Annotated in this window: 50 protein-coding genes and 4 tRNA genes (1 of these 54 running past the window's edge); 33 read left to right on the top strand and 21 right to left on the bottom strand. The window is 74.6% G+C overall.

Going from position 1 to position 56,246, the window contains the following annotated elements; all coding sequences use genetic code 11:
* A protein-coding gene (locus tag J4557_RS11855; protein ID WP_243775638.1) for a hypothetical protein crosses the window boundary here: on the top strand, positions 1–803 show its 3' portion. Its footprint begins 4 nt before the window's first position; only the last 803 of its 807 coding nucleotides appear in the window; the start codon falls outside the window, past its left edge; it ends in the stop codon at positions 801–803.
* Between the two features lie 280 nt (positions 804–1,083).
* Here the strand turns inward: J4557_RS11855 and J4557_RS11850 are convergent, their stop codons facing one another.
* Entirely contained in the window at positions 1,084–1,371 is a 288-nt protein-coding gene (locus tag J4557_RS11850; RefSeq protein WP_208266826.1) for a DUF4235 domain-containing protein, read from the bottom strand.
* 125 nt (positions 1,372–1,496) lie between these two features.
* Between J4557_RS11850 and valS the strand changes: the two genes are divergently transcribed.
* Positions 1,497–4,022 (top strand): valine--tRNA ligase, encoded by a 2,526-nt coding sequence (gene valS / locus J4557_RS11845; RefSeq protein ID WP_208266554.1) that lies wholly within the window; start codon positions 1,497–1,499, stop codon positions 4,020–4,022.
* Between the two features lie 91 nt (positions 4,023–4,113).
* On the opposite strand, the gene J4557_RS11840 is transcribed toward valS, so the two are convergent.
* The 3 genes from J4557_RS11840 to J4557_RS11830 all read right to left on the bottom strand — a co-directional run bounded on the left by J4557_RS11840 (position 4,114) and on the right by J4557_RS11830 (position 6,561).
* Entirely contained in the window at positions 4,114–5,400 is a 1,287-nt protein-coding gene (locus J4557_RS11840; protein WP_208266553.1) for a cytochrome P450, read from the bottom strand.
* Between the two features lie 108 nt (positions 5,401–5,508).
* The gene (locus J4557_RS11835; RefSeq protein ID WP_208266552.1) at positions 5,509–6,216 is read right to left on the bottom strand and encodes a YidC/Oxa1 family membrane protein insertase; all 708 of its coding nucleotides are present in this window, start codon (positions 6,214–6,216) and stop codon (positions 5,509–5,511) included.
* A 45-nt stretch (positions 6,217–6,261) separates the two neighbouring features.
* Positions 6,262–6,561: a DUF6412 domain-containing protein gene (locus tag J4557_RS11830; protein ID WP_208266849.1), complete on the bottom strand. Its 300-nt coding sequence runs from the start codon at positions 6,559–6,561 to the stop codon at positions 6,262–6,264.
* A gap of 213 nt (positions 6,562–6,774) precedes the next feature.
* Here J4557_RS11830 and dut point away from each other — a divergent pair, with 213 nt between their 5' ends.
* From dut to J4557_RS52550, 3 genes are all read left to right on the top strand, one after another.
* A complete protein-coding gene (gene dut / locus J4557_RS11825) occupies positions 6,775–7,278 on the top strand; it encodes a dUTP diphosphatase (protein WP_243775637.1) in 504 nt (167 codons plus the stop codon).
* Between the two features lie 3 nt (positions 7,279–7,281).
* A complete protein-coding gene (locus J4557_RS11820; protein WP_208266550.1) occupies positions 7,282–8,109 on the top strand; it encodes a DUF3710 domain-containing protein in 828 nt (275 codons plus the stop codon).
* A gap of 149 nt (positions 8,110–8,258) precedes the next feature.
* Positions 8,259–8,339: a 50S ribosomal protein bL37 gene (locus tag J4557_RS52550; protein ID WP_483860509.1), complete on the top strand. Its 81-nt coding sequence runs from the start codon at positions 8,259–8,261 to the stop codon at positions 8,337–8,339.
* A 48-nt stretch (positions 8,340–8,387) separates the two neighbouring features.
* On the opposite strand, the gene J4557_RS11815 is transcribed toward J4557_RS52550, so the two are convergent.
* Positions 8,388–9,089, bottom strand: a complete 702-nt coding sequence (locus J4557_RS11815) for a PIG-L deacetylase family protein (protein WP_208266549.1) — start codon at positions 9,087–9,089, stop codon at positions 8,388–8,390.
* Positions 9,090–9,142: 53 nt separating this feature from the next.
* Here J4557_RS11815 and J4557_RS11810 point away from each other — a divergent pair, with 53 nt between their 5' ends.
* From J4557_RS11810 to J4557_RS11785, 6 genes are all read left to right on the top strand, one after another.
* Positions 9,143–13,363, top strand: a complete 4,221-nt coding sequence (locus tag J4557_RS11810; protein ID WP_208266548.1) for a HEAT repeat domain-containing protein — start codon at positions 9,143–9,145, stop codon at positions 13,361–13,363.
* Positions 13,364–13,531: 168 nt separating this feature from the next.
* On the top strand, positions 13,532–14,344 hold the full coding sequence (locus tag J4557_RS11805; protein ID WP_208266547.1) for an ABC transporter ATP-binding protein: 813 nt from the start codon (positions 13,532–13,534) through the stop codon (positions 14,342–14,344).
* A 1-nt stretch (position 14,345) separates the two neighbouring features.
* On the top strand, positions 14,346–15,701 hold the full coding sequence (locus tag J4557_RS11800; protein WP_208266546.1) for an FtsX-like permease family protein: 1,356 nt from the start codon (positions 14,346–14,348) through the stop codon (positions 15,699–15,701).
* A 128-nt stretch (positions 15,702–15,829) separates the two neighbouring features.
* Positions 15,830–16,657, top strand: a complete 828-nt coding sequence (locus J4557_RS11795; RefSeq protein WP_208266545.1) for a hypothetical protein — start codon at positions 15,830–15,832, stop codon at positions 16,655–16,657.
* A gap of 65 nt (positions 16,658–16,722) precedes the next feature.
* Positions 16,723–17,145, top strand: a complete 423-nt coding sequence (locus J4557_RS11790; RefSeq protein WP_208266544.1) for an OB-fold nucleic acid binding domain-containing protein — start codon at positions 16,723–16,725, stop codon at positions 17,143–17,145.
* A 76-nt stretch (positions 17,146–17,221) separates the two neighbouring features.
* Positions 17,222–18,010 (top strand): DUF3159 domain-containing protein, encoded by a 789-nt coding sequence (locus tag J4557_RS11785; protein WP_208266543.1) that lies wholly within the window; start codon positions 17,222–17,224, stop codon positions 18,008–18,010.
* Positions 18,011–18,106: 96 nt separating this feature from the next.
* On the opposite strand, the gene J4557_RS11780 is transcribed toward J4557_RS11785, so the two are convergent.
* Both J4557_RS11780 and J4557_RS11775 read right to left on the bottom strand, forming a co-directional pair.
* Complete coding sequence (locus J4557_RS11780; protein WP_151545913.1) at positions 18,107–18,766, bottom strand: potassium channel family protein; 660 nt, start codon at positions 18,764–18,766, stop codon at positions 18,107–18,109.
* Entirely contained in the window at positions 18,766–19,431 is a 666-nt protein-coding gene (locus J4557_RS11775; protein WP_151545914.1) for a potassium channel family protein, read from the bottom strand. Before J4557_RS11775 ends, J4557_RS11780 begins: the two co-directional genes overlap by 1 nt.
* Positions 19,432–19,655: 224 nt before the next feature.
* Between J4557_RS11775 and J4557_RS11770 the strand changes: the two genes are divergently transcribed.
* The 3 genes from J4557_RS11770 to J4557_RS11760 all read left to right on the top strand — a co-directional run bounded on the left by J4557_RS11770 (position 19,656) and on the right by J4557_RS11760 (position 24,324).
* Positions 19,656–21,689, top strand: coding sequence for an APC family permease (locus J4557_RS11770; RefSeq protein WP_208266542.1), 2,034 nt, complete (start codon positions 19,656–19,658; stop codon positions 21,687–21,689).
* A gap of 79 nt (positions 21,690–21,768) precedes the next feature.
* Complete coding sequence (locus tag J4557_RS11765; protein WP_208266825.1) at positions 21,769–23,088, top strand: class I SAM-dependent RNA methyltransferase; 1,320 nt, start codon at positions 21,769–21,771, stop codon at positions 23,086–23,088.
* Positions 23,089–23,136: 48 nt separating this feature from the next.
* Positions 23,137–24,324, top strand: a complete 1,188-nt coding sequence (locus J4557_RS11760; RefSeq protein ID WP_208266541.1) for a GNAT family N-acetyltransferase — start codon at positions 23,137–23,139, stop codon at positions 24,322–24,324.
* Between the two features lie 80 nt (positions 24,325–24,404).
* Here the strand turns inward: J4557_RS11760 and J4557_RS11755 are convergent, their stop codons facing one another.
* The gene (locus tag J4557_RS11755) at positions 24,405–25,439 is read right to left on the bottom strand and encodes a glycoside hydrolase domain-containing protein (RefSeq protein WP_208266540.1); all 1,035 of its coding nucleotides are present in this window, start codon (positions 25,437–25,439) and stop codon (positions 24,405–24,407) included.
* 227 nt (positions 25,440–25,666) lie between these two features.
* Here J4557_RS11755 and J4557_RS11750 point away from each other — a divergent pair, with 227 nt between their 5' ends.
* Complete coding sequence (locus tag J4557_RS11750) at positions 25,667–26,752, top strand: DUF11 domain-containing protein (RefSeq protein ID WP_208266539.1); 1,086 nt, start codon at positions 25,667–25,669, stop codon at positions 26,750–26,752.
* A 44-nt stretch (positions 26,753–26,796) separates the two neighbouring features.
* Positions 26,797–27,723, top strand: coding sequence for an LLM class F420-dependent oxidoreductase (locus J4557_RS11745; RefSeq protein ID WP_208266538.1), 927 nt, complete (start codon positions 26,797–26,799; stop codon positions 27,721–27,723).
* 211 nt (positions 27,724–27,934) lie between these two features.
* On the opposite strand, the gene J4557_RS11740 is transcribed toward J4557_RS11745, so the two are convergent.
* A complete protein-coding gene (locus tag J4557_RS11740) occupies positions 27,935–29,665 on the bottom strand; it encodes an MFS transporter (RefSeq protein WP_208266537.1) in 1,731 nt (576 codons plus the stop codon).
* 168 nt (positions 29,666–29,833) lie between these two features.
* Here J4557_RS11740 and J4557_RS11735 point away from each other — a divergent pair, with 168 nt between their 5' ends.
* A complete protein-coding gene (locus J4557_RS11735) occupies positions 29,834–30,574 on the top strand; it encodes a TetR/AcrR family transcriptional regulator C-terminal domain-containing protein (protein ID WP_307799678.1) in 741 nt (246 codons plus the stop codon).
* A gap of 36 nt (positions 30,575–30,610) precedes the next feature.
* Here J4557_RS11735 and J4557_RS11730 read toward each other — a convergent pair whose 3' ends face one another.
* Positions 30,611–31,459, bottom strand: a complete 849-nt coding sequence (locus tag J4557_RS11730; RefSeq protein WP_208266536.1) for a TIGR02452 family protein — start codon at positions 31,457–31,459, stop codon at positions 30,611–30,613.
* A 384-nt stretch (positions 31,460–31,843) separates the two neighbouring features.
* Here J4557_RS11730 and J4557_RS11725 point away from each other — a divergent pair, with 384 nt between their 5' ends.
* Genes J4557_RS11725 through J4557_RS11710 form a run of 4 tightly spaced genes read left to right on the top strand, consistent with a single transcriptional unit; the run spans position 31,844 to position 36,811 of the window.
* A complete protein-coding gene (locus J4557_RS11725) occupies positions 31,844–32,014 on the top strand; it encodes a hypothetical protein (RefSeq protein ID WP_208266535.1) in 171 nt (56 codons plus the stop codon).
* Positions 32,011–32,781: a DUF3152 domain-containing protein gene (locus tag J4557_RS11720; protein ID WP_208266534.1), complete on the top strand. Its 771-nt coding sequence runs from the start codon at positions 32,011–32,013 to the stop codon at positions 32,779–32,781. The genes J4557_RS11725 and J4557_RS11720 overlap by 4 nt, the downstream gene beginning before the upstream one ends.
* A gap of 38 nt (positions 32,782–32,819) precedes the next feature.
* Positions 32,820–34,256: a 3' terminal RNA ribose 2'-O-methyltransferase Hen1 gene (locus tag J4557_RS11715; protein WP_208266533.1), complete on the top strand. Its 1,437-nt coding sequence runs from the start codon at positions 32,820–32,822 to the stop codon at positions 34,254–34,256.
* Positions 34,253–36,811, top strand: a complete 2,559-nt coding sequence (locus tag J4557_RS11710) for a polynucleotide kinase-phosphatase (RefSeq protein ID WP_208266532.1) — start codon at positions 34,253–34,255, stop codon at positions 36,809–36,811. Before J4557_RS11715 ends, J4557_RS11710 begins: the two co-directional genes overlap by 4 nt.
* Positions 36,812–36,856: 45 nt before the next feature.
* Here the strand turns inward: J4557_RS11710 and J4557_RS11705 are convergent, their stop codons facing one another.
* From J4557_RS11705 to J4557_RS11695, 3 genes are all read right to left on the bottom strand, one after another.
* Positions 36,857–37,111 (bottom strand): TFIIB-type zinc ribbon-containing protein, encoded by a 255-nt coding sequence (locus J4557_RS11705; protein WP_208266531.1) that lies wholly within the window; start codon positions 37,109–37,111, stop codon positions 36,857–36,859.
* A gap of 79 nt (positions 37,112–37,190) precedes the next feature.
* A complete protein-coding gene (locus tag J4557_RS50860; protein ID WP_307799675.1) occupies positions 37,191–38,117 on the bottom strand; it encodes a phosphotransferase family protein in 927 nt (308 codons plus the stop codon).
* Positions 38,118–38,147: 30 nt separating this feature from the next.
* The gene (locus tag J4557_RS11695) at positions 38,148–39,854 is read right to left on the bottom strand and encodes an AMP-binding protein (protein WP_208266530.1); all 1,707 of its coding nucleotides are present in this window, start codon (positions 39,852–39,854) and stop codon (positions 38,148–38,150) included.
* A gap of 187 nt (positions 39,855–40,041) precedes the next feature.
* Here J4557_RS11695 and J4557_RS11690 point away from each other — a divergent pair, with 187 nt between their 5' ends.
* Positions 40,042–40,887 carry an MBL fold metallo-hydrolase gene (locus tag J4557_RS11690; protein WP_208266529.1) on the top strand — a complete coding sequence of 282 codons (846 nt, stop codon included), beginning with the start codon at positions 40,042–40,044 and terminating at the stop codon, positions 40,885–40,887.
* Between the two features lie 41 nt (positions 40,888–40,928).
* Here J4557_RS11690 and J4557_RS11685 read toward each other — a convergent pair whose 3' ends face one another.
* The gene (locus J4557_RS11685) at positions 40,929–41,420 is read right to left on the bottom strand and encodes an Lrp/AsnC family transcriptional regulator (protein ID WP_208266528.1); all 492 of its coding nucleotides are present in this window, start codon (positions 41,418–41,420) and stop codon (positions 40,929–40,931) included.
* Positions 41,421–41,526: 106 nt separating this feature from the next.
* Here J4557_RS11685 and J4557_RS11680 point away from each other — a divergent pair, with 106 nt between their 5' ends.
* The gene (locus J4557_RS11680) at positions 41,527–42,717 is read left to right on the top strand and encodes an MFS transporter (protein ID WP_208266527.1); all 1,191 of its coding nucleotides are present in this window, start codon (positions 41,527–41,529) and stop codon (positions 42,715–42,717) included.
* 16 nt (positions 42,718–42,733) lie between these two features.
* Here J4557_RS11680 and J4557_RS11675 read toward each other — a convergent pair whose 3' ends face one another.
* Positions 42,734–43,039, bottom strand: coding sequence for a hypothetical protein (locus J4557_RS11675; protein WP_208266526.1), 306 nt, complete (start codon positions 43,037–43,039; stop codon positions 42,734–42,736).
* A 108-nt stretch (positions 43,040–43,147) separates the two neighbouring features.
* Positions 43,148–43,915, bottom strand: a complete 768-nt coding sequence (locus J4557_RS11670) for an AraC family transcriptional regulator (RefSeq protein ID WP_208266525.1) — start codon at positions 43,913–43,915, stop codon at positions 43,148–43,150.
* A 99-nt stretch (positions 43,916–44,014) separates the two neighbouring features.
* Between J4557_RS11670 and J4557_RS11665 the strand changes: the two genes are divergently transcribed.
* Both J4557_RS11665 and J4557_RS11660 read left to right on the top strand, forming a co-directional pair.
* Positions 44,015–45,211, top strand: a complete 1,197-nt coding sequence (locus J4557_RS11665; RefSeq protein ID WP_243775635.1) for an MFS transporter — start codon at positions 44,015–44,017, stop codon at positions 45,209–45,211.
* 62 nt (positions 45,212–45,273) lie between these two features.
* Entirely contained in the window at positions 45,274–45,534 is a 261-nt protein-coding gene (locus J4557_RS11660; protein ID WP_307799672.1) for a sigma factor-like helix-turn-helix DNA-binding protein, read from the top strand.
* Positions 45,535–45,543: 9 nt separating this feature from the next.
* Here the strand turns inward: J4557_RS11660 and J4557_RS11655 are convergent, their stop codons facing one another.
* The gene (locus J4557_RS11655) at positions 45,544–46,425 is read right to left on the bottom strand and encodes a LysR family transcriptional regulator (protein WP_208266524.1); all 882 of its coding nucleotides are present in this window, start codon (positions 46,423–46,425) and stop codon (positions 45,544–45,546) included.
* 81 nt (positions 46,426–46,506) lie between these two features.
* On the opposite strand from J4557_RS11655, the gene J4557_RS11650 reads away from it, so the two are divergent.
* The 6 genes from J4557_RS11650 (at position 46,507) to J4557_RS11625 (ending at position 49,957) form a co-directional block, all read left to right on the top strand.
* On the top strand, positions 46,507–47,373 hold the full coding sequence (locus tag J4557_RS11650) for an oxidoreductase (protein WP_243775634.1): 867 nt from the start codon (positions 46,507–46,509) through the stop codon (positions 47,371–47,373).
* A gap of 276 nt (positions 47,374–47,649) precedes the next feature.
* Positions 47,650–47,734: transfer RNA gene (locus tag J4557_RS11645), tRNA-Ser, on the top strand.
* A 5-nt stretch (positions 47,735–47,739) separates the two neighbouring features.
* Positions 47,740–47,812, top strand: a tRNA-Met gene (locus J4557_RS11640).
* 21 nt (positions 47,813–47,833) lie between these two features.
* Positions 47,834–47,906, top strand: a tRNA-Arg gene (locus tag J4557_RS11635).
* Between the two features lies 1 nt (position 47,907).
* Positions 47,908–47,982: transfer RNA gene (locus J4557_RS11630), tRNA-His, on the top strand.
* Between the two features lie 103 nt (positions 47,983–48,085).
* Positions 48,086–49,957: a glycoside hydrolase family 3 protein gene (locus J4557_RS11625; protein WP_208266523.1), complete on the top strand. Its 1,872-nt coding sequence runs from the start codon at positions 48,086–48,088 to the stop codon at positions 49,955–49,957.
* Between the two features lie 50 nt (positions 49,958–50,007).
* Here J4557_RS11625 and J4557_RS11620 read toward each other — a convergent pair whose 3' ends face one another.
* A complete protein-coding gene (locus J4557_RS11620; protein ID WP_208266522.1) occupies positions 50,008–50,925 on the bottom strand; it encodes an NAD-dependent epimerase/dehydratase family protein in 918 nt (305 codons plus the stop codon).
* Positions 50,926–51,038: 113 nt separating this feature from the next.
* Between J4557_RS11620 and J4557_RS50855 the strand changes: the two genes are divergently transcribed.
* Both J4557_RS50855 and J4557_RS11610 read left to right on the top strand, forming a co-directional pair.
* The gene (locus J4557_RS50855) at positions 51,039–52,010 is read left to right on the top strand and encodes a GlxA family transcriptional regulator (RefSeq protein ID WP_208266521.1); all 972 of its coding nucleotides are present in this window, start codon (positions 51,039–51,041) and stop codon (positions 52,008–52,010) included.
* A gap of 107 nt (positions 52,011–52,117) precedes the next feature.
* Positions 52,118–53,362: an ROK family transcriptional regulator gene (locus tag J4557_RS11610; RefSeq protein WP_307799670.1), complete on the top strand. Its 1,245-nt coding sequence runs from the start codon at positions 52,118–52,120 to the stop codon at positions 53,360–53,362.
* Here the strand turns inward: J4557_RS11610 and J4557_RS11605 are convergent.
* The 3 genes from J4557_RS11605 to J4557_RS11595 form a co-directional block, all read right to left on the bottom strand.
* Positions 53,340–54,449: an AAA family ATPase gene (locus J4557_RS11605; RefSeq protein WP_208266519.1), complete on the bottom strand. Its 1,110-nt coding sequence runs from the start codon at positions 54,447–54,449 to the stop codon at positions 53,340–53,342. The two genes, J4557_RS11610 and J4557_RS11605, sit on opposite strands and share 23 nt — an antisense overlap.
* Positions 54,446–55,087: a nicotinamide riboside transporter PnuC gene (pnuC, locus tag J4557_RS11600; RefSeq protein ID WP_208266518.1), complete on the bottom strand. Its 642-nt coding sequence runs from the start codon at positions 55,085–55,087 to the stop codon at positions 54,446–54,448. Before pnuC ends, J4557_RS11605 begins: the two co-directional genes overlap by 4 nt.
* A 125-nt stretch (positions 55,088–55,212) precedes the next feature.
* A partial coding sequence (locus J4557_RS11595; RefSeq protein ID WP_208266517.1) for a dihydrolipoamide acetyltransferase family protein occupies positions 55,213–56,246 on the bottom strand: 1,034 nt, incomplete at its 5' end.

Here is a 56,246-nt window from a genome sequence, read left to right as displayed (position 1 = left end):
CGGGAGAACTCGAACGACGGCACGACGACGTGGAGCCGGCGCGCGGCGACGGCTCCACGGAGCTCGGCGAGCTGATCGGCAGGCTCGCCGGCGACGAGGAGATGGACCGGGAGACCCGGAGGCGGCTGCTCGGCCGGCTGGCCCGGCTGCTCGGGCAGGGCGCCCGCCGGGCCGGCGCCGCCGGGATCGCGCGCGGCCGCTGGCTGGCCGACCTGCTGCTGGAGGCGGCCCCGCACATCCCGATCCGTGATCTGGAGACGCTGGGCCGCCACCATCACGGGCTGTCCGGCGAGGACCTCGCCGACAACCTGGTGAAGGTGGCGGGCAACGCCACCACCGCCGTGGGCGCGGCGGGCGGTGCGCTCGCCGCGGTGGAGTTCGCCGCTCCGCCGCTGCTGCTGACCGCCCCCGCCCAGATCGCCGCGGAGACCCTCGTGGTCGCGGCGATCGAGGTGAAGCTGATCGCCGAGCTGCACGAGGTGTACGGGGTCAGCGTGCAGGGCTCCGGCACCGTGCGCGGCGCGGCGTTCGTCACCTCCTGGGCGCGCCAGCGCGGCGTCAACCCGCTGGAGGGCGGGACGTTCACCAGCGCGCTCGGCTCGGCGGCGAAGGCGGCGCTGCGCAAGCGGATGATGCGCACGTTCGGCCGCCACATGACGACGATGGGCCCCCTGCTGACCGGCGCCGCCGCGGGCGCCGCGCTCAACCGGGCCGCGACGAGGGCGCTGGCCGCGAAGGTCCGGCACGACCTGCGCGGATCCGCGGAGGAGCTTCCCCCGCCGCTGGACGGCACGTTCGGCTGAGCGGCGTCCGGCGGCGGTGGATCCGCGTCCCCCTCGCGGAGCCGGACGACGCGCCCCGGCCACGGCCGCCGCACCCCCGTATCCCCGTCCCCCGGCTCGAAGGCGCCACCGAAGCACCGGGCCGGAACCACCGGCCGACGACAACAGGCCGACAACAACGGGCCAACAGCAACAGATCAGGGCATCAGGGCCGTAAGCGTCGTGGCCGGTCCCGGACCAACCGGGACCGGCCACGACGCGTTCGAGCCCTCGATCGGGCCTCCTGATCAGACCCTCGCGATCAGGCCTCCACCTTGAGGTGGGAGGGGAGCTCGCCGGTCCCCTTGGCCCACTGGTGGGCGGCGGCGCGGGTGGCGAGCAGCCGCGCGATCTCCATGCCGACGCCCATCACCACGGCCCAGCCGATCGCCTCCGACAGCGCCACGTCCGGCGACTCGGGGTTGGTCGGCGGCTCCTTGCCGGTGGTCTTCTTCCAGATGAGCGTGATCGCCTTCTTCGCGACGAAGCCGCCCGCGAAGGCCGCGGCGCCGGCCATCACGCGATAGCCGATGTCGCCCTTGTCCGCCATCATCGTCCTCCAGTCGTCCTGTCGCCTCCGACGCTACCGGAACGCCCCGCTCCGGGCGGGAAAGGCCGCCGCGTCGGCGCGGGCAAGTGGCATGCGGAGGGGGCGGATGTCAATACCATTGCTTTATGACAGAGCAGCCGCGTACGCCGAGCGTCCCGCCCAAGCCCTCCCTGGACGGCCTGGAGGACAAGTGGGTACGCGCCTGGGAGGACGCCGGCGTCTACCGCTTCGACCGCACCCGGCCGCGCGGCGAGGTCTACTCGATCGACACCCCGCCGCCCACCGTGAGCGGCTCCCTCCACGTCGGCCACGTCTTCTCCTACACCCACACCGACACCGTCGCCCGCTTCCACCGCATGCGCGGTCGCGCCGTCTTCTACCCGATGGGCTGGGACGATAACGGGCTGCCCACCGAGCGGCGCGTGCAGAACCACTTCGGCGTGCGGTGCGAGCCGTCGCTGCCCTACGACCCGGAGTTCGAGCCGCCGGCCGAGCCCGACCCGAAGCGCCAGGTGCCGGTGTCGCGGCGCAACTTCATCGAGCTGTGCGAGCGGCTCACCGAGGTCGACGAGAAGGCGTTCGAGGAGATGTGGCGCCGGGTCGGCCTGTCGGTCGACTGGACCCACCTCTACTCCACCATCGGCGAGGCGTCCCGGACGGCGTCGCAGCGCGCGTTCCTGCGGAACCTGGCGCGCGGCGAGGCGTACGTGTCGGAGGCGCCGACGCTGTGGGACGTGACGTTCCGCACGGCCGTCGCGCAGGCCGAGCTGGAGGACCGCGAGCAGCCGGGCGCGTTCCACCGGATCCGGTTCCACGGCGACGAGCGGCCCGTCTACGTCGAGACGACGCGCCCGGAACTGCTGCCGGCGTGCGTGGCGCTCGTCGCGCACCCCGACGACGAGCGGTACCAGGAGCTGTTCGGGACGATGGTCCGCACGCCGCTGTTCGGCGTCGAGGTGCCGGTCCTCGGGCACCGGCTCGCCGAGCCCGACAAGGGGTCGGGCATCGCGATGATCTGCACGTTCGGCGACGTCACGGACGTCACCTGGTGGCGGGAGCTGAACCTGCCGACCCGGGCGGTGATCGGCTGGGACGGCCGGCTGTCGGCCGAGCCGCCGGCGGGCGTCGCGGCGGAGCCGTACGCGGAGCTGGCCGGCAAGACGGTGTTCTCCGCCAAGGAGCGCGTCGTCGAGATGCTGCGCGAGTCCGGCGACCTGGACGGCGAGCCGCGCAGGATCAGCCGGCCGGTGAAGTTCTACGAGAAGGGCAACAAGCCGCTCGAGATCGTCACGACCCGGCAGTGGTACATCCGCAACGGCGGGCGCGACGCCGCGACCCGCGCCGAGCTGCTCGCGCGCGGCGCGGAGCTGAACTGGCATCCGCCGTACATGCGGGCCCGCTACGAGAACTGGGTGGAGGGCCTGAACGGCGACTGGCTGATCTCCCGGCAGCGGTTCTTCGGCGTGCCGATCCCGGTCTGGTACCCGCTGGACGCGTCCGGCGAGCCGCGCTACGACGCGCCGATCGTGCCGGCGGAGGACGCGCTGCCCGTCGACCCGTCCTCGGACGTCCCGCCGGGCTTCGCCGAGGACCAGCGCGGCAAGCCGGACGGGTTCGTCGGGGACCCGGACGTCATGGACACCTGGGCGACGTCGTCGCTGACGCCGCAGATCGCGGGCGGCTGGGAGCGCGACGCCGACCTGTTCTCCCGGGTGTTCCCCTACGACCTGCGGCCGCAGGCGCACGACATCATCCGGACGTGGCTGTTCTCGACGGTCGTCCGGTCGCATCTGGAGCACGGGTCGCTGCCGTGGACGGACACCGCGCTGTCGGGCTGGATCCTCGACCCGGACCGCAAGAAGATGTCGAAGTCCAAGGGGAACGTCGTCACCCCGATCGGCCTGCTGCGCGAGTACGGCTCGGACGCCGTCCGGTACTGGGCGGCGAGCGGCCGGCCGGGCACCGACACCGCGTTCGACACCGGTCAGATCAAGGTCGGCCGGCGGCTCGCCATCAAGATCCTCAACGCGTCGAAGTTCGTGCTGGGGCTCGGCGAGGTGGAGCGGGGCGCGGCGGTGACCGAGCCGCTGGACCGGGCGATGCTGGCGTCGCTGTCCGGGGTCGTCGCGGACGCGACGGAGGCGTTCGAGGGCTACGACTACGCGCGCGCCCTGGAGCGCACGGAGCGGTTCTTCTGGGAGTTCTGCGACGACTACCTGGAGCTGGTCAAGGCCCGCGCGTACGGGGAGGGGCCGGAGGCGCAGTCGGCGCGCGCGGCGCTGCGGTCGGCTCTGTCGGTGCTGCTGCGGCTGTTCGCGCCGGTGCTGCCGTTCGTGACCGAGGAGGTCTGGTCGTGGTGGCGGAAGGGCTCGGTGCACGCCGCGTCCTGGCCGCTGGCGGCCGAGCTGCCCGCGGACGGCGACCCGGCGGTGCTCGCCGCGACCGCTGAGGCGCTGCGGCAGGTCCGCAAGGCCAAGTCGGAGGCGAAGGCGTCGATGCGCGCGGACGTGTCGCGGGCGGTGGTGCGCGGCGCGGAGGCCGGGCGGGTCTCCCGTTCCGACCTCGCCGCCGCGGGGCGGATCGCCGAGCTGACGCTGGAGAGCGCGCCCGCCGACCTGACGGTGGACGTGACGCTGGCGCCCGCCGACTGACCCCGCGGCCCGTCCGGTCCCGCGCGCCGCGCGGGACCGGCGACCGCTCCGCGCGACTCGCCCCGACCACCGGCGGCCTCCCCGGCGGGGATCAGATCGCGCAGGGCAGGTGCTTGATCCCGTTGATGAAGCTGGAGAACAGCCGGTCGGGCTCCCCGGTCGCGCGGATCCGCGGGACGCGGGTGAACAGCTCGCGGTACATCACCGTGATCTCGCGGCGGGCGAGGTTGGCGCCGAGGCAGAAGTGCGGCCCGGGGCCGCCGAACCCGACGTGGGGGTTCGGCGAGCGGGTGATGTCGAACGCGTCCGGGTTCTCGAAGACCGTCTCGTCCCGGTTGGCGGAGTTGTAGAAGAGCAGGACCTTGTCGCCCGCCTTGTACTCGTGGCCGTTCATCTCGTGGTCGCGGGTCAGCGTCCGGCGGAACTGGATGACCGGCGTCGCCATCCGGACGATCTCCTCGACCGCGCCCGGGATGTGCGCGTCGAAGTCCTCCAGCAGCAGGGCGCGCTGCTCGGGGTTGTCGGTCAGCAGCTTCAGCCCGTGCGACATCGCGTTGCGGGTCGTCTCGTTGCCGGCGACGACGAGCAGGATGAAGAACGAGCCGATCTCCTGGTCGGTGAGCGACTCGCCGTCCACGTTCGCCGAGATCAGCGCCGACACCAGGTCGTCGCCGGGGTTCCTGCGGCGCTGCCGGGCCAGCTTCATCGCCAGGTGGTTCAGCTCGTACCCGGCGGCCAGCACCTTGAGCAGCCCGTAGAGGGCGCCCATGCGGGTGATGCCGTCGCGGGCGTAGTTCTTGCCGCCCATGTACTCGGGGTCGCCGAGGCCGAGGATGAGGTTCGTCCGGTCGTACACCATCGGGCGGACGTGCTCGGGGATCCCCATCATGTCGCAGATGACCTGCAGCGGGAGCCGTGCCGCGACGTCGGTGACGAAGTCGGTCGAGCCCTTGGCGAGCAGGTCGTCGACGATCCGGGTCGCGCTCCTCTGGAGGTCGTCCTCCGTCTTCTCCAGGACGCGGGGGGTGAACGCCCGCGACACGATCCGGCGGATCTTGGCGTGCCGCGGGTCGTCCATGTTGATCATCGAGCCGAAGTAGCGGGCCAGGAAGCGCGGCAGGTCCGCGATGCTGTTGGAGCACGGCTCGCTGCTGAAGACCTGCGGCGTCCGGCTCGCCTCGACGACGTCGGCGTGCCGGGCCAGCGCGTAGAAGCCGGCGCCCGACCTGACGAACGGCAGCTTCAGCTCCTGGAAGAACGCCGGATGGTCCAGCTCGCGCAGCCGGGCGAAGGCGGCCAGCCGCCGCTCCTGGGGCAGGGCCCAGAACTCCAGCGTGGACAGGTTGCCGTCGATATCGTCCCGCGCAGCGGTCGTCACGCCCGCTCACCGCCCTCGGCGTCGTCTCCAGAATCAGGTTCGGTTTCTATCGAACCGGCGTCCAATGGCGCCGTCAAGGCGAATCCGGTGATTCGGACGGCCGGCGGTTCAGGCCGCCGGCGCCGCGGCCCGCCCGTGCAGGACGGCGCGCTCCACCGCCGTCCACGTGCCGGACGCCAGCAGGTACAGCCCGGCGGCCAGCGGCACGAACGCGGCGAAGACCACCGTCCCGAACGGCGCCACCCGGGCCAGCACGCCTGCCGCCCCGGCCGGAGCGGTCCGCGCGGCCCGCCGCGACGACCACACCGCCAGCGCCGCGAGCAGCGCGAGCAGGCCGAGGAACACCAGCGACGGCGGCGCGAACAGCCCGCCGCCGACCAGCCCGATCCAGTTCTGCCCCAGCGGCGCGCCGAGCAACGTGTGCGCGAGCAGGACGTTCTGGTGCCCCGCCACCGTCGCCGACCGGAACAGCCGGTACATCACCATGAAGAACGGCGCCTGCGCGAACATCGGCAGGCATCCCGACAGCGGGGTCGCGCCCTCCGCCTCGTACAGCGCGGCCGTCTCCCGCTGGAGCCGGCGCGGATCCTTCTTGTGCTTCTTCTGCAGGGCCTGGACCTGGGGCAGCAGCCGCGCCCGGTTCCGCTCGCCGCGGGCGGCCGAGACGGCGAGCGGCAGCATCGCCAGCCGGACCAGGAGCGTGAACAGGACGATGGCGGTGGCGGCCGCCGCCGGGCCGGCGACCGGGCCGATGCCGTCGGCCAGTCCCTTGACCAGGGCGTACGCGAGTGAAACGGGGACGTCGAACACGGACATGGGAACCTTCCGGTGGGAGGGGGATCGGTGGCGTGCCGGCCGCGCTCAGGCGGCCGCGATCTCCGCTCCCGGTGCCCGCGGGCGGGGGCGTCCCGCCGCGTCCGGATCGCGCTGCGGGAGGAAGGCGGTCCGCAGCGTCCGTTCCCGCAAGGTCGTCCGCACGCGCGCAGGCGCCGCCCGGTGGCCCGGCCCCGCCGCGCGCACGCGCACCACGGCCAGGACGACCAGTCCCGCCACGGTGACCGTCGCCAGCGCCACCAGCGCCGGCTGCCCCGGCGCCGTCCCGGCCCACTCGGCCGCGGCGAGCACCCGCAGCAGCGCGGCGACCACCAGCGACCAGAACACGAACGGACCTTCCTGACGATACGGACGATCCATAGTGTCCCACTCATTCCCGCCGGTACGCCATGGGTGCCGGGTTCCGCCGGGAAACGGGTAGGGTCGCGCGCGAAACCGGACGCGAGGGCGTTTCACATGCGGTCCGCCGCCCTCGGTCCCGGTATTGTCGTGTGGCTTCTCGGCGGGACCGCCGGAACGCTCCCGAACGCGAGGTGGACGTTGGGCAAGGTCGATGTGCTGATCAAGCGGCTCGATCCCGGGCTGCCCCTGCCGCAGTACGCGCACGCGGGCGACGCGGGCGCGGATCTGGTCGCCGCCGAGGACGTCGAGCTGCCGCCGGGAGAGCGCGCCGTCGTCCCCACGGGCATGGCGATCGCGCTGCCCGACGGCTACGCCGCTTTCATTCACCCCAGGTCCGGTTTGGGCGCTAGGTTGGGGGTCACCATAGTCAACGCACCCGGTACGGTCGACGCCGGCTATCGGGGTGAGATCAAGGTGACCCTGCTGAACACCGACCGCCGCGCCACCGTGCGGCTGCGGCGCGGCGACCGCATCGCGCAGATGGTCGTGCAGCGGGTGGAGCAGGCTGTGTTCCACGAGGTCGCCGACCTTCCCGGATCGGCCCGCGGGACCGGTGGATTCGGCTCCACGGGCGGGTACGCGGGCGGGGGGCTGCCGGGCATGGGTGACACTGGTAACGAGCACAGTCGAGAAGGAGCGTGAGTCGTGGCTTTTGGACGTCGCCGGCAGGCCGAGGAGCCCGAGAGGGGACCCGAGGCGACCGAGGAACCGGCGGAGGCCGTTGACGAGGCCGCCGAGGAGGCTCCCGCCGAGGCCGCGAAGGCCGAGGGCGGGCCCTGGGACTCCGAGGACTCCTTCCCCGAGCTGCAGCGCCTGGACTTCGGCTCGATGCAGGTCCCGATCGCGCCCGGGCTCGGCTTCCAGGTGAACTTCGAGGCCACCCAGGTCGACGAGGAGGGCAACCCCCTCGACGGCCGGCCGGTCGCGGTGCTCGTCCAGTACGAGGAGAGCGCCATGCAGCTCCAGGTGTTCGCCGCGCCCAAGCGCAGCGGCATCTGGGACGACGTGCGCCGCGAGACCGCCAAGGACATCGAGGAGGAGGCGCAGGGGCAGACCCAGGAGGGCGAGGGGCCGTTCGGTCCCGAGCTGCTGGCGATGATCCCCGCCGCGCTGACCGAGGAGGTCCTCGCGGAGATGCCGCAGGAGGTCCGCGAGCAGATCCCGCAGGAGTTCGTCGACCAGGGCTGGGCGCCGCAGATCATCCGCTTCCTCGGCGTCGACGGCCCCCGCTGGTTCCTGCAGGCCGTGGTGCAGGGCGCCGCGATCGAGGACGAGGAGCAGTGGCAGGTCCTGGAGGACGTGCTGCGCGGCGTCGTCGTCGTGCGCGGCGACGCGCCGATGCCGCCCCGCGACCTGCTCGAGCTGCAGATCCCCAAGGAGTTCAGCGAGGCCGGGGAGAACGGCGAGGAGCAGGGCGGCGAGGAGAACTTCAACCCGTTCGAGCGCGGCCCCGAGATCACCGAGGTCCGCTGACCCGCGACCGCCGGCCCGGGACCGCCGACCCGGACCGCTGCCGCCCGCCGGGCCGTGCGCCGTTTTCGGTCGCACGGCCGGCGGGTTTCTGCGTTTCGGGAGGCGCCGGATCCCTTGCGTCCGGCGCCCGCCGGGTGGTCAATCGGGACATGTCGAAGAGAACGCGGAAGCGCCGGGCCCGCAAGCGGAGCAAGCACAACAAGGGCAAGCGGCCCAACGCCCGGCACTGAGCCGCGCGCCGCGCCCCGGTCACCGCGCTCGGGCCGCGCCCGGCGCCGTCACCCTCCGATCATCTCGAAGGGCATGGCGTGCTCGACGCCCACGGCCCGCCCGGTCGGCTCGACGACGCCGGTGAGGAACGCGGCGGCGTCGAAGTCCGCGCCGAGGTTGCCGAAGTACACCTCGTGCGCCAGCAGCGAGTCGATGCCGTCCTGCAGGTGACCGGTGACGTCCACGTAGTGCCCGGCCTGCGGCGACCCGCCGAACAGCGCGAACCGGACGCCCTGCCACGGCTCCAGGCCGAGGTCGCGGAACACCCAGCGGTTCGCCGCGTCCCTGATCGCGTCGGCGACCGCGAGGCCCAGCGCCCGGTGGTCGGCCATGTTGAAGCCGCCGCCGGGGAAGGTCTCCCGGAAGTTCACCGACAGCACCACCTCGGGCCGGTGCCGCCGGATCGCCGCCGCGAGGAGGCGCCGCAGCGGCAGCCCGTACTCCAGCACGCCGTCCTGCAGGTCCAGGAACTCGACGTTCTCTACGCCGACCCGGCGGGCCGCCTCGATCTGCTCCAGGGTGCGGACGCGGCGCACCTCGTCGGGGTCCATGCCGTCGATCCCGGCCTCGCCCCGGGTCGCCAGCACCTGCGTCACGCTCTTGCCCTGGGACGTCCATTTCGCGACCGCGGTCGAGCCGCCGTACTCCAGGTCGTCGGGGTGCGCGACGATCGCCAGCGCCCTGTCCCAGTCCTCCGGTACCGGTTCCATGGCCCCATCCTGGCGGACCGGCGGCCGGTGCCGAAGCTCCTAAGATCGCCGCCATGACATCGGTGCCGGAACCCGCCCGCCCCGCGGGCCTCCTCGACGCCGGGACGTCGCCCGCCGCGCCCGCCGCGCCGGAGGGGGCGTCCGCGCTGGACGGGCCGCCCGAGGCGGCGCTCGCGCTGGCGCGCCTCCACCTGCGCGGGCACGTCCGGACCTGGCCGGACTGGCGCTCCGCCGGCCTGCCGGGGGCGGTCCGCACCGCGTGGCTGAGCGCCGAGATCGCCGCGGGCCGCGCGGACGTCCGCGAGGAACCGGCGGGCGAACCGCTCTACCAGGCGGTGCGGGCCCTCCGGGCGGCCGACGCGGACGATCCCGGGGCGCTCGTCCGCGACCTCGCCGGACGGCCCGACGCCGTGCCGCGCGCGGAGGCCGTCCGGCTCGCGCGCGAAGCCCTGGACGCCGCGTTGCTGCCGCCCCGCGCCGTCCGGGAGGTCGTGGCGGCGCTCGCCGCGGACGTCCCCGCCGCGCTGCGCGAGCTGGCCGAGCCGTGGGCGGCCCTCGACCCGCTGCCGCACGAGCGGGTGCGCCGCCTCCTCGGCGGCGGTCGGGACGGCGCCGCGATCGAGGTCGCGGCCCGGCACGGGCACCGGGACCTGCTCCTCGGCGTCGCCGCCGACCCGTCCCGCGCCCCGGCGGTGCGGCGGCGGGCGCTCGAACTGCTCGGCGACCTCGCGGACCGCGACGGCCTCGGCGACCTGCTCGGCGTCGCCGCCCAGGACCCGCCGCTGCTCGCCGCGCCCGCCCTCGCATGCCTGCGCGGACTGCACCGGCGCGGCCACTTCCCGGCGGCGCCGCACGTCCCCGCGATCGCCGGGCTCGCCCTTGCCGACCAGAGCGTGCCCGCCGAGGAGATCGCGGTGGTCCTCTTCTCCTGCCGGCACGAGGCGCTGCGGGAACTGGTCCGGCCGGAGCCGCAGGGGGCGGGCGGCGGCTCGTGGGCCCGCCGCCTCGACCTGCTCGTCGCACTCGACACGCAGGGCGCCCCCGGGCTCGGCGTGGCCGGCGCGGTCGCCCGCCTCGCACGCGACGCCGCCGACCCGCGGCCTTTCCTGCGCGCGCTCCGCGAACTGCGGGACCCGGCGGCGGAGGAGACCGTCCTCGCGCTGCTGCCGGACGCGCCCCGGGAGGCGCTCGACGCCCTCGAAGCCGTCGGCGGTCCCCGGACGGCCGCCGCCCTCTGGACCGGGCTCGGCCTGGGCGGGGACGATCCGGACGGGAGCGATCCGGACGGGAGCGATGTCGCCCCGCACCTGTCCGCGCACCGGCACCGCGCGCTGGAACTCCTCTGGCACCTCGACCGCGACCCGGAGCGGCGCAGCGCCCTGCTCGACCGGCTCGACCCCCGCGACCTGCCCCGCCGCGTCGCCGACGACCTCGGCGGACCCGATCCGCGCGAGCTCGCGGTCCTGCGCGCGGCCCCGGACCCCGGCGACCCCGCCGAGGCCCTCGGCCGCCTCGCGCGCAACGGCGACGCCACCACCCTGCCCGCCGTCGCCGACCTGCTCCTGCGCGTCGTGTCCGGCCTGGCCGGAGCGTGGACGCCCGGCGGGCCCGGACCCGAGCCCGCCGTGCCGGACGGCGTCCTGGACGCCGTCCGCGGCCTCGGCGGCCGGCTCTTCCGGCGGGGCGCCATCCGGCCGCGCTGCCTGCTGGACGCCGGGGACGCGCCCGCCGCCGGGAACGCCGTGCTCGCGAGCACGGTCCTCGACCTCCTCGACCGGCCCGGGCTCGTCCCGGCCGAGCGGGCGATCCTGCTCACCGTCCTGCGCGGCGCCCCGTACCGGCGGACGAGGGCGCGGGTCCATCCGCTGCTCCGGCACCGCGACGCGCACGTCCGGGCCCGCGCCGCCGCGCTCTTCGCCACGGACGCGGAGGGCGCCCGGGTGCTGTCGGCGAGCCTGGTCCCGCTCACCTCGGCCGGCGACCCGGCGACCGTCCGGCAGGCGCTGCGCGCTCTGGCCGAGGCCCGCGCGACCTGGGCGGCTCCGGCGATCGCCGCGTGCCTCGACCGTCCCGAGATGAGCGTCAAGAAGGCAGCGGCGGCGGCCCTCGCGGCGGCGGGCGCGCCCGCCGCCGTCCCGAAGGCGCTGTTCTGGCTGGGGCACCACGACAACCCGGGCCTGCGCGAGGACCTGGCGAAGGCGCTCCGCGCCGTGCTGGGAGACGCGTCGGCCGCCGCCGTCCTCGCGGCGGCGGAGCAGGCCACCGACGACCGCACGCGCGCGCTGCTCCGCGCCGCGCTGCCCGCGCTCGCCCCCGGCGTCCCGCCGCCCCATCCCGTGCGGGACGCCCGGAACGCCGACGAGCGACGCGGCGCGGCCCACGGCCGACTTCGGGAGGAGGAGGCCGCCGCCGATGTCCGAGAGCTCGCGGAGCACGGCTGGGACGCCGGCACCGCCCGCCGCGTCCTCGACGCGCGGACGCGCGGCAAGGCGGCCCCCGCGTCGCTGCGTCCGCTGCTGCCCCGCTGGCTGGACCTCGCCGGATCGGACCCGCGCGCGCTCCACCTCGCCGTGGATCTCTGCGTCCCGCCGCGGACGGCGACGGAACTGGAGGTCTTCGCCCGGTCCGCCGCGCTCCTCGTCGAGGCACTGGCCGCCGGCGAGGCGCGCCGCGACGACCCGCCCGGCGCGACAGGGCGACGGCTCCTGGAGCTGGTGAAGGAGGCGGTGCCCCGGCTCGGCGCGGGGGAGAGGTTCCAGGTCGCCGAGCGGGTGCGGGCACTGCCGCCGAGCATGCTGTCGATCACCGTGCTGAGGCTGTGCGGCGCGGTCGTGACGCGCGACGATCTCGAGCGCGCGCTCGCCGCCGCGCGGCACGCCCCCGATCGGGCGGTAAACGAGGAGGCCGTCCTGCGGGAGGCGTTCGCGCAGGACGCGCTGGAGCACGCGACCGCCGCGCGCGAGTCGATCAGGGACGCGGCCCGCGAGCCGGACGAACTGCGGCGCCTCCGTGACGGGCTGCGGTGCCCGTCCCGGGAGGTGCTCGACGCGCTGATCCGGGCCTTCCCGGACGCCCCCGCCGCCGCGCGTCCGTCCCTGCTCGACTGGATGGAGTCGGTGCAGCCGCTCGGGGCCCCGCCGTGGACGCTGGCGGAGCGCCGCGAGGAGCCCGAGGTGCGGACGCCGCGCGCCGGCGACCTCGACCAGCCGCCGTCCATGGCGCAGCGGCGCCGCCTGACGGCCATGCTGGACACCGGCCCGGCCGACCAGCGGGCGAAGGCGGCCCGCGTCCTGCTCGACCGGCCCGAACCGGAGGGCCGGTTCGCCGTCCTCCGCGCGTTCCTGGACGGCCGCGACGGGCTGACGGCCACCCGGGAGCTGGCGCACGTCCTGCTGGAGGCGCCCGAGGTGCCGGACGGTGACCGGTTCGTCCGGCTGGCCGCCCACCTCTACGGAGCCGACCTCGACCGGTTCGTCCCCGCGCTCGTGTCGCGCTGGGAGGGCGGGGACGCCGCCGCCGGGCGGGTACTGCGGCAGGCGTCCGCCGACGCCGTCGCCGGAGAGGTCGCCGAGCGCCTGGCGGACGGCGAGCGGGGCCTGCTCGACCTCGTCGCCGGCCGGAGGCTGACCCGGACCGCGGCGCTCGACCGGGCGCGGCGGCGCCTCCTCGGCGAGGGCCGCGACGACCTGGCGGACCGGCTCGTCCTGGTGGACGGCCCGCTCCGGGCGCCGGGCGCGGCCCGCCGCGACGCGGCCGCGCTGGCGGCGATGCGCGAGCACGAGCCGCCCGCGTCGGGCGAGCCGTCGACGGCGCTGCTGTTCCGGCGGGCGCGGGACGGCGGCGCGAAGGAGGTCCGCCGCGCGCTCGCGCTCCTCGCCGACCGCCGCGCGGAAGGGCTGGAGGACCTGCTCGCCGAGCTGATCGTCCACCGCGAGACGAAGGTGAGGCTGCACGCGCACCGCGTGGCGCGCCGGGTGCTGAGCCGTGCCGCGTACCTGGACCAGACCGTGCGGCTGCTGGACGATCCCGAGCCCGACGTCGTCCGCTCGGCGGTCCGGACCCTGAGCCACGCCGCCTGGACGCCCGCGATCCCGGGGCTGGTCGGCCTGCTCGGCCATCCGCGCCCCCAGGTCCGGCGGGCCGCCGCGGACGGGCTCGTCCGCTTCGGCGCCGCGGCGGTCCCGGCGCTGCGGCACGCCGCCGGGCGCGCCCGTCCCGACCGCCGGTCCCGCTACACCGGCCCGTTGGCCGAGATCGACGAATCGGGGGCATGACGGGGCGCGGGACGCCGAGGGAAGGGACGGCGCCGTGGCGCCGTCCGATGGTGGGGTTTTGCCTACCCCGATCGGCGTGCTGGACCCATCCTCCGCCGCGTTCGCTCTCCGTAGCTTCGTCTCCGGAGGCGCTCCACGGGAGGGGCGCCGGGCGGAGAGGTGAAGGCGATGTTCGGACACAAGGCGCGGGCGGGCGGGACGGCCCCGTCCGGGGGCGAGGCGCTCCGGCTCGAGGACGTCCGGAAGGTGTACGGCGTGGAGGACAACCGGGTGGTCGCGCTCGACGGCGTGTCGCTGTCGCTGCCGGCCGGGTCGTTCACCGCGGTGATGGGCCCGTCCGGTTCGGGCAAGAGCACGCTGCTGCAGTGCGCGGCGGGGCTCGACCGGCCGACCTCCGGCCGGGTCGTGGTGGACGGCGCCGAGCTGTCCGGCGACGGCGAGGCGGCGCTGACGAGGTTCCGCAGGGAGCGGATCGGGTTCGTGTTCCAGCAGTTCAACCTGCTGCCGACGCTGACCGTCATGCAGAACGTGACGCTGCCGCTGAAGCTCGCGGGCCGCCGCGTCGACAAGGCCCGGGCCCGGGACGTCCTCGACCGCGTCGGGCTCGGCGACCGGCTCGGGCACCTCCCGGCGGAGCTGTCGGGCGGGCAGCAGCAGCGGGTCGCGATCGCGCGGGCGCTGGTGACCGAGCCGCGGATCCTGTTCGGCGACGAGCCGACCGGCGCGCTCGACAGCCGCAGCGCCCGCGACGTCCTCGGGCTGCTGCAGGAGGCCGTCCGGGTGTACGGGCGGACGGTGGTGATGGTGACGCACGACCCGGTCGCCGCCGCGCACGCCGACGCGGTGCTGTTCCTCGCGGACGGGCGGATCGTCGGCTACCAGACCGCGCCGACGGCCGAGGCCGTCGCCGAGCGGATGACGCACCTGGCCGACGAGGTCGAGCGGCAGCGGGCCGCCGGCCGTCCCCAGGCGGGGGTGTGAGATGGGCGGGCTGGCACTGCGGTCCCTGCGCAGGCGCGCGGGCGCGTTCACGGCGAGCTTCCTGTCGATGCTCCTCGGTTCGGCGATCATCATGGCGTTCGCCTCGATGTACGACACGGCCGAGGCGAGCGGGGCGACCGGGCAGACCCGGTCCACGCTGGTCACGATGGCGATGGTGGTCGGCGGCTGGGGACTGCTGCTGGTCGTCTTCGCGGTCACCTCCACGCTGACCCTGTCGGTCCGGCAGCGGGCGGCGGAGATGGCGCTGCTGAAGAGCGTCGGCGCGACGCCGGCGCAGATCACCCGGATGATCGCCGGTGAGGCGGCGGCCCTGGCCGCGCTGGCGGCGCTGCTCGGCGCCGTCCCCGGCGCGCTCGGCGGCCGGGCCCTGCTCGGGCTGCTGCACGGCACCCACCAGGTCCCCGGCGACGTGCCGTACGCGTTCGGGACGTTCGCGCTCGGCACCGGCATCGGGGTGACGTTCGTGTCCGCGACGGTCGCCGCGCTGATCACCGCGCGCCGCGCCGCCCGCGTCCGCGTCACCGAGTCGCTGATGGCGGCGGCCGCAGACCCGGGACGGCTCGGCCGCAGGCGCGCGGTCTTCGCCGGGGTGTTCCTGTTCCTCGCGGTGGACGAGGCGGTCGTGACGATGACGATGATGCGCGGCAAGGGCACCGACGCCATGGCGGCGTCCGGGCAGGCCGACATCTTCGCCGCGATCGGGCTGGCGCTCCTCGCGCCGCTGATCGTCCGGCGCGCGACGGCGCTGCTGGCTGGGCCGGTGCGCGCGTTCGGGATCGCCGGGGACCTCGCGGTGACGAACCTGCGGCGCCGGACGGGCGCGATGGCGTCCGCGGTGACCCCGATCATCCTGTTCACCGGCATCGCCGTCGGGACGCTGTTCCTCCAGGCCACGGAGAACGGCGCCATGGACCGGTCGGGCCTCGCCAAGACCGCCGACCAGAAGGGGATCGAGACGCTGAACCTGGTGGTCATCGGGATGGTGGTGCTGTTCGCCGCGATCATGCTGGTGAACACGCTGGTGGCGGCCACCGTGCACCGGCGCCGCGAGTTCGGCCAGGCCCGGCTGGCGGGCGCCACCCCGGCCCAGGTGCTCGGCACGGTGGCGCTGGAGTCGGCGGTGCTGACCGTCGTCGGCGTCGCGTGCGGGACGGTCGCCTCGGTCTTCACGATCATCCCCTTCGCGGTGGCCCGCAAGGGCTCGGCCGTCCCGGACGGGAGCGCCTGGATCTACGCCGGGGTCGTCGCCCTCGCGGCCGCCCTCACCGCGATCACGGCCCTGGCCGCCGCCCGCCGCACCCTCCGCACCCCCGCGGTGGACGCCGTCACCGCCTGACCGGACCTCGTCACCGGACCTCGTCCGCTCGCGGAGAGCCCTCGTCATGGAGCCGTCCATGGCGAGGGCTCGCCGCATGCCGATGCGCCGGGTTATGCTGGGTGAGCACTCACTCATTGGAGGCGGGCATGGACGGAACGGCCGGTGCGGTTCGCGGCGGGCGCCCGCCGGCGGCCGCGATGCGAGCGGCGCTCCGGGGCATCTGGTCGGACGGGCGGCGCGTGGAGCGCGCCTGCTACGCCGTCGGCGGGCTGCTGATGCTCAGCGGCCTGGTCCACCTGCTGGTGTTCGCCGTCGACGGCGGCCCGTGGACCGGGCCCGTCTCCTGGCGCAAGCCCGTCACCTTCGGCCTGTCCTTCGGGCTGACGCTGATCACCATCGCCTGGGTGAGCTCCTCCCTCGACCTCGGCGACCGGGCCCGGCGGGTCCTGCTCGGGGTCTTCGCGGCCGACTGCGTCGCCGAGGTCGCGCTGATCACCCTCCAGGCGTGGCGGCGGGTCCCGTCCCACTTCAACATGGAGACGCCGTTCGACACCGCCGTCTCGCGGATGCTCGCGGCCGGCGGCGCCGTCCTGGTGATCACCCTCGCCGCCCTGACCGCCGCCGCGTTCCGCGCGAACCCCGGCACCGCGCCGAGCATGCGGCTCGCGCTGCGCGCCGGGTTCGCGGCGCTCATGGTCGCGCTGGCGTCCGGCGCCGCGATGATCGCCAGGGGAGTGGCCGAGGTGCAGACCGGCCACCAGCAGGCCGCCTACCACGTCGCCGCCGCCCTCAAGCCCGCGCACTTCGTCACGATGCACGCCGTCCTCGTGCTCCCGGCGCTGGCCTGGCTGCTGACCTTCACCGGGCTCGCCGAGGCGCGCCGCGTCCGGGCGGTCGCGCTCGCCACCGCCGGATACGGCCTCGCGGCCGCCGCCGTGGTGGCCGTCTCCGCCGTCCGGTTCGCCGCCGCCTGAGACGGGCCGCACAACGGGCAGGCCGACCGGTCCGATTCACACCGGGATGCCATACGCTTCCACTTATGGACGAGGTTTCGGCCCGCACTTCCCCGGAGACCGACCCGGCCCCGCCGGGACGGGGCAAGGGCGGCCTGCGGCGCTTCCTGCGGCGCATGGCGTCGAGCAAGGCCGAGCTCGAAGCCGAGGAGCTGCAGAAGACGAGCGGTGACGAGGGCGCCACCCCCATCACCGCATGTTCGGCGCGCAAGCGGCACTGCGTGGCGGGTACGCTGCGTACGGTGACCCTCCGGCCACGGGGCGGCGCCCCCGCGCTGGAGGCCGAGCTCTACGACGGCACCGACGTGATCAACCTGGTCTGGCTCGGCCGGCGGCGCATCGCCGGCATCGACCCGGGCCGCCGGCTGCGCGCCGAGGGCCTGGTCAGCTTCCAGGACGGGCGCAAGGTCATGTTCAACCCGCGGTACGAGCTGCGCGGCGGTTCCTGATCCCGCCCGGCGCGGACGCGCGGGGCGGATCCGGGGACGCGAGGTCGCCCCGCAGCGATACGGCCTGGAGTGCGATGTGAGCGAACGGGAAGCGACAGAGACGGCGGCCGCCACCGGCGCCACCGCGGCGGCGCCCGGCGGCCCCCCGCGCGACCCTGCGCACGACCCTGCGCCGGAGCCGTCCGGGGCGAGCGCCGTCCCGGGCGACGCCCACGACACCGTCGAGGCCGCCGTGCGGGCCCAGCTCAGCAAGGCGCTCGGCGGCGTCCGCGGCATGATCGAGGCCGCCGTCCCCACCATCGGCTTCACCGCGACCTACGTCGCCTCCAAGGACATCAAGCTCGCCGTCGGCGTCGGGATCGGCGCGGCGGTGGTGCTGCTCGTGCTCCGCGTCGCGCAGCGCACCAGCGTCCAGTTCGTGCTGAACAGCCTCGTCGGCATCGCGATCGCGGCGTTCTTCGCGCTCCGCTCCGGCAAGGCCGAGGACGCGTTCCTGCCCGGCATCATGCTGAACGCCGGCTACGCCGCCGCGATGATCTTCTCGATCGTGGTGCGCTGGCCGATCGTCGGGTTCATCATCGGCTCCGTCACCGGCGACCCGACCGCCTGGCGGTCCGACCCCGGCATCGTGCGGCTGTGCTCCCGGCTGACCTGGCTGCTGGTGCTGCCCTGCGCGCTGCGGGTCGCCGTGCAGTACCCGATCTACCTCGCCTCCGGCGACCAGAGCGGGCTGCTCGGCCCCGCGAAGATCGTCATGGGCTGGCCGCTGCAGGTCGCCGCGCTCGCCACGATGGTCTGGCTGCTCGCCCGCGGCCGCACCCCGCTCCCCGCCGGCGAGGACGCCGACGAGCCCGAGAGCGCCTGAGCCGCCGCCCGCCACGGTCCGCCGCCCGACACGGCCCCGCCGACCGGTGCCGACCGGCGGTGCGGGGACGGGCCGCCCGGCCCGTCCCCTGCGCGCCTACCGGCCCCCGAGGAGCTCCGCGAGCTCGTCCTCGACGTCCTGGCTGGCCACGAACATCAGCTCGTCGCCCGGCTCCAGCGTGTCGTCCGGCGTCGGCACCAGCACCCGCCCCTCGCGCAGGATCGCCACCAGCGCCGTGTCGCGCGGCCAGCTCACCGACCCGACCCGCTCGCCGCCGAGCGGCGCGTTGTCCGGCAGCGTCAGCTCCACCAGGTTCGCCTCGCCCTGCCGGAACGTCATCAGCCGGACCAGGTCGCCGACGCTGACGGCCTCCTCGACCAGCGCCGACAGCAGCCGCGGCGTGGACACCGCGACGTCCACCCCCCACGACTCGTTGAACAGCCACTCGTTGTTCGGGTGGTTGATCCGCGCCACCACCCGCGGCACCCCGTACTCGGTCTTGGCGAGCAGCGACACCACCAGGTTGACCTTGTCGTCGCCGGACGAGGCGACCACCACCTGGCAGCGCTCCAGCGCCGCGTCGTCCAGCGCCGAGATCTCGCACGCGTCGGCCAGCAGCCACTCCGCGCGCGGCACCATCTCGACCTTGATGGCCTTCGGGCTCTTGTCGATCAGGAGCACCTCGTGGCCGTTCTCCAGCAGCTCCTGGGCGATGGAGCGGCCCACCGCGCCGGCCCCGGCGATCGCGACCCGCATCAGGCGCCCTCCTCGTTCCGCGCCGCGACGGCGGCGTTGATCCGCTCGACCTCGTCGGCGCGCGCGATGATGTGCACGATGTCGCCGTCCTGGATCACCGTGTTCCGCTCCGGGACGAGCGCCTCGCCCATCCGGGACAGGAACGCCACCCGGCAGTCCGCGTGCTCCTCCAGCGCCCCGACCTTCTCGCCGACCCACAGGTGCCCGGAGTCCAGCTCCGCGAGCAGCACCGCGCCGGTCGGGTCCCGCCACAGCGGCTCGGCGCCCTCGGGCAGCAGCCGGCGCAGGATCTGGTCGGCCGTCCAGCGGACCGTCGCCACCGTGGGGATGCCGAGCCGCTGGTACACCTCGGCGCGGCGGGGGTCGTAGATCCGGGCCACCACGTTGTCGACGCCGAACGTCTCGCGGGCCACCCGCGCGGAGATGATGTTGGAGTTGTCGCCGCTGCTGACGGCCACGAACGCGTCCGCGTTCTCGATGCCCGCCTCGACGATCACATCGCGGTCGAACCCGAAGCCGGTGATGCGCCGGCCCTTGAAGCCGCTGCGCAGCCGGCGGAACGCCTCCGGGCTCTGGTCGATGATGGCCACGGTATGGCCCTTGTCCTCGAGGATGTGGGCGAGCGTCGACCCGACCCGCCCGCAGCCCATGATCACGATATGCACGGCCGTTCCTTCTTCCGTCCAGGGGGACGTCCCCCCTGTACCCCCCGCGCCGTGCACGGCATCCGCCGCCGGTCCGCCGACGCCGTGCTGCACCCGAGGATCGCTTTCCTGAATGATCCCTGCCGGGCTGCAAAACTACACATCCGCCCAGGCGAGCACTACCCGGTGGCCCAGACGGCGGGGCCGGGCAGGCGCATCTGGCGGACGGGCTAGGCTCTCCTTCCGTGTCAAAGGTTCCGGACCTTGCGAAGCGGCTCATCCTGGGCCGCGCTCTGAGCAGCGCCCAGCAGCACGAACAGTTGCTGAAGAAGAGGGTCGCGCTGCCGATCTTCGCCAGCGACGCCCTCTCCTCCGTCGCGTACGCCCCCCAGGAGATCCTGCTCGCGCTCGCCGCCGCGGGTCTCGTGACCTACCACTACACCCCCTGGGTCGCCGCCGCCGTCGTGGTGATCCTGCTCACCGTCGTCGCGTCGTACCGCCAGAACGTCCGGGCCTACCAGAGCGGGGGCGGCGACTTCGAGGTCGCCACCACCAACCTCGGCGGGAACTGGGGCGTGGTCGTCGCCAGCGCCCTGCTCGTCGACTACGTCATGACCGTCGCGGTCTCGGTGTCGTCCGGTGTGGAGAACCTCGGCGCCCTGCTGAAGTTCATGCAGCCGCACGAGGTGGCCGTCGCCATCGCCATCGTCGTGCTGCTCACGATCGGGAACCTGCGCGGCCTCAAGGAGGCCGGGGTCGCGTTCGCGGTCCCGACCTACCTGTTCATGTTCTCCATCACGGCCATGCTGCTGTGGGGCCTCGGCCGGCTGGTCCTCGGCGCGCAGCTCGACGCGGAGACCGCGCACTACCAGATCCGCGGGGACGAGACGGGCGTCGCCGGGTTCGCGCTGGTGTTCCTGCTGCTCAGAGCCTTCTCGTCCGGCTGTGCCGCGCTGACCGGCGTCGAGGCGATCAGCAACGGCGTGCCGGCGTTCCGCAAGCCCAAGGGCGAGAACGCCGCCAAGACGCTGCTGGCGCTCGGGGTCGTCGCGATGACGATGTTCGGCGGGGTGACCGCGTTCGCCTACATCACGCACGCCAAGTTCGCCTCGCCCGACCAGGGCAGCCACCTGGTCAACCCCGCCACCGGCCGGGAGGTCACCGACGCCGACCCGGTGATCGCGCAGGTCGCGCACACCGTGTTCAGCAACTTCCAGGTCGGGTTCGGGCTGGTCACCACGATGACGGCGCTGATCCTGTTCCTCGCCGCGAACACCGCGTTCAACGGGTTCCCGGTGCTGGCGTCCGTGCTCGCGCAGAACCGGTACCTGCCCCGCCAGCTGCACACCCGCGGCGACCGCCTCGCCTTCAGCAACGGCATCATCATCCTCGCCACCATGGCCGGGCTGCTGATCTACGCCTACGACGCGTCCGTCAGCCGGCTGATCCCGCTGTACACGGTCGGCGTGTTCGTCTCGTTCACGGTCAGCCAGGTCGGCATGGTCCGGCACTGGAACCGGCTGCTCGCCACCGAGACCGACCAGGCGCAGCGGCGGCGGATGCGCACGTCCCGCGCCATCAACGCCTTCGGCGCCACGCTCACCGGCATCGTCCTCGTGGTCGTGCTGCTCACCAAGTTCCTGCTCGGCGCCTACATCGTCTGCATCGCGATGCCGCTGCTGTTCCTGCTGATGCGGGCGATCCGCCGGCACTACGACCGGGTCGCCGAGGAGCTGGTGCCCTCCGGCGAGGATGTGGCGCTGCCCGCCCGCAACCACGCCATCGTCCTGGTCTCCAAGATCCACAAGCCGACGCTGCGGGCGCTGGCGTACGCCCGCGCGACCCGCCCGTCCTCGCTGGAGGCCGTCACGGTCGCGGTCGACGCCGAGGAGTCCAACCGGCTCCAGGAGGAGTGGGACGCCCTCGACATCCCGGTCCCGCTGAAGATCCTCGACTCCCCGTACCGGGAGATCACCCGGCCCGTCCTCGCCTACGTCAAGAGCGTCCGGCGCCGCAGCCCCCGCGACGTCGTCACGGTCTTCATCCCCGAGTACGTCGTCGGCCGCTGGTGGGAGCAGCTGCTGCACAACCAGAGCGCGCTGCGGCTGAAGGGCCGGCTGCTGTTCCAGCCCGGCGTCATGGTCACCAGCGTCGCCTGGCAGCTGCACTCCTCCGACCGGCTGAAGGGCCGGGTGGAGCCGCCGGGGCCGGGCGCGTCCCGGCGTCCGCCGCGGGTCGAAGCGCGCCCGCCCGGCGGTAGTGTTTCGGACCGTGAGTGAAACCGACGGAGTCGGCCCGGGGGGCAGGTCCCCCTCGCGAGGTACCGATTCGAACCCCGATGTCCCCGATGTCCCCGAGATCCTCGAACTGGAGGTCGGCAACGTCGCCAACGGGGGGTTCTGCGTCGCCCGGCACGAGGGCCGCGTGGTGTTCGTCCGGCACGCGCTGCCGGGCGAGCGGGTGCGGGCCCGGGTCACCGACCGCACCAAGAACTTCCTGCGCGCCGACGCCGTGGAGGTCCTCGACGCGTCCCCGGACCGGGTCGAGCCGCCCTGCCCGTTCGCCGGCCCCGGCCGCTGCGGCGGCTGCGACTGGCAGCACGCATCGCTGCCCGCGCAGCGCGCCCTCAAGGCCGCCGTCGTCGAGGAGCAGCTGAGCCGGCTCGCCGGGATCACCCGCACGGTCGTCGTCGAGGAGGTCCCGTACCCCGTCGACGGCGAGGTGGTGCCGCCGCCGGGCCTCGGCTGGCGCACCCGGGTCCAGTTCTCCGTCGACGGCGGCGCGGTCGGGCTGCGCCGGCACCGCTCGCACGACATCGAGCCGGTCGACGAGTGCCTGATCGCGCACCCGGGCGTCGAGCTGATGGGCATCGAGCGCAAGCGCTGGCCCGGCGCGTCCGGCGTCGAGGGCATCGTGTCCGCCACCACCGGCGACCGGCTCGTGGTGCTGCGCGGCCGGGACCGCCGCAAGATCCGGGTGCCCCGGCTGGACGTGCCGGTCCGGCTGGTGCGCGGCAAGCCCGAGCCGGGATCGAACCCGCCGTACGTCCGCGAGAGCGTCTCCGGCCGGATGTTCCAGGTCAGCGGCAGCGGGTTCTGGCAGGTCCACCCGGGCGCCGCGCAGCTGCTCGCCGACGCCGTCGTGGACGCGCTGGAGCCCAAGCCGGGCGACATCGCCCTCGACCTGTACTGCGGCGTCGGCCTGTTCGCCGGCGTCCTCGCCGACCGGATCGGTCCCGACGGCCTCGTCGTCGGCGTCGAGTCCGACGGGCAGGCGGTCCGGGACGCCCGGTTCAACCTGCGGGACCTGAAGAACGTCTCGATCGAGCGCGGCGCCGTCGAGGAGGTCATCGCCGAGCTGGAGTTCGGCAAGGCGTCCGGCGGCGGCAAGGCGCAGAACAAGCGCGGCGGCGGCCACCACCAGGCCGCCTCCCGGGTCCGCCGGGCCGACGTCGTCGTCCTCGACCCGCCCCGCACCGGCGCGGGCCGCGACGTCGTCGAGCAGATCACCCGGCTCGCCGGCCGCAAGATCGCGTACGTGTCCTGCGACCCCGCCACCCTCGCCCGCGACCTCGGCTACTTCGGCGAGCGCGGCTGGACGCTGGAGACCCTGCGCGCCTTCGACGCTTTCCCGATGACCCAGCACGTGGAGTGCCTCGCGACGCTGGTCAGGGGCTGACCGCCCGCGCCCGGAAAACCGGTTGCGGGCGCTGGTTACCGTGGGCGCATGACCGATCTGGAGATCAGGGACGTCCCCGAGGACGGCCTGGACGGCATGATCGACTTCTCCGGCCTGGTGTTCCACCAGCGCATCCGCGAGCGCGACCTGGAACGCTGGCGGTGGATGATGCGCCGGGCCGAACGCGTCGGCGCCTGGTCCGGCGGTGTCCGGGCGGGGCAGCTCGCCGCGCTGCCGATGCGGCTGGCCGTGCCGGGCGGGACGGTCGGCTGCTCCGCGATCACCGCGGTCGGCGTGCTGCCGACGCACCGCCGCCGCGGCGTGCTGTCGGCGATGATCGAGCGGATGCACGCGGACGCGGTCGCCGCGGGCCGCCCGGTCGCGGCCCTGTGGGCGTCCGAGGGCGCGATCTACGGCCGCTACGGCTTCGGCCTCGCGGACCGGGCCGTCGAGCTGGAGGTCGACACCTCCCGCCCGCTGGAACTGCGCACCGAGCCCGACCCGCGGCCGCTGCGGCTGGTCGAGCCCGGGGAGGCGCCCGCCGTGCTCGCCCCGATCCACGAGGCCGCCCTGTCCCGCCGTCCGGGCGGGCTGGTGCGCGACGGCGAGTGGTGGTCCCGCAACGTCCTGCCCGAGGAGGAGCTGAGCGACGAGCGTCTCACCGAGCCGCGCGTCGTCGTGCACCCCGAGGGCTACGCGATCTACCGGACGGGGCAGGGCACCGTGCGGCTGGAGGACCTCGTCGCCGCGGACGCCCGGGTCGAGGCCGCGCTGTGGCGGTACCTCGCCGGGATCGACCTGACGTCGCGGATCAAGGCGCCGAGCCGGCCGGTGGACGACCTGCTGCCGCACATGGCCGCGGACCCGGACCAGGTCAGGGTGACGGGCGAGTACGGCGCGCTGTGGCTGCGGCTGGTCGACGTCCCGGCCGCGCTCCGGGCCCGGTCCTGGGCGTCCGGTGACGGGTTCGTGCTGGACGTCGCGGACGCCCGCATCCCCGCGAACCACGGCCGCTGGCGCCTGACCACCGGGGCCGCGCCCGGCTGCGAGCCCACCGCCGACGCGCCGGACCTGTCACTGGGCGTCGCGGACCTCGGCGCCGTCTACCTCGGCGGCGCCAGGCTGAGCACGCTGGTCCGCATCGGGGCGGTCACCGAGCACACGCCGGGCGCCGCCGCGCGCCTGGACGCCGCCCTCGCCGTCCCGCTGGCCCCCTACACCAACGACGACTTCTGACGTCGAGCCGCTGCGTGCGGTCGTGATGAGCGACCCATGACGACGGCACGCCGTGACCCGGCGGGGCGGCGCCGGGCGGATCAGCGCCAGAAGAAGACCTTGGCGCTTCCTCCGGTGGCGACCTTCGCGGCGCCGGAGCCGTGCTGGACGATCTGGAACCGCACCCGGTAGCCGTCGCCCACGGTGTCGGCGCCCAGCGAGTACACGAGGTTGGTCTTGTCGCCGGCCGACACGTAGTCCTGCACGGGCCCGCCGGTCACCTTGCTGTCGTCCTTGGCGTCGACCTCGACCGCGCGGGCCTGGATCAGCGTGCCCGCGGGCACCCCGGTGACCGTGACGGCGACGGTCAGCGCGTAGCGGGCGGACCCCCACAGGATGCTGGGGCCGCCCGCGTCGCTGTGCTGGTGCTCGGAGTCGGCGTAGTCGTGCTGCCAGCTGACGTTGGTCCACTGGCCGGAGGGCAGCTGCTGCTCCTTGGTCGTGCCGACGGACACGTAGCTCGGCATGTCGTCGTTCTCCTTCTCGGGCGAGACGCCGACGCGCCACTGCCCGTAGTCGCTCTTGACGGCGCGGTCGTAGTCGAGGCCGACGCCGTTGATGGTGTGGTCGTTGGAGTACTGCTGGAGCTGGGCGCGCGCGTCCCAGCGGCCGCCGGACCAGGCGTAGGTCTGCCACCCGTAGGCGATCTTCCCGGCGTCGAACGCCCGGTTGACCGGCCCGTACCCGGCGTACAGGCCGACGCGGTCGCGGCCGAGGACGGACGCCGCGCCGTCCAGGTAGGCGTTGATCGAGCTCTGCTGGGAGGACGAGGCGTCCCAGTCGACCGCGAAGTAGATCGGCCGGTCGTCCGGCATCCCGCACGCCTTGGCCTGGCTCGCGGCGGCCTGCGCGTCGGCGGTCCCCGCGGCCTTGCCGTCCAGCGCCCGGTTGGCGGCCGTCTCCCACACCACCACCAGCCACAGGCCCGCCGCCGACAGCTCGTCCGCCTCGGCGCGGGTCAGGTTCTTGCCGGTGGTGTCGTGCGAGAGGTAGCGGCACGCGAACGTCGCCCCGGCGCGTTTCAGCGCGGACGCGCCGGGGCGTCCCCACGCGTAGTCGACGCCGAAGACTGCCATGTCAACTCCATGATTCGGATCCAGGTCATTGCCGATTCAACAGCTTGTGCCCTTTTCGTCGCAGGAGATTCCCGAGGTTGGATCGCCCAGAACGGACCAGTCCGCCCGTTGTGACTCTCCGTCACGACACGCCCGCGTTGCGCTAGCGCCTTTACCTGCGGCTCGCTACAACGGACCTGTCCGCTACGAAGGTGCAGGTCACAGGAGGTTTCAGGATGATCCGGAGGATGACGGGGCGCGTCGGCGCGCGGAGGCTCGCGGTGCTCGCGGCCGTGCCGCTGCTGGGCGTCGTGCCGCCCGTGGGCGCGGCCGCGCGGGCCGACGGCCCCGGCCCGTCGGGCCACAAGGGGGAGCACGGCCCCCAAGGCAAGGGCAAGGGGCAGGGGCACAAGGGCAAAGGCAAGGGCCGGGCCCGCCCGGCGCCGCATCGGAAGCCCGTCAAGCAGCAGAAGAAGGCCAGGTCGGTGCGGCTGCACACCAGCGGTCCCGGGCAGGCCGTGCTGCCCGGCCGCACGTACGACTGGCCGTTCGCGGTGACGGCGAAGGGGCCGGGGAAGGCGGGCCGCGCGGTGGTGCGCGCGACGCTGCCGAAGTCGCTGGAGTTCGTGTCGGGGCGGCGCGACTGCGCGGTGAGCGGGTGGACGGTCGAGTGCGATCTCGGCGCCGTGCGGCCCGGTGAGACGGTCGCCGGGACGATCCGTGCGAAGGTCGCCCGGCGCGCCCGGCCGGGCGAGGCGCTCCGGATCCCCGCGACGGCGACGTGGCGCGGGCAGCGCGCCGCCGCGAGCTTCCCGGTGGTGCGCGTCGCCCGGACGGCGGACCTCGTCCTGGAGAAGACCGCGCCGGCGACCGCGCGGGCCGGCGCGCCGATCTCCTACCGGCTGAAGGTCGCCAACCGGGGTCCGGCCGCGGCCGAGAACGTGTTCGTCCACGCGTCGGGACCGGTGCGGCTGCTCGTCGGGAACGCCGCGTGCGTCCCCGAGCAGCGGGGCTTCGTGTGCGGGGTCGGCTCGCTGCGGCCCGGCGAGACGCGGACGCTGCGCTTCAAGGTGCTGCCGGCCGGGAACGTCCGGACCGGGAGGGTGCTCGTGTACGGCTCGCGGGTCACGTCGTCGACCATCGACCCGCACCCCGGCAACAATTCCGCGACCGTGCGCACCAGGATGACGGCGAAGAAGGGCCCCGCGAAGAAGGGCCCCGTGAAGAAGAGCCCTGTGAAGAAGGGCCACGCCGAGCAGGCCGGGGGCAAGAAGCACGCGCCGAAGCAGGCGCAGGCGGGGGCGCCCCAGTCCAAGCGGGCGGCGCAGAAGTAGGTCCGGTGGCGCGGGCCGGGGCGCGGACGTACGAGGATGGACCCATGCGTCTACGGATCTTCACCGAGCCCCAGCAGGGGGCGAGCTACGAAACACTGCTGTCGGTCGCCAAGGCGGCGGAGGACCTCGGCTTCGACGCGTTCTTCCGCTCCGACCACTACACCAAGATGGGAGACGTGTCGGGCGAGCCGGGCCCGACCGACTCGTGGGTCACGCTCGGCGCGCTGGCCCGCGAGACGAGCCGGATCCGGCTCGGCACCCTGGTGACGGCCGGGACGTTCCGCTACCCGGGGCCGCTGGCCATCTCGGTCGCGCAGGTGGACCAGATGAGCGGTGGCCGCGTCGACTTCGGCATCGGGACGGGCTGGTTCGAGGAGGAGCACGTCCACTACGGCATCCCGTTCCCCAGCCTGAACGAGCGGTTCGAGCGGCTGGAGGAGCAGATCCGGATCGTCACCGGGCTGTGGGGCACGCCGGACGGCGAGACGTTCTCCTTCGCCGGGAGGCACTACACGCTGAAGGACTCGCCCGCGTTGCCGAAGCCGGCGCAGGCGGGCGGCCCGCCGGTGATCCTCGGCGGGTTCGGGCCGAAGCGGACGCCGCGCCTGGCCGCCGCCTACGCCGACGAGTACAACGTGCCGTTCCACCAGGTCGAGGACACCGGGGGCGCGTTCGACCGGGTCCGGGCCGCCTGCCGGGAGGCCGGGCGGACCAGGCCGATGGTGTACTCCGCCGCGCAGGTGGTCTGCTGCGGGCGGGACGAGGCGGAGATCGCGCGCCGCGCCGACGCCATCGGCCGCCGCGTCGACGAGCTGCGGGACAACGGCCTGGCGGGCACCCCCGCCGAGGTCGTGGAGAAGATCGGGCGGTTCGGGGAGCTGGGCGCCGAGCGGCTCTACCTGCAGGTCCTCGATCTGAGCGACCTGGAGCACCTGGAGCTGCTGGCGTCGGAGGTGCTGGCCAAGGTGTGACCGGCGCCGCTCCGCCGCCCGTCCGTCGAGGCGGGCCCGGTACGGCTGAAGGCCCGCGGCGGGACGTGCGCTTCGTGGTGGAGCGCTCGTCCTCGCCGCGGGCCTTTCTCCGGGGTTGCCGGGCCGGGGCGCAGGACCGCGGGCCGCCGGCCGCGGGACGCGCGACGCCGGGCCGGGAGCCGCCGGAGCCGTGGGGCCGCCGGGGCGGGCGTCAGGCGATCGCGGGCTGCGCGCCGCCGCCGGCGGCGTCCTGCGGGCGGGCGTGCCTCGGCAGCAGGAACACGGCCAGGAAGGTCAGGCCCAGCATGCCGACCACGATCCACAGCGTGATCTTCATGGCGCCGGTGAAGCCGACCTCGGCGGCGTGCGCCGCGTCCGCCGCGACCGCCTTCCGGATCGCGGGGGCGGAGGCGGGCGCCGCGGCGATCGCCGCCTTGACGTCCTCCTGCATCCGCGCGCAGGACGGCGGCACGGCCTCGGCGTCCTTGGCGGTGGCCCGGTCGTGGCCGCACGCGCGCAGCCCCGTCACGATGCGCTCCTGCTGCGCGGCCGGGACGGACGCGGCGGTGAGCCGTCCCCGCAGCGCGGCCGACCCGTCGTCGGCGGCGGTGGCGACGTGGCCGCCGAGCAGCCCGAAGAAGATCGTGCCGAGGACGGCGGCGCCGAGCGAGCTGCCGAGCTGCTGGACCGCGGTGAGGGTGCCGCCGGCCGAGCCGGCCTCCTCGGGCTCGACGCCCGCCAGGGCGGTGTCGAAGAACGGGGCCATCAGCAGCCCCATGCCGAGCCCGGTGACGGTCAGGGCCGGGACGAGCTGCCACGGGGTGACGCCGGTGCCCGCGAGCTGCAGCGTGAGGAACATCCCGGCGATGCCGGCCGCCATGACGAGGGTGCCCGCCTGGATGACGGTGCGGCCGAACCGCTGGACGGCCTGGGCCGCGCCGAAGCCGAGGACGACGCCGGCCGACCACGGGATCTGCGACAGGCCGGCCTTGAGCGGGGAGAAGCCGAGGCCGAGCTGGAAGAACAGCGAGAGCACGAGGCCGGTGCCCGCCATGGCGCTGAAGAAGACGACGCCGACGACGAGCCCGCCGGTGAAGCCGCGCTTGCGGAACAGGCTCGGGATGATCAGCGGGTCGCCGCCGGCCCGCTGCTTGCGCGTCTCGTACCAGGCGAAGACCGCCCAGACGGCCAGGGACGCGGCGATCATCGCGAAGGTCCAGGCGGGCCAGTCCAGCTCGCGGCCCTGCACCAGCGGGTAGATCATCAGCCCGGCGCCGAGGGAGGCCAGCGCGGCGCCGGTGAGGTCGAGCCGGGTGGCCTGCGGGGACCGCCCGGCGGGCAGGAAGCGCAGCCCGGCGAGCACGGCGGCCAGGCCGAGCGGCAGGTTGATCAGGAAGATCATCCGCCAGCCGGTGCCCCACAGGTCGGCGTCGATCAGCCAGCCGGCCAGCACCGGACCGCCGACCGACGACAGGCCCATGACCGGGCCGAACGCGCCGAACGCGGCGCCCATCTCCTTCTCGCTGAACATCTGCTTGATCATGCCGATGCCCTGCGGCAGCATCAGCGCGCCGAACAGGCCCTGCGCCAGCCGGGCGCCGATCAGCATGCCGGGCGAGACCGCCACGCCGCACAGCAGCGAGCCGGCGGTGAAGCCGGCCGCGCCGACGAGGAACATCTGCTTGCGGCCGTACAGGTCGCCGAGCCTGCCGCCGGTGATGACGCCGACCGCCATGGCGAGGGTGTAACCGGCCGCGAGCCACTGGATGGTGGCGGCGGAGCCGCCCAGCTCGGCGCGGATGGTGGGGGCGGCGATGTTGGTGATCAGGGAGTCCAGCATGTCCATGATCTCGCCGGCGAGGATCACGAAGAGGGCGGCCCAGCGCCAGCGGTAGCCGGCCGTGCCGGTGGCCCCCGCGGGGGTCTGCAGTGTCTCGGTCATCTCGTCTCCATCGGGGGAACACTGTTCGTAGCTACGAACACCGTTCTATGATGGGAACGACGTTCGTGTCAAATACGATGTTCGTAGCGCGGTTTTGTCTCTCAGGTAGAGAAGATATATCGCGTTTCGGGATAGTCAAGATGTATCGCGAAATTGGGAGGTCCCGAGGTGGCCAGCGCACGTTCGGACATGCCGACGCCGCCGGGCCGCCGGCCGCGCAGGGCCGCGCCGTCCCGGCAGCCGCTCACGCAGGAGCTCGTCGTCGAGACGGCGATCGCCGTCCTGGACGCCGAGGGGCTGGAGGCCGTCACCATGCGCCGCGTCGCGCAGGAGCTCGGCACCGGCCCGGCCTCCCTCTACGCGCACGTCTCGGACAAGCAGGAGCTGCGGGAGCTGATGCTCGACCGCGTCGCCGCCGAGATCAGGCTGCCCGCCCCGCCCGATCCGGCCCGCTGGCGCGAGCAGCTGAAGGAGATCGCGATGGAGGTCCGCCGGGTCTACACCTCGCACCGGGACATCGCGAAGGTCTCCATGGGGCTGATCCCGACGGGCCCGCACCTGCTCGCCGTCGCGGAGGCGCAGCTGGCGCTCATGATCGCGGGCGGCGTCCCCCCGAAGATCGCCGGGCTCGCCGTCGACACGCTGGGCATGTACATCGACGCCGACGCCGTCGAGGACACCTTCTACACGGCGGCGGTCAAGGGCGACGAGGACCCGTGGGAGCACTTCAAGAAGTACCTCGACCAGATCCGCGACTACTACAAGGCCCTGCCGCCCGACCGGTACCCGAACATCGTCTCGCTGGTGGACGACCTCACCGACGAGGGCGGCGCCGAGCGCTTCGAGTTCGGGCTCGACGTCCTGCTGCGCGGCGTCGCGTCGTACATCGAGGACGGCGGCGGCGCGTAGCCCGCGGTGCCGCCCGCGGACGGCACCGCGAGGGCGTCAGCCGAAGACGCGGCGGAACGCGTTGCGCCTGGGGGTGTCCTTGGCGGACTCCCAGACGGCGAAGACGACGTGCTCGAAGCGGTTCTCGAACTCGCCGCCCGGCCCGAGCGCGCCGGCGAACGCCTCCGCCACCTCCGCCGGATCGTTGCGGAACACGCCGCAGCCCCACGCGCCCAGGACCAGCCGTCCGTGCCCCCGGGCCAGCGCCACCGCGAGGACCTTGCGTGCGCGCACGCGCAGCACCTCGGGGATCCGCTCCGCCTTCTCGGGATCGCGGATCGCGCCCCGGTTCGGAGCGGGCGAGGTCAGGAACGCGACCCCGTACGGCTCGTCGAGCAGGCGCCCGGCGTCGGTGCGGATCACCGGCACGCCGGGCGAGTAGATCATGTGGTCGCTGTAGAGCAGGTCGCCCTGCGCGCGGTGGAACTCGTAGTACTCCCTCGCGGCGCGCAGCGACGGGTACAGGCCGGACGAGCGGGCCAGGCCCTCCTCCTGCGCGTGCGCGCCGTTCAGGAACCCGCCGCCGGGGTTCTTGGCGGAGGCGAAGTTCAGCGCCAGCGGGACCTTCCCGGGCGCGACCAGGCGCCGCGCCGCCGCGAGGGTGGTCTCGTCGGTCACCTCGACCCGCGTCGCGGCGCCGTCGGCGGGGCCCGTGCCGGGCGCCGTGCCCGGCAGGTCTCCGAGGAGGGCGTCCAGCTCCTCCGGGCGGTAGAGGACGGTGTCGCGCACGCAGCGCGCCAGGTCGTCGGCGATGGAGACGGTGTGCCCGGCGGGGGCACGGTACTCGCCGCGTTCGAGGACGGCCACGGTCTCCTGCGCGGTCATCCGGCGGGGGTGTCTGCTCATGTCGCTCCGGATTGTGGCGGCCTCGCGCGGCCGGCCGCAAACCCTTTTCGCGCTCGGCCCGCCACGCTTCGTGGTTATGCGAGTCATGTCAGGGATGTAGGAACTTGTCACGCTACCTGGGGATTTGTGGGAAATGATCATAATCTGACTACTTTCTGGCATGCTGGCCCGCGATGCAGCCTCCACGATCTCGACAGGGCCGGCGCCGGGCGTCGCCCCACCGCCGGGCCCCTGCCCCTCCGCCCCAGCCGCCGGCGCCGCCCGGCGGGCCCGGGTACCCGGGCCCGCCGCAGGAGCCGTTTCCGGGACAGGAGCCCTATCGCGGAGAGGCGCCCTTCGCGGCGGAACCTCCCGCTCCCCGCGGCGGAGGCGGCGGACGCCGGCGTGGTGAACGCGGTGGAGGCGGACGTGGCGGCGGCGGACGCGGCGGCGGTGGCCGCCGGCGCGGTGGGCGCGGTGGAGGCGGGCCCCGCCGCCCGGCCTCGGGGGACTGGCTCGGCGACGACCTGGAGCGCGAGTTCGAGGGCGCCCGGCGGACGCGGCTGCGCGGCGTGATCGTGGGCGTCACCGCCCTGGTCCTGATCAGCGTCGCGGGGCTCGGCGCGATGGCCTACCTGAGCTTCGGCGGCGGGACCGACCACGCCGCCGTGCCGCCGCCCGCGCGGGAGACCGGCAAGGGGGAGGGCGGCGCGCGGGTCGAGACGGAACCGCCCGACGCGCCGACCGCCACGCCCAAGAGCTCGCTGTACATCCCCGTGAAGGGCACGGGGAAATTCTTTCTGCCCGCTTCCGGAAGCCGCGTGTTCGGCCACGGAAAGGTCATGCGCTACATGGTCCAGGTGGAGGGCGGCTTACGGCAGAACCCCACGAAGTTCGCGCGCAGCGTCGACAAGATACTCGCCGATCCGCGCGGGTGGACGGCCAGCGGGAAATGGGCGTTCCAGCGCGTCAACTCCGGCCAGTACGACTTCGTGGTGCAGCTCGCGTCGCCGAAGACCGTCGACAGGATCTGCGGCTCGTACGGCATGACCACGAACGGCACGGTGAACTGCAGCGGCGGCAAGCAGGTCGTCGTGAACCTGCGGCGCTGGCTGCTGCTGACGAAGTACTACCGGGGGCAGCCGGACGCCTACCACGCGCTCACCATCAACCACGAGGTCGGCCACCGGCTGGGATTCGGCCATATGACCTGCCCGGGGCGCGGCCGCCCCGCTCCCGTGATGATGCAGCAGATCTACGGGCTGAAAGGCTGCAGGATCAACCCGTGGCCGTACGACACGCACGGGCGCTTCCTGACCGGTCCCTCCGTGCCCGGAAAATGAATTAGAAGCGCATCGCCGGGTTCCGCCACACTCGAGGCGTGCTCCTCACGATCAGTACCACCGCGGACCAGGCGACCGACCTGGGCTTCCTGCTGCACAAGCATCCGGACAAGGCGCAGAGCTTCTCCCAGTCCTTCGGCACCGCGCACGTCTTCTACCCCGACGCGGACGCGCGGCGCTGCACGGCGGCGCTGCTGCTGGACGTCGACCCCGTCAAGCTCGTGCGCACGCGCGGGAAGGGCACGCCCGACTTCTCCCTCGGCCAGTACGTGAACGACCGCCCGTACGCGGCGTCGTCGCTGCTGGCGTCCGCGATGGCGAACGTCTTCCGCACCGCCATGCGCGGAAAGTGCGCCCTGCGCCCGGAGCTGGCGGAGTCCGCGATCCCCCTGGAGATCGTGCTGCCGGCGCTGCCGTGCCGGGGCGGCCCGGGGCAGGCCGAGCGCTTCTTCGCGCCGCTGGGCTGGGACGTGTCGGCCGTGCCCGTGCCGCTGGACCCGGAGTTCGCCGATTGGGGCGACTCCCGCTACGTGACGCTCACGCTCACCGGCCGGACGCGGCTCGCCGACGCGCTCAACCAGCTCTACGTGCTGCTGCCCGTGCTGGACGACGCGAAGCACTACTGGATGGCGCCCGACGAGGTCGACAAGCTCATCCGAGCGGGGGAGGGGTGGCTCGGCGCGCATCCCGACCGGGCGGCCATCACCCGCCGCTACCTCGCCAACCGGCGCGCCCTCGTGCGCGCCGCGCTGGGCCGCCTGGCGGACGCGGAGGACGCGCCGGACGAGGCGCTCGACCCGGTCGAGGTCGAGGAGGAGCCCGCGCGGGCCGAGAACGGCACCGCAGCCGCGGACGCCGCGGACGACGCACCGGCCTCGCTGTCGGAGCGGCGGATCGAGGCGGTCGTGCAGGCGCTCCACGACGAGGACGCGCGCCGCGTCATCGACATGGGGTGCGGGTCGGGGAAGCTTCTGGCGCGCCTCGCCCGGGACGACTTCTTCACGGAGATCGCCGGTACGGACGTCTCGTACCGCGCGCTGGAGGGAGCGGCGCGCCGGCTGCGTCTGGACAGGCCGCGGCACCGTCCCGACAAGCGCGTCCAGGAGGTCTTCCAGAGCGCGCTCACCTACGCGGACGAACGCTTCCGCGGCTACGAGGCGGCCGTGCTGATGGAGGTCGTCGAGCACATCGACCCGCCCCGGCTCCGTGCCATGGAGCAGGTCGTGTTCGGCCACGCCACGCCACGCGTCGTCGTCGTGACGACCCCCAACGCCGAGCACAACGTCCGCTACGAGGGGCTGGCGCCCGGCGCCATGCGCCACCCCGACCACCGCTTCGAATGGACCCGCGCGGAGTTCCGCGCATGGGCGGACGGCGTCGCCGCGGCGCATGGCTACCGCGTCCGCCACGTGCCCGTCGGCGACGACGACCCCGAGGTGGGCGCGCCGACGCAGATGGGAGTGTTCGTCCGATGACTACCGAGATCCGGCTTCCGGAGATGGGGCTCGTCGTCCTGGTCGGCGTGACCGGGTCGGGCAAGTCGCACTTCGCGCGCAAGCACTTCGCGCCGACGCAGGTGGTGTCGTCCGACCGCTGCCGCGGCATGGTGTCCGACGACGAGAACGACCAGTCCGCCACCGGCGACGCGTTCGACCTGCTGCACTACATCGTGGCCAAGCGGCTGCGGCGCGGCCTGCTCACCGTGGTGGACGCGACGAACGTGCAGAGCAAGGCGCGCCAGGCGCTGCTGCAACTCGCCAAGGAGCACGACGTGCTGACGGCGGCGATCGTCCTGGACGTCCCTGAGCGGCTCGCCGCCGAGCGGAACGCCGTCCGGCCCGACCGGGACATGCCCGCGCACGTGATCCCGCGCCGGCGGCGCGAACTGAACCGCGGGCTGCGGACGCTGGCCCGCGAGTTCCGGCGCTGCCACGTGCTGTCGGGGCAGGAGGAGATCGACGCCGCCACGATCGTCTACGAGAAGGCGTGGAACGACCGGCGGGAGCTGACCGGGCCGTTCGACATCGTCGGCGACGTGCACGGGTGCCTCGCCGAGCTGGAGGACCTGCTGGGCGAGCTCGGCTACGGGATCGAGCGGGACGCGCAGGGACTGGCCGTGGACGCCAACCACCCGGGCGGGCGCACCGCCGTCTTCGTCGGGGACCTGGTCGACCGCGGCCCGGACTCCCCGGGCGTCGTCCGGCTCGTCAAGGGCATGGTGGAGGCGGGCAACGCGCTGTGCGTGTCCGGCAACCACGAGGCGAAGCTCGTCCGGGCCCTGCGCGGGCGCAAGGTGCGACTGTCGCACGGGCTCGCCGAGTCGATGGAGCAGTTCGGCGCCGAGACCGAGGAGTTCCGCGACGGCGCGCTGCGCTTCATGGACGGGCTCATCAGCCACTACGTCCTCGACGGGGGCCGCCTCGTCGTGGCCCACGCCGGGCTCAAGGAGGACTACCACGGGCGCGCGTCGGGCCGAGTCCGGTCGTTCGCGCTGTACGGCGACACCACGGGCGAGACCGACGAGTACGGGCTGCCCGTCCGGTACCCGTGGGCGCGCGACTACCGCGGCAAGGCGATGGTGGTGTACGGCCACACGCCCGTCCCGGACGCGGAATGGATCAACAACACCATCTGCCTGGACACCGGCGCGGTGTTCGGCGGCAAGCTGACCGCGCTGCGGTACCCGGAGCGCGAGCTGGTGTCGGTTCCCGCGCGGCAGGTCTGGTACGAGCCGGCCCGGCCGCTGCACGCGGCGCCGGCCTCGTCGCCGGGCGGCCACCGCGAGAGCGACGTCCTGAAGATCGACGACGTTCTCGGCAACCAGGGCGTGGAGACCCGGCTGATGGGGCGCGTCACCGTCCGGGAGGAGAACGCGCTGGCCGCGCTGGAGGTGATGAGCCGGTTCGCCGTCGACCCGCGGTGGCTCGTCTACCTGCCGCCCACGATGGCGCCCGCCGCCACCTCGCCGCTGCCCGGGTACCTGGAGCACCCCGCCGAGGCGCTCGCCGCGTACCGGGAGAGGGGAGTCCTTCGCGCGATCTGCGAGGAGAAGCACATGGGCTCGCGCGCCGTCGCGGTCGTCTGCCGCGACGCGTCCGTCGCCGGGTCCCGGTTCGGCGTGGACGACGGGACGACCGGCGCGGTCTACACCCGGACCGGGCGGTCCTTCTTCCGCGACGCGTCCGCGACCGAGGAGGTGCTCGGCCGCCTGCGTTCCGCGATCGGCGCCGCCGGGCTGTGGGACGAGCTGGAGACCGGATGGCTCGTGCTGGACTGCGAGCTGCTGCCCTGGTCGGCCAAGGCCATGGACCTCATCCGCACCCAGTACGCCGCGACCGGCGCGGCGGCGCGCGCCGCGCTGCCGATGGCGTCCGACGTCCTCGCGCGCGCACACGGGCGCGGCCTCGACATCGGCGGGCTCCGCGAGCACATCGACCGGCGCGCGGCCAACGCGGCGCGCTTCCGTGACGCCTACGCGCGCTACTGCTGGCCCGTGAACGGGCTGGAGGGAGTGCGGATCGCGCCGTTCCAGGTGCTCGCCGCGGAGGGCCGCTCCCTGGCCGCCGCGCGCGACCACGACTGGCACATGGACGTGGCCTCCGGGCTCGCCGCGGCCGACCCCACCGGGCTGCTCCAGCGGACCGAGTCGGTCGTCGTGGACCTGGCGTCGCCGGAGTCGGAGGCCGCCGCGACGGAATGGTGGGAGAAGCTCACCGCGTCGGGCGGGGAGGGGATGGTCGTCAAGCCGCTCGGTCCGCTCCCGGAGGACGCCAAGGTCCAGCCGGGCGTGAAGTGCCGGGGCCGGGAGTACCTGCGGATCATCTACGGGCCGGACTACACCGAGCCGGAGAACCTCGACCGGCTGCGCGGCAGGTCGCTCGGCCGCAAGCGGTCGCTGGCGATGCGCGAGCACGCCCTCGGAAGCGAGGCGCTCGACCGGCTCGCCGCCGGGGAGCCGCTGTGGCGGGTGCACCAGGCCGTCTTCGCCGTCCTGGCCCTGGAGTCGGAACCCGTCGACCCGCGCCTGTGAGCCGGACGCCGCGGCCCGCCTCCCAGGGGGCGGGCCGCGTGCGGGTCAGGTCGAGAACAGCATGTGGAAGACGCCGCCGTGGTGGCCGCCGTGGTGGCCGCCGTGGTGATGGTGGTGCACGGCCGCCGGAGCGCCCCATCCGGGCGGCGGCGGCGCGGCCCGGTGGCGGGCCTCCATCTGGCCGAGGGCCTCGAGCTCGCCGTAGTCGAGGAAGATGCCCCGGCAGTTGTCACACTGTTCGATGTGGACGCCGCTGCGGTTGTAGGTCCGCATCAATCCATGACACTTAGGGCAGTGCATCGCCTTGTCATCCTTCCGTTATGGATCCCCAGGTAGAGGCTAAACGTAGGGCGGATTCCGCGCCACGTCATGCGGGCCGTCATGCCGCGTCCCCCGTCGCGGAGATTCTGCCGCAGGCGTCCACCATCGCCTGCTCCGGCCCGTCCAGCGGACGCTCGTCCTCCCGTGCGGATATGACGCACGTGGCGGCGATCTGGATCGCCAGACTTCGCGCGGGCATGTCGAGGCGCGTCCAGGGGGCGGCCGCGTCCGGCACCGCGGGGCCGCCGGCCTCGACGTAGGCGTCGAGGAACCGCGCCCAATCGTCGGGATGCAGGACACCCGACAGGTACAGCGCCGCGGGGCGCGCGAGATCCCATGCGGGGTCGCCCCTGCCGAGGTCCTCGATGTCTATCAGCCGCCAGCGCCCGTCCCGCGCGCGCACCATCTGGCCGAGATGCCAGTCGCCGTGGATGAGGCACTCCGCGCGCGCGGGACGGTCGTCGCCCGCCCCTTCACCGCGGATCCAGGCGGGCAGGGTGGCGAACGCGCGCCGCACCTCGTCCTCGGCAGGGCCGTCGCCGAGGCGCGCCACCTGCGCGGCCACGCGCGTGGGGCGTCCCCAAGGCGGTGCGTCCTCCGGCACGGGCATGGAGTGGAGCGAGGCCAGGAGCCGTCCGGCGTCCTCCCAGGGAAGCTCCTTGTGCGGGTCCACCGGCTCGCCGTACACGGAGAGCGTCACCGTGCGGCCGTCCACAATCGACGGCGGACCGAGCGGCCCCAGCAGGAGGTCCGGCAGGGACGCCGCGACCTTGATGCGTTCGAGGAACGCTTCCCCGTAGTCACGGTCGGGCTGATGCGCCTTCACCACGACGTCGCCCACCCGGACGACCAGCACGCCGTGACGGTCGTACAGCGTCTCGGGTTCGCGCGACGCGTCCGGAGCGCGCGCGGCGACGCGGGACGAGTCACGCCCGATCTCGACGAGCCGGGCGATGAGCTCCGGCGGGGCGGTCTCGGTCTCCACGGGGACAGTCAACCACCCGGCGGGCGCCTCCTACGCCGGGGAATTCACCGATTCGTCGCGCAGCTTGCGCCGCACGACCTTCCCCAGGACGTTCCGCGGCAGGTCCGTGCGCGGACGGAACTCGGCGGGCACCTTGTAGTGCGAGAGGTAGCGCTCGCAGTGCCGCCGCAGCTCGTCCGCGGAGAACGGATAGGCGGGGTGCTCCACCACGTGCGCGATGACGCGCTCCCCGCGCCGCTCGTCCGGCCCGCCGACCACGGCGCAGTCGTACACGGCGGGATGGCGCCGCAGGACCTTCTCCACCTCGGACGGGAAGACGCTGAAGCCGCTCACCTTGATCATGTCCCGCTGCCGCTCGAGGATGGTGATGAACCCCTCCTCGTCCATCACCGCGATGTCGCCCGTGCGGAGCCAGCCCTTGGAGAGGGCCTGCGCGGTGGCCAGCGGCGCGTTCCAGTAGCCCGCGAACACCTGGGGGCCGCGCACCACCAGCTCGCCGACCTCCCCGGGAGGCAGGTCCCGCGTCGGCTCGTCGACGTCCACGATGACGGCGTCCGTCATCGGCAGCGGCAGCCCGACGGTCAGGTTCCGGGCGCCGCCGCCCAGCGGGTTGCCGGTGACGGCCGGAGACGCCTCCGTCAGCCCGTAGCACTGGATCAGCCCGCGCGCCCCCAGCTCCTCGAAGCGGTCGAGCGTCCGCTGCCCCAGCGCCATCGCGCCGCAGATGTACACGCGCAGCGACTTCAGGTCCGACGGCCGGAACCGGGGGCCGTCCAGCACCTGCTCGTAGAGCGTCGGGACGCCGGGGAACACCGTCGGACGGTACTTGCGGATGGCGCGCAGCACCCGGTCGCGGTCGAAGCGCGGGAGCAGCACCACCGCGCCCGCCGTCATCACCGGCGCGATGAGGCAGCTCATCAGGCCGAACGAATGGAACAGCGGCAGGACCGCGAGCGTCACGTCCTGCCCCTCCCGCCCGCCGACGTCCCAGGCGTGCTGCTGGCACGCGTTCGCGACGAGGTTGCGGTGCGTCAGCATGGCGCCCTTGGGACGCCCCTCGGTCCCGCCCGTGTACTGGATCGCCGCCAGGTCCCGCGACGGGTCCACCGGAAGCTGGCGCACCTGCCGCTGCGGGATCCTCTGCAACTCCTTGAACGGGACGATGCCGGCGTCGTCGGGCACGTCCGCGGTGATGTCCGCGCGGCGCCGCTGCGTCTGCACCAGCGGCAGCCGCAGCACGGCCCGCCTGGCCGGCGGCAGGTAGTCGACGAGCGAGGTGACGACGACGTGCTCCAGCCGCAGCCGGTGCCGCACCGCCCGCACCGTCGAGTAGGAACGATCCAGCACGACGGCGACCCGGGCGTCGCAGTCGGCGAGCTGGTGGACCATCTCCTCCTCGGTGTACAGCGGGTTGTGCTGGACGGCGATCGCGCCCCTGCGCAGCACCCCGAAGAACGCGATCACGAGCTGCGGGCAGTTCGGCAGGATCAGCGCGACCCGGTCGCCGGGCTGCACGCCGAGCCGGTGCAGCCCGTCGGCGAACCGGTCCGCCGCGTCCCGCAGCTCCCGGTAGTCGAGCCGCCGCCCGAAGAAGACGAGCGCGGTCCGCCGCGGGTACCGCTCCGCGGCGTCGTCGAGCAGCCGTGTGACGGGGACGTCCGGGATCTCGATGTCGGTGGGAACCCCCGGCTGATACCTCCGCCGCCACGGGAGTGATCTCTGTGACGAGGGCCACATAATCGAGAATTCAACCACGGCCTGCCCGATCCCGGAACTCGCCGCGGCCCTCCCGCCCGACGCAGCGCCCGATGTCGCGCCCGATGTCGCGCCCGCGCCGCCGCGCGCGTTCCGGAGGGGGCCGCCCGGACGCTTGGGGCGCCGCCCGCGGGGTAGGGGCATCGACCGGGTTCGGAGAGGGGGAACGATGCTCGCGGAAACGGCCAGCCTGACCTTCGTCGGGAACGCGACGACGATCATCCGGTACGGCGGCGTCACGCTGCTGACCGACCCGAACTTCCTGCGCCGCGGCGAGCGCGCCGAGCTCGGCTACGGCATCACCAGCAGACGGCTGAAGGACCCGGCGATCTCGGTGGACGAGCTGCCCGAGCTCGACGGCGTGGTGCTGTCCCACCTGCACGGCGACCACTGGGACCCGGTGGCCGAACGGTACCTCGACCGGGGGCTGCCGATCCTCACCACCGCGGCGGCGGCGCGCGCGCTGAACAGCCGCGGGTTCCGCGCCGCCGAGGGGATGCGCACCTGGGAGACCGAGAGCGTCGCCAAGGGCGACCACGCGATCAGGATCACCGCGCTGCCGGGCCGGCACGCGCCCGGCCCGCTGAGCCGCCTCCTGCCGCCCGTCATGGGGTCGCTGCTGGAGTTCGGCCCGCCGGACGGCGAACCGAGGTTCCGGCTGTGCATCAGCGGCGACACGCTCATGTACGACGAGATCGCCGAGATCCGCCGCCGGTATCCCGGGATCGACGCGGGCGTCGTCCATCTCGGCGGCACCCGGCTGCTCGGGCTCCTCACCGTCACCATGGACGGGCGCCAGGGCGCGCAGTGGCTGGAGACCACCGGCTGCGCGACCGCCGTCCCGGTCCACTACGACGACTACACGGTGATGAAGTCGCCGCTCTCGGACTTCGACAAGGAGGTGGGCCGGCGCGGGATGGCCGCCCGCCTGCGCCACGTCGAGCGCGGCGGCACCATCACGATCGGGCCGGCGGCGAGCCGGACCCCGTCGCCCGCGCCGCACCCGGCGCGCTGACGCCTCGCGCCCGGACCGGCCCGGCCCGGGGCCGCCGGACGTCAGCGGGTCCAGCCCTCCGAGGCGGTCACCGTGCGGGACTCCGGCGCCGGGGGCTCGACGGCGCGCGCCTCGTACGCGGTGGACAGCACGATGTGGGAGTTCATCTCGCCGTGCTCGCCGAGCCGCTCCAGCAGCCCCTCGAGGTGCGGCATGGACGCGACCCGCACCTTGAGCATCGAGCACCAGTTCCCGCTGAGCTTGTGCACTTCGGTGACCTCGGGCAGGTCCTCGGCGGTGGTGGTCTTCAGCAGGCAGCGGCCGAGGGCGCAGCGCATCTGCACGAACGCGGTGAGCGGCTGGCCGACGCGGGCCGGGTCGATCCGCGCCTGGTAGCCGGTGATCACCCCGGACTCCTCCAGCCGCCGGACCCGCTCGGCCACCGCGGGCGCCGACAGGTTGACGCGGGCCGCGAGCCGGTTGAACGACAGCCGCCCGTCGCGCTGGAGTTCGGCGATGATGCGCCAGTCCGTCCGGTCGAGTTCCCGGTCCATGCGGAAGGCTCCTTTCCGGGATCGGTTTCCGAACGCCAGGCGGCGCGGTGCGAACACCATAGATCGTCCATTCATCCCGGCGCCGGACCTTTCTAGCGTCGAGGGCATGGATCAGACCTCCACCGCGCGCCCCGCGCGGGCGCGCCCGATGGCGGCGCTGTGCGCGGCGACCGCCCTCATGAACGCGGCGATGTCGATGGCGAGCGCGGCGGGCACGCTGGCCGCCGCGGACCGGCTCGGCACCGGCTGGGGCGGCGTCCCCGCCACCGCCGGGATCGTCGGCACGGGGGCCGGCGCGCTCGCGCTGACCCGTGCGGCCCGCCGCATCGGCCGCCGGGCGGCCCTGGCCGGCGGGTACCTCGCCGCCGCGGCCGGCGCCTGCCTGGCCGCCGCCGGCGTCGCGCGCGGCGACCTGGCCGCCCTGTGCGCGGGGATGGCGATGCTCGGCCTCGGCAACGCCGGCGCGCAGCTCTCGCGGTACGCGGCGGCCGACCTGTACCCGCCGGGCCGGCGGGGCTCCGCGATCGGCGTCGTCGTCTGGTCCGCCGCCGCCGGCGCGGTCGGCGGGCCGCTGCTGCTCGACCCGTCCGGCGGCCTCGCGCACGGGCTGGGCCTCCCGCACATGGCGGGCCCCTTCCTCGCGGCGGTCCCGGCCACCGTCGCCGCCGCGCTCGCGGCGGCCGCGTCCGCTCCCGGCGCGCCCGGCGCCGGAGCGCCGGAGCCCGGTGACCGCGTTCCGCTGCGGGCCCTGCTCCAGGGGCCGGTGACGCGGCCCGCGCTGGTGGTGATGGTGACGGCGCAGGTCGTCATGGTCGCGGTGATGACGGCGGCGCCGGTGGCGATGCGGATGGACGGCGACGGGCTCGGCATGGTCGGGATGACGCTGTCGGCGCACACGCTGGGGATGTTCGCGCTGTCGCCGGTGACCGGGCGGCTGGTCGACCGGTACGGGGCGCGTCCGGTGATGCTCGCCGGGGTCGCGGCGCTCGCCGCGTCGACGGGTCTCGCGGCGGCCGGGGGCGGCGCCTGGACGCGCACCGCGGCGCTGTTCGGACTCGGGTACGCGTGGAACCTCTGCTTCGTCGGCGGCAGCGGACGGCTCGCCGGCGAACTGCCCGAGCCCGCGCGCGCGGACGTCGAGGGCACGGTGGACGCGGCCGTGTGGACGATCGCCGCCGCGGCCGGTCTGGCGTCCACCGTCATCATGTCCGCGGCCGGGTACGGGGTGCTCGCCGGGACGTTCTGCGGCCTGGCGCTGCTGGCGGCGGCGGCGCTGCGCCGCCCCGCGCGCGCTTAGCGGCGCGGGTCGCGCGTCAAGGGTTCGGGACGGCGGCGCGGGCGCCCTCGATGCGGCCCCGGACGAGGCGCGGGTGGAAGTAGCTGATCGGGACGCGGACTCCATCGGACACGCAGAAGATCTGGAAGCCGTTGCGGCCGTCCTCGTCGGGGACGGAGAAGTCCTCCGGGATGAACACGCCCTCCTCGGCCATCAGCACGAACCAGCGCCCGAGGTCGAACTCGTCGGGGAACGCCTCCAGGCCCGTGCCGCGGCGGCCCAGCGTGTAGCGGACCTCGTAGGAGCAGCCGTCCGGCGGGAACGTCATGCGCGGTGCGTCCACGTCCACCACCTCCCCGGAGCCTCATCCTAGGCGCTGGGCCGCCGGGCGAGGGGCGCGCTCGCGAGTTCATCGGCAAGCGCGCGCGGCGGGGGCTCGGCGCGGCGGACGTCAGCGGAGCAGGAGGCGTCCGTCGACGCGGGCGCGGTGCGTGCCGGGCGTGTGGCCGAACGTGCGGCGGAACGCGTCGATGAACGCGCTGGCGGACGCCCACCCCGACCGGTGCGCGACGGTCGTCACCGGAAGGCCCTCGGCGAGCAGGACCATGGCGTGATGCAGGCGCAGCTGGGCGCGCCACTGCGGGAAGGTCATGCCGAGTTCGGCGCGGAACAGCCGGGTGAGGGTGCGCTCGCCGGCTCCGGCGCGCGCGCCGAGCTCCGCGAGCGTCCGGTCGTCGGCGGGGTCGTCGCACAGCATCCGGCACACGGCGGCGAGACGCGGATCGCGTGCGGAGGGGACGTAGTCGGCGAACCGGGGGGCGCGGGCGACGCGGTCGAGCAGGACGTCCCGCAGCCGCAGCCATTCGGCGCCGTCCCGCTCGGCGGCGGGGACGCCCGTGCAGGCCACGATCAGCTCGCGGAGCAGCGCGTCCACCCCGAGGACGGCGGGACGGGTGAGGCCGAGCGGGTCGCGGGCCGCCGGGATCCCGACGAGCCGCAGGTCGGCGCCGCCGAACGAGCGGTGCTCGTGGACGGTCCCGGCCGGGATCCACAGCGCCCGGACGGGCGACGCGAGCCAGATCCCGGCGTCGGTCGTGGCCGACAGGACGCCGGAGCCGGCGTAGGCGAGCTGGTGGTCGTCGTGGCGGTGCGCGTCGATCTCGCCGCCGGGCGGCAGCAGCCGCAGGCCCGTACTCGCGCGCGGAGTGTGGCGGGTCATCGGGTCAGGGTACGCACGGGCACCGATTTGGCGGCTGATCGATACAAAATGGCTGAATATCGGAAGCGTGACAGGAGGGCCGGGAGCGAGGCTGCCGGTATGAACCGCAGAGGCCCCGTCGCGATGCTGTCGGCCGGACACGCCTGCGTCGACGTCTACCAGGGCGCCGTGCCCGCGATCGTCCCGTTCCTCGTCACCGGGCGCCACTACAGCTACGTCGCCGCGTCCGGGATCGTGCTGGCCGCCACGCTGCTGTCCTCCGTCGTCCAGCCCGCGTTCGGGATGCTGACCGACCGCTGGGCGATGCCGTGGCTCGTGCCCGCCGCGACGGGCGTCGCCGGGCTCGGCGTCGCCCTGTCCGGCGTGTCCGACGCGTACGCCCCGACCTGGGCCGCCATCGCGCTGTCCGGGCTCGGTGTGGCCGCCTACCACCCCGAGTCGGCGCGGGTCGCGCGGGCCCTGACCGGCGGCGACCACGCCGGGATGAGCTGGTTCTCGCTGGGCGGGAACATCGGCTTCGCCGCCGCCCCGCTGCTGGTCACGCCCGTCCTCGCGGCGGGCGGCCTGCACGCCACGCCGTGGCTCGCGGCACCGGCCGTCCTCGGAACGGCGCTCAGCCTCACCGCGATGCGGCGCCGCACGACCGGCGCGGCGGCGAGGAAGAGCGCGGCGGACGGGCGGGACGACTGGCCGATGTTCGTCCGGCTCTCCCTGGTCGTGCTGTGCCGCTCGGTCGTCTTCTTCGGCCTCAGCACCCTCCTCGCCGTCGTCGCGCGGCAGCGGACCGGCGGCGGCGCCGACGCGGGGGCGGTCGCCCTGTTCGTCCTGTTCGCGGGCGGCGCCGCCGGGACGGTCCTCGGCGGGCGGCTCGCCGCGACGCTGGGCCGCGTGCGGTCGCTCCGGGCGTCCTACCTGCTCGCGGTCCCGGCCGTCGCGGGCGTCGCGCTCGCCCCCTCCTACACGATCTACGCGTTCGTCGCGCTCACCGCGATCGCCCTCTACACCCCGTTCTCGATCCAGGTGACGCTCGGCCAGGACTACCTGCCGCGCCGCGTCGGCACCGCCAGCGGCGTCACCCTCGGCCTCGCCGTCAGCGCCGGCGGCGTCGTCAGCCCCGCCGTGGGCGCTCTCGCCGACGCCGCGTCCCCGCGCGCCGCGCTGCTCCCGCTGATCGCCGTCCCCGCCGTCGCATGGCTCCTCGCCCGGCTCCTCCGGGAACCCGCGCCCCTCGAAGCCGCCGCGCCGCCGCACCAGGACGCCGCGCCGGACGCCCCCCGCCCCTCACTCCACCGTTAGCTCTTCCTTAAAGCCGGCATAAGCGCGGCGACGGGCGGGCGCCGCGGTGCGAAGTTCGTTGCGTGGCACTGCGAATGGGCAAGCACACCGGTTCGTTCGCCCCCGGCGCACCGGGGGAGCGGACGCGCTCCGCGGCGGTCGCCCGGGCCTTCCAGGCGCTGCCGTCGGCGCACCGCGAGATCCTCACCGAGACGGTCTTCCGGGAGCGCTCGGTCAACGAGGCCGCCGCCCTGCTGGGGGTGCCGGTCGACGTGGTCAAGGTCCGCGTCTACCAGGCGCTGCGCGCGCTGCACGCGACCCTGGGTACGCCCGTCACCCGGTGACCGTGGCGGTCACGCGGTGGCCAGGCTCCGGACGATCTCCGCGAACGACCGCACCAGCGGGCCGTCCGCGCCGTCCGCCCAGGCGAGCGCGACCCGCAGCGGCTCCACGCCGGTGAGCGGCACCCACACCATGCCCGGCCGCGTGTAGTACCGGGCCATGCTGGACGGCGCGAAGCAGATCGCGACGCCCTCGGCCACCTGCTCCAGCATCTCCTCGACGTTGTCGTTGGTCGGCCCCCACCGCGGCTCCGACCCGTCCGGGCGCGGGTTGACCGCCCACCAGTCCACCCACTCGCGCGGCGCCCGCTCCGTCCACATCAGGGGCTCGTCGCCGACGTCGAGGATGCCGACGGCCTCGTGCCCGGCGAGCCGGTGGCCGGACGGGAGCCCGACGATCCGCGGCTCGGTGTGCACGATCTCGGCGTGCAGGCCGGACAGGTCGGCGGGCAGCCACACGAACGCCACGTCCACGTCCCCGGACCGCAGCGCGTCCGCCTCGCCGCCCCAGTCGAACCGCTTGGGCTCGACGCGGACGCCGGGATGGGCGCGGGCGAACGCGGCCCGCGCCCGGGTGGTCAGTTCCCCGGCGCCGGTCGCCTCGAACCCGACGCGCAGCACCCCGGTCCGGCCGCGCCGGTGCCGCTCCGCCACCGCGGCGACCCGGTCGGCCTGCCGGACCGTCCGGCGGGCCTCGGCGACGATGTCGAGCCCGGCGGCCGTGGCGGTGACCCCGCCGGAGTGCCGGTCGAACAGCCGCACCCCGAGTTCGGACTCCAGCCGGCGCAGCGCGTACGACAGCGCCGGCTGGCTGACGAACAGCGACTCGGCGGCCCGGCCGAGGTTGCCGGCGTCCGCGATCGCGACCAGGTAGCGCAACTGACGCAGCTCCATGCTGGGATGATAAAGGCTCTTTATCGGTCATGTTGATCTCTGTCTTGGACGCCGCCCCGCCGCAGCTGCGATAAACGGACCATGACGAACGCGACTGAGAACGAGAACGGCACGACGATCGGGCGGGTCTGGCTGATCACCGGGGCGACCTCGGGCTTCGGACGGGCGATCGCGGAGGCGGTGCTCGCGGCGGGCGACACCGTCGTCGCGGCGGCGCGCCGCCCGCAGGCACTGGACGACCTCGCCGGGCGGTACCCGGGCCGCGTGAACGCCGTGGCGCTGGACGTCACCGACCACGGCCGGATCGCGGACGTGGTGGCCGACGTGCTGCTGTGGCACGGCCGGATCGACGTCCTCGTGAACAACGCCGGGCGCGGCCTGGTCGGCGCGGTGGAGGAGACCACCGACCGGGAGTTGCGCGACCTGATGGACCTGCACTTCTTCGGCCCCGCCGCGCTGACGCGGGCGGTGCTGCCGCACATGCGCGCGCAGGGGTCGGGTGCGATCGTGCAGCTGACGAGCCAGGGCGGCCGGCTGTCCTTCCCGGGCGTCGGCGGCTACTCGGCCACCAAGTTCGCGCTGGAGGGGCTGACGGAGGCGCTCGCGGGGGAGGTCGCGCCGTTCGGGATCAAGGTGATGATCGTGGAGCCGGGCGCGTTCCGGACGTCGTTCGCGGGCGGCGGGCTGCTGATGGCCGACGAGATGCCGGAGTACGCCGACACGGTCGGTCAGGTGCGCAAGGGCCTGCCGGACAGCGACGGCAGGCAGCCGGGCGACCCCGCCAAGGCCGCCGCCGCCATCCTGACCGCGCTGGACGCCGAGGACACGCCGCTGCGGCTGCCGCTCGGCAGCGACGCCGCCGACGCGGTCGCCGCGAGCCTCGACGGCCTCCGGAAGGAGTTCGCCGCCTGGGAGCCGCTGATCCGCAGCACCGATTTCGACGAGTAGCGGGAACGGGGCGGCCCGCACCGGCGGGCCGCCCCGAAGGCTCGTCGAATCGGCTGGAAAAAGGTGTTGCCGGAGCGGAACCGTTCCGGCAATATGGACATCGAACGGAACGAGGCCGGAAGGAGACGGAAAGATGCGCCGCCATCGAATGCATCACAGCAGCCACTCCGGCCTCGGGAGCCGCCGCGGGACGTGACCATCGCGTTCCGACGCCGACCGCCCGAGCAGAACGGGCGGTCTTTTTCTTTTCCCGCACGATGTCCCGGACGTTCTTCCGGAGGGTTGGCCGAGCGGAAAGGCAGCGGCTTGCTAAGCCGTGGTCAGGGGTCACCCTGCGCGAGTTCGAATCTCGCACCCTCCGCGCAGGCTGGGCAGGGATGCTGGTGCATCCGGCGGTCTCATAAGCCGCATCAGGCAGGTTCGATTCCTGCGCCCAGTACGCACGACAAATGAATATCGAGTCTCCGTGGCGCAGAGGAGAGCGCGCCGGGTTGCGGACCCGGAGGGCGCAGGTTCGATTCCTGCCGGAGACACGGCGTCCGTGGTGTGGTGGTCTGCACGCCAGGTTGTGGTCCTGGAGGTCCTCGGTTCGATCCCGGGCGGTCGCCCTTAATAAGAAATATCGAGATTGGTCGGGCAGCGGCCGGCAGATATTGCCGGCCGCTTGCGCCCGCATGCGCCGGAATTGGCCGTCGCCGGAAAAACCTTCCCCATGTACTGCTTCTCCGTGAAGGCGGTCCCGGTCCGGCTGCTCGCCGCCGGCCTGCCGGCGCTCCTCGTCCTCGGCTCGCCGGCCGTGCCCGCGACGGCGGCCGCAGGTCCGGCGCGCGCGGCCGCCGTCCCGTACCTCGATCCCGCGCTGCCCGTCGCGGCACGCGTCGACGACCTGCTCTCCCGGATGAGCCTGGACGACAAGCTCGGGCAGATGACGCAGCCCGAGCGCCGGTACGTCACGCCGGAGGAGGTCGGGAGGTACCGGATCGGGTCGGTCATGTCGGCCGGCGGTTCGGCGCCCTCCCCGAACACGGCGAAGAGCTGGGCCGACATGGTCGACGCCTACCAGAGGGGCGCGCTGTCGGCCCCGCTGCGCATCCCGATGATGTACGGGGTGGACGCGGTGCACGGCGACAACAACGTGGTCGGCGCGACGATCTTCCCGCACGCCATCGGGCTCGGCGCCTCGCGCGATCCGGGGCTCGTCCGGCGGATCGGCGCGGCGACGGCCGAGGAGATGGCCGCGACCGGCGCGGACTGGGACTTCGCGCCCTGCCTGTGCGTCGCCCGCGACGACCGCTGGGGCCGCACGTACGAGTCGTTCGGCGAGGTCCCCGAGCTGCCGTCCGCCATGACCTCGCTCATCGACGGGCTCCAGGGGCCGGAGCCGGGCGGCCCCGCGTCCGTCCTCGCCACGGCGAAGCACTTCGTCGGCGACGGCGGCACCGAGGGCGGCCGGGACCGCGGCGACGCGCGGATCTCCGAGGAGGAGCTGCGGGCGGTGCACCTGCCGCCGTTCCGGGAGGCCGTCCGGCGCGGCGTCGGGTCGGTGATGGTGTCCTACAGCTCGTGGAACGGCGTGAAGATGCACGCGAACCGGTACCTGATCAGCGGGGTGCTGAAGGGCGAGCTCGGCTTCGGGGGGTTCGTCGTGTCCGACTACCAGGGCGTCGACCGGATCGACGGCGAGAAGGGCATGACCAGGGACGAGATCGCGAAGGCGGTCAACGCCGGGATCGACATGGTCATGGTGCCGGAGAAGTGGAAGGACTTCATCGCGGGGCTGCGCGCCGGGGTGCGGGACGGGACGGTCCCGATGGCGCGCGTCGACGACGCCAACCGCCGCATCCTGACCCAGAAGATGAGGTTCGGGCTGTTCGAGCGGCCGATGGCCGACCGGAGGTACCTGAGGACGGTCGGGAGCGCCGCGCACCGCGCGCTCGCCCGCCGCGCCGTCGCCGAGTCGCAGGTGCTGCTGAAGAACGACGGCGTCCTGCCGCTGCGCCGGGACGCGAGGATCTTCGTGGCGGGACGCAGCGCCGACGACATCGGCATGCAGTCCGGCGGCTGGACGGTGACGTGGCAGGGCGCGCCGGGCGCGACGACGCCCGGGACGACGATCCTGCAGGGCATCAGGCAGGTCGCGGGGGAGCGGGCGACGATCGCCTACGACCGGGACGGTAAGGGGATCGACACGTCCTACGACGCGGCGGTGGCCGTCGTCGGCGAGAAGCCGTACGCCGAGTACCACGGCGACCGGCCGGACGGCCTGGCTCTCGACGAGGAGGACGTCCGGACGATCGAGCGGCTGCGCGCCTCGGGCGTTCCGGTCGCCGTCGTCCTCGTCTCCGGGCGCCCCCTGGACGTCGCGTCCCGGCTCGGCGGCTGGAACGCGCTCGTCGCGTCGTGGCTGCCGGGCACGGAGGGCGCGGGCGTCGCCGACGTCCTGTTCGGCGACGCCCGCCCGGCCGGCCGGCTGCCCGTGACGTGGCCGCGCGACGGCGGCCAGGAGCCGGTCAACCGGGGCGACGGCAAGGAGCCGCTGTTCCCGTTCGGGTACGGCCTGACCTACGGCGGCGCCGCCCGCTGACCCGCGGGGGCGTCCCCGGCCGGGGGCCGCCGGGGACGGCGCGCCGCGGCTCAGCGGGCGGCCGGTTCGAGTGACTCCTTGAGGACGGCGTCCAGGTCCGAGGCGGTCAGGCCGAAGGCCCTCCGCACCGCCGACGAGTCGACCGCGAACGGCCGGTGCGACATGTGCTCCGTCTCGAACAGCTCGTTCCAGAACGGGTTGCCGAGCCCGAGCAGCGTGAGGTCGCGGTCGGTCATCACCTCCAGGCGCGGCGCCGGCGCGCCGGCCAGCACCGCGAGCCGCTCCGCCGTCTCCCGGACGGACACGTCGATCGTGGGCGCGTGCCAGGCCCGCCCCCACGCGCGGTCGTCGCGGGACAGCGCGACGATCGTGCGCGCGGCGTCGCCGACCGCGGTGAAGCTCTGCGGGACGTCCAGGTCGGCGGGGACGAGCGCGAGCCGTCCCGCGAGCACGTTCGGCTGTACCAGGAGCGTGAACGGCGATGACGCGCCCGCGCCGAGGAACTGCCCGGCGCGCACCTCGGCGACCCGCACCCGGCCGGCGTCGTGCGCCTCCTTGGCCGCCTGCCACAACTCGGCGCGGACGCGTCCCTTCGGGCCGGTCGCGGCGAGCGGGAGGTCCTCGGTGACGGGACCGTCCACCGGCCCGTATCCGTACAGGTTGCCCAGCATCACGTAGCCCGCGCCCGATCGCTCGGCCGCCGCGAGGATCGAGCCGAACAGCGGGGGGAGCGTCCGCGGCCAGGTGTCGTACGCGGTCATCGCGGCGTTGACCACGGTGGCCGCGCCCTCGGCGGCCCGTGCCAGCGCGCCGGTGTCGGTGGCGTCCAGCGCGACCCGCTCGATCAGCGGATGCTCCGGGCCCCCGCCGCGGCGCGTGACCAGCCGGACGCGCTCTCCCTCGCCGGCCAGCAGGCGGGCGGTGGCGGCGCCGGTCCCGCCGGCGCCGATGATGAGATGAAACGGCATTATCTTCTCCAAGGGGACGAGCCGGAACCCGCGTGTCCCGGCCCTGCCCACTCTGCGGTCCGCGGCCCGGGCCCGGCAGGGGTCCGCTCGCCAACCGTCCGGAGGTTCCGGCCATGCACACGGTCGCGGTCGTCGTCGCACCGCCGGTGATGGCGTTCGACGTCACGATCCCGCACATGGTGCTGGGCGCGGCCGTGGTGGACGGCGCCCCCGGCTACCGGCTGCCGGTGTGCGCCGCCGAACCGGGACGCCCCCTCGAGACCGTCGGCGGGCTGGACGTGGTGGCGCCGGAGGGGCTGGACGTCCTGGACCGCGCCGGGACCGTCCTCGTCGTCGGCAGCGGCGGCCGGGAGGGCAACGACCCGCGCATGCTGGACGCGCTGCGCGCCGCCGCGGAGGCGGGCAAGCGGATCGCGGCGATCTGCACCGGCGCGTTCGTGCTGGCGGAGGCGGGGCTGCTGGACGGGCGGCGCGCCACCACCCACTGGGGGCTGACGGCGGACCTGGCGCGCCGGTTCCCCGCGGTCGACGTCGTGCCGGACGTGCTGTACGTGGAGGACGGCCCGGTCCTCACCTCGGCGGGCGCGGCGGCGGGCATCGACCTGTGCCTGCACCTGGTGCGCGCCGACCACGGCGCGGCGGTCGCGGCCGAGGCGGCGCGGCGGACCGTGGCGGCGCCGCCCCGCCCGGCCGGGCAGGTGCAGCTCGTGGACGATCCGCTGCCCGCCGAGCCGGACCTGTCGCTCGCCGCGACGCGCGCGTGGGCGCTGCGCCGCCTCGACGCGCCGCTCACGCTCGCGGACCTGGCCCGGCACGCGCGGGTCAGCACCCGGACGCTGACCCGGCGGTTCCAGGCGGAGACCGGGTGCAGCCCGCTGCAGTGGCTGCTGCGGCAGCGGATCGGGCGGGCCCGCGAGCTGCTGGAGGCGACGGCGCTGCCGATGGACCAGGTCGCCGCCCGCAGCGGGCTCGGCAGCGCCGACTCGCTGCGCGAGCACATGGTCCGCCGGGTCGGGATGACCCCGTCGGCGTACCGGGCGGCCCATGCCCTGCGGGATTCCCCTCGCCGGGCGGACACCGGCTGAGCTGGATATCCTTGGCCGTCCGGGGCCCTGCCCCATGGGGAGGCATCCTTCGTTCGCGGGGCGGGCGGATGGCGCCGCCGGCCCGCAGACCGCCGTCGGGGGGTGCCGTGTCCGAACGCTCGCTGCACGGGGGCGACCTGTCGGTGCTGCGCCGCCTGAACTCCGCCGCCACCCTGCGGGAGCTGCGCGACGGCGGCGAGTCGACGCTGTCCGGGCTGGCCCGCCGGGTCGGGCTGTCGCGCCCCACCACCGAGGGCGTGCTCGGCGACCTGATCGGCCGCGGCCTGGTGGCGGAGGTCGCGCCGCGGCCCGGCGGCGGCCTCGGCCGTCCCGCCCGCCGCTACCGGTTCCGCGCCGAGGCCGGCCACGCCCTCGGCGTCGAGATCGACGCGCACCACGTGCGGCTGCTCGTCACGGACCTGTCCGGCGAGATCGCCGGCGGTCGCCGCGTGGACCTCGACACCTACGCCCGCCCGGACGTCCGCATCGCCGCCGTCCGCGCGGCCGTCAAGGCGTGCCTGGCCGAGGCCGGGATCGACCGGCGGTCGCTGCGGGCCGTCGCGGTCGGCACTCCCGGCGTCGTCGGCCCCGACGGCACCGTCACCCGCTGCGCCGCCGTCCCCGGGTGGGAGGGCGTCGAGCTCGGCCGCGAGCTCGGCCGGTCGTTCGCCTGCCCCGTGCTGGTGGAGAACGACGCCAACCTCGCGGCGATGGCCGAGCGGTGGTGCGGCGCGGCCCGCGCGGCCGACGACGTCGTGTGCGTGCTCGCCGGGCTGCACACCGGCGCGGGGGCGCTCATCGGCGGGCGCCTGCACCGCGGCCGGTGGGGCGCCGCCGGCGAGATCGGGATGCTGCCCGAGCTGGGCCTGCGGAACACCACGGCCGTCCTGATCACCGGCGCCGAGCCCGGGCCCGCGGCGGCCGGCGCCGCGCTCGCCGGTCTCGCGTCCGCCGGCCCCGCGCTGGAGGACGCCGGGCGCGTGCTCGCCGCGGCCGGGCGGGCGGACCCGGCCGCGCTGGAGGCGGTCGAACGGCTCGCCGTGCGCATGTCCCGGGGCGTCGCCGCGATGGCCCTCGCCCTGGACCCGGAGATGATCGTCGTCGGCGGCCCGCTGGCCGGCGCGGGCGCGCCGCTGGTGGACGCGCTGCGCCGGCACGTCCTGCCGCTCTGCCTGAGCCCCGTCCGCATCGAGGCGTCGCGGCTGGGCGACGAGGCGATCGGGCTCGGCGCCGTGCGGCTGGCCCTCGACCGGATCGACGAGGACCTCTTCCGCGTCGACCGGGAGCCCAAGGCCGCCGGGCCGCCCGGCGTCGCGGAGCCGCCCGGGGCTACGGCGCCAGGGGCGCGCTGAACGACCAGCCGCGCGCGAGCAGCGCGTCGGCGGCCTCGACCGCGGCGGCCAGCCGCTCCTCGTGCGGGCCGGTGACCACGATGTGCGGGAGGTCCCGCTTCTCCAGCTCCTCCCGGAACCGGTCCGACATCCAGGACCGGATCGACTCGCCGTCTCGCCAGCCGTCCTGCTCGAACGGCACGCCGTCCGGCGAGGTCAGGATCCACAGGTGGTGCGGGACCCGCTCGTGGACGGCCTCGACGTCCGGGGCGGGCGCACCGAGGTACCGCTCGTGCCAGAGCGCGGTCGCGAAGGCGTCGGTGTCGCAGACCAGCAGCGGCGAACCGGTGCGCGCGGCGGCGTCCTCCAGCGCGGCGTGCCGTTCGGCGATCGCGGTGAACTCGGCGGACTCCCAGTCCAGGCCGTCCAGCCACAGCGACGGGTCGCCCGTGGCGCGGCGCGCGGCGGCGAGCTTCTCCTCGGTGAAGGTGCGCCCGTACTCCGGGACCCACCGCGTCGCCGCCCAGACCCCGCCGCGTCCGGCGTAGTGCGCGGCGAGCGCGCGCGCCAGCGTCGTCGTGCCGGTCGACTCGGCGCCGGTCACCACGACGCGGCGCGCCAGGTACGCGCGGACGGGCGGCGACAGCCACTCCCACGCCGCCACCGGGTCCGCGCGGACGGCGGTGCCGCTGACCGGGAACCGCTCGCGCGGCGGGTCCACCGGCACGTGGACGGCGGAGAACCGGGCGGCCAGCTCGGCGCCGTACGGCTCGGAGCTGAACACCGCGTCCACCGGCGGGACGGCCACGCCGAGCCCCGACCGCAGCGCGAGCCCCGCCCGGAACGCCGCGACGTGCGCCGACCAGATCTCGTCGGAGTCGTAGTCGATCTCCGCGTCGTCCACCGCCGGGACGATCTCCACGTGCGGCTGCGGGTGCGCCTCGCGCAGCCAGGCGGTGCGCAGCGCGAGCGGGACGCTCTCCACGGTGGACGCGGCGACGACCACCGTCACCCGGGCGCACGCCGCGGCGGCCGTGTCGATCAGATGGTGGTGGCCCGCGTGCGGCGGATAGAACTTGCCGATGACGAGCCCGTGCTCGTGGGTCATGCCGCCACCGCGGCCGTCCGCCGCCGGAGGTCGCGGTGCCAGGCGACCAGGCCCGCGACGCAGAGTGCGAGGAACAGCACGTACAGGGCGCCGGTCAGCTTCAGCTCCTTGTAGAAGTACAGCGGGATGTAGATGAGGTCGGCGGTGATCCACAGCCACCACGACTCCAGCAGCTTGCGGGACTGCCCGTAGGTCGCGACGAGCGACAGCGCGGTGGTCAGCGCGTCCCAGAACGGGACGGTGGAGTCCGTCCAGGCCGACAGCATCCAGGTCAGCAGCGCCGTCCCGGCCGCGCCGGCGACGGCGAGCGCGGCCCACTCGGTGCGCGCGGTGCGCCGGACGGGCAGCTCGTCGCGGCCGTCGCCGGCGTGGAGCCACACCCACCATCCGTACAGCTGGAGGACGACGTAGACGACCTGGAGCCCGGCGTCGGCGTAGAGGCCGCCGTCCAGGAACACCAGGCCCAGCAGGACGACGTTGGCGATGCCGACCGGCCAGTTCAGGATGTTCTGCCGGACGACCATCCAGACGTTGACCGCGCCGGTGGCGAAGCCGAGCAGCTCCGCCCAGGTGGTGGGCACCGATCCGAGGTGGAACGCCGGATCGAGCAGGGGACCCAGCGGAACGTTCACGGCCATGGCGGCAATGATCACATGTCGTCAGAAAGACGACAAGCAGCGCGCGGCCCCGGTGACCTCCGCGATCACCGGGGCCGCGCCCGCGCTCCCGGCCGGCCCGCGCCCGCGGGCCGGCCGGGCCGCGCTCACGCCACGATCAGCAGCGGGTTCTGCAGCAGCTCGGCGAGGCGGGCGAGGAACTTCGCGGCCGTCGCGCCGTCGCAGGCGCGGTGGTCGACCGAGAGCGTCACCGCCATCCGCTTGCCCGGGACGACCTGCCCGTCGCGCACCACCGGCTCGTCGCGCACGGCGCCGACCGCGAGGATCGCGGCCTCCGGCGGGTTGATCACCGCGGAGAACGAGTCGACGCCGAACATGCCGAGGTTGCTGACGCTGAACGTGCCGCCGCTCATCTCCTGCGCGGACAGCTTCCCGTCGCGCGCCTTCCCGGCCAACGCGCGGGTCTCCTGGCCGATCTGCGAGACGCTCTTGCGGTCGGCGTCCTTCACGACCGGGACGACCAGGCCGTCCTCCACCGCGACGGCGACGCCGACGTGCACCCTCTTGTGGAAGAGCAGGTTCTCCTCGGTGTAGGAGACGTTGACCTCGGGGTGCTCGCGCAGCGCCGTGGCCACCGCCTTCACGACCAGGTCGTTCACGCTGACCTTCGCGGGGGCGAGCGCCTCGTTGAGGGTGGCGCGGAACGCCAGCAGCGCCCCGGCGTCCACCTCCCGGTTGAGGTAGAAGTGCGGCGCGTTCCGCTTGCTCTCGGTGAGCCGCCGCGCCGCGACCTTGCGGAAGCGGTTGAGCGGGACGGCCTCGACGTCCGGGTCCTCGGCGGCCTGCGGCCGCGCGGCGGCGGGCGCGGGGGCCTCGGCCGGAGCGGCGGGCGCCTCGGCGGCGGGCGCGGGCGCGGTGCCCGTGGCGCCGTCGCGGATCGCTGCCTCGATGTCGGCGCGGACGATGCGCCCGCCCGGCCCGGACCCGGTCAGCGCCGCGAGGTCGAGGCCGTGGTCGCGGGCCAGCCGGCGCGCCAGCGGCGACGACGGCGGGCGGGACGCGCCGGTCCGGCGCTCGGCCGGCGCGGGATGCGCCGGGGCGGGAGCCGTGGCGGGCGCGGCGGCCGGTACGGGCTGCGGGGCCGGCTCCGGCGCGGCGGCGGGCCGCGCGGAGACGGCCA

This window comes from Actinomadura nitritigenes, from assembly GCF_017573545.1.
Taxonomy (GTDB): Bacteria; Actinomycetota; Actinomycetes; order Streptosporangiales; family Streptosporangiaceae; genus Spirillospora; species Spirillospora nitritigenes.
Note: the sequence above shows the minus strand (reverse complement) of the source record. Positions and strands in the feature narration are given on the sequence as shown.

What these genes read in the sequence shown, in the direction of transcription:
- J4557_RS11850 (WP_208266826.1), bottom strand. Translation starts at nt 1,371, where the DNA reads ATGGCGGACAAGGGCGACATCGGCTATCGCGTGATGGCCGGCGCCGCG.
- valS (WP_208266554.1), top strand. Translation starts at nt 1,497, where the DNA reads ATGACAGAGCAGCCGCGTACGCCGAGCGTCCCGCCCAAGCCCTCCCTG.
- J4557_RS11835 (WP_208266552.1), bottom strand. Translation starts at nt 6,216, where the DNA reads ATGTCCGTGTTCGACGTCCCCGTTTCACTCGCGTACGCCCTGGTCAAG.
- J4557_RS52550 (WP_483860509.1), top strand. Translation starts at nt 8,259, where the DNA reads ATGTCGAAGAGAACGCGGAAGCGCCGGGCCCGCAAGCGGAGCAAGCAC.
- J4557_RS11815 (WP_208266549.1), bottom strand. Translation starts at nt 9,089, where the DNA reads ATGGAACCGGTACCGGAGGACTGGGACAGGGCGCTGGCGATCGTCGCG.
- J4557_RS11810 (WP_208266548.1), top strand. Translation starts at nt 9,143, where the DNA reads ATGACATCGGTGCCGGAACCCGCCCGCCCCGCGGGCCTCCTCGACGCC.
- J4557_RS11805 (WP_208266547.1), top strand. Translation starts at nt 13,532, where the DNA reads ATGTTCGGACACAAGGCGCGGGCGGGCGGGACGGCCCCGTCCGGGGGC.
- J4557_RS11800 (WP_208266546.1), top strand. Translation starts at nt 14,346, where the DNA reads ATGGGCGGGCTGGCACTGCGGTCCCTGCGCAGGCGCGCGGGCGCGTTC.
- J4557_RS11795 (WP_208266545.1), top strand. Translation starts at nt 15,830, where the DNA reads ATGGACGGAACGGCCGGTGCGGTTCGCGGCGGGCGCCCGCCGGCGGCC.
- J4557_RS11790 (WP_208266544.1), top strand. Translation starts at nt 16,723, where the DNA reads ATGGACGAGGTTTCGGCCCGCACTTCCCCGGAGACCGACCCGGCCCCG.
- J4557_RS11780 (WP_151545913.1), bottom strand. Translation starts at nt 18,766, where the DNA reads ATGCGGGTCGCGATCGCCGGGGCCGGCGCGGTGGGCCGCTCCATCGCC.
- J4557_RS11760 (WP_208266541.1), top strand. Translation starts at nt 23,137, where the DNA reads ATGACCGATCTGGAGATCAGGGACGTCCCCGAGGACGGCCTGGACGGC.
- J4557_RS11755 (WP_208266540.1), bottom strand. Translation starts at nt 25,439, where the DNA reads ATGGCAGTCTTCGGCGTCGACTACGCGTGGGGACGCCCCGGCGCGTCC.
- J4557_RS11750 (WP_208266539.1), top strand. Translation starts at nt 25,667, where the DNA reads ATGACGGGGCGCGTCGGCGCGCGGAGGCTCGCGGTGCTCGCGGCCGTG.
- J4557_RS11745 (WP_208266538.1), top strand. Translation starts at nt 26,797, where the DNA reads ATGCGTCTACGGATCTTCACCGAGCCCCAGCAGGGGGCGAGCTACGAA.
- J4557_RS11740 (WP_208266537.1), bottom strand. Translation starts at nt 29,665, where the DNA reads ATGACCGAGACACTGCAGACCCCCGCGGGGGCCACCGGCACGGCCGGC.
- J4557_RS11730 (WP_208266536.1), bottom strand. Translation starts at nt 31,459, where the DNA reads ATGAGCAGACACCCCCGCCGGATGACCGCGCAGGAGACCGTGGCCGTC.
- J4557_RS11710 (WP_208266532.1), top strand. Translation starts at nt 34,253, where the DNA reads ATGACTACCGAGATCCGGCTTCCGGAGATGGGGCTCGTCGTCCTGGTC.
- J4557_RS11705 (WP_208266531.1), bottom strand. Translation starts at nt 37,111, where the DNA reads ATGCACTGCCCTAAGTGTCATGGATTGATGCGGACCTACAACCGCAGC.
- J4557_RS11695 (WP_208266530.1), bottom strand. Translation starts at nt 39,854, where the DNA reads ATGTGGCCCTCGTCACAGAGATCACTCCCGTGGCGGCGGAGGTATCAG.
- J4557_RS11690 (WP_208266529.1), top strand. Translation starts at nt 40,042, where the DNA reads ATGCTCGCGGAAACGGCCAGCCTGACCTTCGTCGGGAACGCGACGACG.
- J4557_RS11685 (WP_208266528.1), bottom strand. Translation starts at nt 41,420, where the DNA reads ATGGACCGGGAACTCGACCGGACGGACTGGCGCATCATCGCCGAACTC.
- J4557_RS11680 (WP_208266527.1), top strand. Translation starts at nt 41,527, where the DNA reads ATGGATCAGACCTCCACCGCGCGCCCCGCGCGGGCGCGCCCGATGGCG.
- J4557_RS11670 (WP_208266525.1), bottom strand. Translation starts at nt 43,915, where the DNA reads ATGACCCGCCACACTCCGCGCGCGAGTACGGGCCTGCGGCTGCTGCCG.
- J4557_RS11665 (WP_243775635.1), top strand. Translation starts at nt 44,015, where the DNA reads ATGAACCGCAGAGGCCCCGTCGCGATGCTGTCGGCCGGACACGCCTGC.
- J4557_RS11655 (WP_208266524.1), bottom strand. Translation starts at nt 46,425, where the DNA reads ATGGAGCTGCGTCAGTTGCGCTACCTGGTCGCGATCGCGGACGCCGGC.
- J4557_RS11650 (WP_243775634.1), top strand. Translation starts at nt 46,507, where the DNA reads ATGACGAACGCGACTGAGAACGAGAACGGCACGACGATCGGGCGGGTC.
- J4557_RS11625 (WP_208266523.1), top strand. Translation starts at nt 48,086, where the DNA reads ATGTACTGCTTCTCCGTGAAGGCGGTCCCGGTCCGGCTGCTCGCCGCC.
- J4557_RS11620 (WP_208266522.1), bottom strand. Translation starts at nt 50,925, where the DNA reads ATGCCGTTTCATCTCATCATCGGCGCCGGCGGGACCGGCGCCGCCACC.
- J4557_RS50855 (WP_208266521.1), top strand. Translation starts at nt 51,039, where the DNA reads ATGCACACGGTCGCGGTCGTCGTCGCACCGCCGGTGATGGCGTTCGAC.
- J4557_RS11605 (WP_208266519.1), bottom strand. Translation starts at nt 54,449, where the DNA reads ATGACCCACGAGCACGGGCTCGTCATCGGCAAGTTCTATCCGCCGCAC.
- pnuC (WP_208266518.1), bottom strand. Translation starts at nt 55,087, where the DNA reads ATGGCCGTGAACGTTCCGCTGGGTCCCCTGCTCGATCCGGCGTTCCAC.